Source organism: Zoogloea sp., assembly GCF_041914405.1.
Lineage (GTDB): Bacteria > Pseudomonadota > Gammaproteobacteria > Burkholderiales > Rhodocyclaceae > Zoogloea.
The window spans coordinates 1-55,423 of record NZ_JAYSDK010000036.1 but is presented as its reverse complement, the minus strand read 5'-3'; the positions used below and the strand labels follow the sequence as shown (position 1 = coordinate 55,423).

Here is a 55,423-nt window from a genome sequence, read left to right as displayed (position 1 = left end):
CGCTGATGCCTGTGGGTTGGGCCTGTTCGCCATTTCCGGCGCATCGGTGGCATTGGCGGCCGGCATGCCGGGCATTGTTGCGGTGCTGATGGGGGCGATTACCGCGGTGTTCGGCGGTGTGCTGCGCGACGTGCTGTGCAACGAGATTCCGAAGGTCTTCCACGACCACCGGCCGTATACGCTGTGCGCCTTTATCGGCTGCGGCCTGTTCCTCGGCCTGCATGCGCTGGACGTGGCGCCGCAGCTGTCGACGCTGACCAGCATCTGCACCATCACCGGCCTGCGTCTGCTGGCTGTCGGCCGGGGCTGGCGCATCCCCGCCTGGCCACCCGAAAAGGGGCTCTGAGGGCGTCTGCTCTGGGGGGGCTACTGTAGGGGCGAATGAATTCGCCCCTACAGGGGGAAAGGCAGGGGGACGGAAGCGGGCGCTTGGCCTGGGCTGGCCCAGGGCTCAGCGCCCGAAGGTCGCCTTCACCACTTCGAGCAGTGCGTCCGCCACGTCCTCGTCGTCGGTGAGGCTCTCCACCAGCGCCGAGCGGCAGGCCTCCACCGGGTCGAGGCCGACCTTGACGAGCTTGGCGGCGTAGACCAGCAGGCGCGTCGACACGACTTCTTCCAGGTCCACGTCCTTCAGGCTGCGCAGGCGTTGGGCGATGGAGACGAGCTGGCGGGCCAGCAGCGGGTCGCAGGCGGTTTCGCCGACAAGGATGGTTTCTTCGCGGCTGGCCGCGGGGAAGTCGAAGCGCAGGCTGACGAAGCGCTGGCGGGTGGAAGGCTTGAGACCCTTGAGGAAGTTCTGGTAGCCCGGGTTGTAGGACATCACCAGCATGAAGCGGTCCGGTGCGTGGAGGACTTCGCCGGTACGCTCGATAGGCAGCGTGCGGCGGTCATCGGCCAGCGGGTGGATCACTACCGTGGTGTCGCGGCGGGCTTCCACCACTTCGTCCAGGTAGCAGATGCCGCCTTCACGCACTGCACGGGTCAGCGGTCCGTCGCACCACACCGTCTGCCCGTCGCCGAGCAGGTGGCGGCCGACCAGGTCGGCGGCGGTGAGATCGTCGTGGCAGGCCACGGTGTATAGCGGCAGGCCCAGACGGGCGGCCATGTGGGCGACGAAGCGGGTCTTGCCGACGCCGGTGGGGCCCTTGATGAGCAGCGGCAGGCGGTTCTTCCAGGCTTGCTCGAAGACCGTGATCTCGTTGCCGGCGGCTTCGTAGAAGGGGATTTCGGTAGGCAGCGGTGCGTTCATTTGAGGGCAACCCAGTAGGCGATGGCGATCAGCGCCGAAACGAGCAGCAGCCAGCCGAGCAGCAGGCCGCGCCAGAAGAATTTGACTCCCCGCAGGCCCATGAAGTCGAGCACTACGAGGCGGCCCTTGACGAAGCAGATGACCAGCAGGGCGGCCATCGCCAAGGGGCCGGCGAGCCCGAAGCGGGCGCCGAACTCGCCGATGCCGAGCGTGGCCAGCGTGGCGAGCATCAGCACGACCCAGACGGTGTTGAGGTGACGGGTGTTCATCGCATCACATAAACGAGGGGGAAGAGGACGATCCACACGAGGTCCACCATGTGCCAGTAGGCCGCACCGCTCTCGATGCCGTTCATGTCGGCCGGGCCATAGGCACCCTGGCGGGTCTTCACCCACAGGGCGACGAGGATCACCAGGCCGAGGATCACGTGCATGAAGTGGAAGAAGGTCAGCGACAGGTAGAACATGTAGAAGGTGTTGGTGGACAGGTTGATGCCGGCGCCGAGCTTGTCGGCGTATTCAAACCCCTTCACCACCAGGAAGCCGCCGCCGCAGGCGATGCCGGCCAGCAGCCAGCGCGCGCCGGTTGCCGAGCGGCTGCGGCCGACCGCCTCGACGGCGCGAGCCACGCACCAGCTGGCGGTGATCAGCAGCACGGTGTTAATGGCCCCGGCCTCGCGGTTCAGCGTTTTCTGCATCTCGTTGAACAGCTCGACGTTGTGCGCTCGGCCGAAAGCGTAGGCAGCGAAGAACACGCCGAAGGCGAGCAGCTCGGCGAGGATGAAGAACCAGATCGCCAGATCCCCCGGCGGCGCGGCGGCCGGGGTGGCGCGGGAAGTGTCGGGGGCGATGTCCATGCCGGCAGTTTGGCCACCTGGGGTCACCAAAACCTTGATCTGTCCCAAGTTCCGCGAGGACTTGTTAAGGCATGTGTAATGGGACCAATTTCCTGCGTGGACTGCGCTACTATTACTTTCGATATAAAAAATCGGAAGTGAGCACGATGCGGATTCTGCTGGTAGACGATTCCCGTGCGGTGGCGGCCGTGATGGCGGCCCGCTTGACCCTGCTCGGCCATGAGGTGACGCAGGCCGAGAACGGCCAGTTGGGCGTCGACAGCTTCTGCTGCTGTCCGCCCGATCTTGTGCTGATGGATGTGGAAATGCCGGTGATGAACGGCTTCGTGGCCGCCGAGCGGATCCGGGCCTTCGAGGCAAGACAGGACTGGGCATGGACGCCGATCATCTTCCTGACTGCTTCCGATACACCCGAGAATCTGGTCACTGCCATCGAAGCCGGCGGTGATGATTTCATCGCCAAGACGGTGCCCGAGACCGTGCTGCAGGCCAAGATGAACGCGATGGCGCGCATCGCCGGCCTGCGCAAGCAGCTCTTTGAGGCCAACCACAAGCTCGAGGCGCTGGCCCACCAGGACGGTCTGACCGGTATCTACAACCGCCGCTACATGGACTTGCGCCTTGACCACCAGTGGAGCGAGGCCCAGCTGTGTGGCGCGCCGTTTGGCCTGTTGCTGATCGATGTGGACAATTTCAAGCGCTACAACGACCACTATGGCCACCAGGCTGGTGATGACTGTCTGCGGGCAATTGCTGCCGCGATGGCCGGAGTGGTGGCGCGCGCCGTCGCGAAGGGCGTGAGCCGTGATGCCTTCGTTGCCCGCTACGGTGGCGAGGAGTTCGCGGTGCTGATGCCGCGTTGCACGGAAGTGGATTACCTGACCGTCGCCGAGCAGCTCCTTGCTGCGGTCCGGAAGCTGGAGATTCTCCATGCCCACAATGCGGATTGGGGCATCGTGACCCTGTCCGTGGGCGGCGCGTATGTCGCTCGGGCGGAGGGCCGCCTGGCCTTGCTGTTCCGCAACGCCGACGCAAACCTCTACCAGGCCAAGCGGAATGGGCGTAACCGGGCTGAGGCCTGCTCCGTTGTTGCCGAAGCGGCCATGGTGGCAGGAGGCTAGGGCCTGCCCGAGTCCCGGCCTGGGCGCTCAGCCGACCACGAAGGCCGGCACGTCCACCCTGACGGCCCGTCGGTCGAGGGCCACCCCGACACAGGCTGCAAAACGCCTCGCCCATTCCCCCCCGTGGGCAAAGCGGGCCTCACCACAGTATTTGGCGATGTTGAGGATCACGTCGAGGATCAGCACCTTGCCCATCGGATTGCTGGGCGTGCATTCGAGAGCTTCGAACTCCCCGAGTAGCCAGGCCCGCGCGGCTTCGCCGCTCAGCCCGGCGATTTCGTCGGCGTGCACGGTGAATTCATATTCCCGGTCGGCCCGCAACACGACGATGACCTGGTGCATGCTGCCTCCTGTTGTTCTTCTGTCCTGCATGAGTGCATTTTTCGGCGCTGCATCAACGGAAGCAAGTAACCGATTGTTATCATTCCCGGTCCGTTCCAAGCCGTGCCTCCCATGACCGAATCCCCCTGGCGTGCCCTTGCCAACCGCCGCATGCTGATCTGCGTGCTGACCGGTTTTTCGTCCGGGCTGCCGCTGTACCTGCTGCTCAATCTCATCCCCGCCTGGCTGAAGACCGAGGGGCTGTCGCTGAAGGCCATCGGCGCCTTTGCGCTGATCCAGTTTCCCTACACCTGGAAGTTCATCTGGTCGCCTTTTCTCGACCGCTACGCCCTGCCGCTGCTCGGCCGCCGCCGTGGCTGGATGGGGGCGACGCAAGTGCTGCTGCTGGCCGCAATCGCCTGGCTGGGAAGCGTGTCGCCGACGGCGGATCTCGGCCTGGTAATCGGGCTGACGGCACTGATAGCCTTCCTGTCGGCGACCCAGGACATCGTGCTCGACGCCTACCGGCGCGAGCTGCTGCCGGAGATCGAGCTGGGTATTGGTAACGCGATCCACGTCAATGCCTACAAATTGGCCGGACTGGTGCCGGGTTCGTTGTCGCTGGTGCTCGCCGATCACTTGCCGTGGGCCCAGGTCTTCCTGGTGACGGCGCTGTTCATGGCGCCGGGCCTGGTGATGACGCTGCTGGTGAAGGAGCCTGCGACGGCTACCGGAGCGCCACGCACGTTGCGTGACGCGGTGGTGGAGCCGTTCCGGGAGTTCTTCGGCCGCCACGGGGTACGTTCCGCATTGGTGGTGCTGGCCTTCATCTTCCTCTACAAGCTTGGCGACTCCCTGTGTACCGCGCTGGCGACGCCCTTCTATCTGGACATGGGCTTCTCGAAGACCGAGATCGGTCTGGTGGCGAAGAACGCCGGCCTGTGGCCGAGTGTGATCGGCGGCCTGCTGGGCGGGCTGTGGATGGTCAAGCTGGGCATCAACCGCGCGCTGTGGGTCTTTGGCTTCGTGCAGTGGGTAGCGATCTACGGCTTCGCGTGGCTGGCCTGGCTCGGTCCGGCGGAAGCCGATGCTGGCCGCCTGGGTGTGCTGGCGGTGGTCATCGGGCTGGAGGCGCTGGCGGTCGGGCTCGGCACGACGGCCTTTGTCGCCTACATGGCGCGCACCACCCATCCGGCCTATACGGCGACCCAGCTGGCCTTGTTCACCAGCTTGATGGCGGTGCCGCGGACCTTCATCAACGCCTCAGCGGGCTGGCTGGTGGAGAGCCTGGGCTGGTTTGATTTCTTCATGCTGTGCGGCGTGTTGGCGGTGCCTGGCATGCTGCTGTTGTTCAAGGTCGCACCGTGGCGCGAAGCGCAGGTCGCGACCGCCTGACCCTTTTTTCGATATGACGCCTCTCGAATCTGCTGCCCGCACCCTGTGCGACACCCTCGACCCGATGCGCTTTGCGGCGCCCGTGTCCCACGTCTATAACCCGCTCAGCTACGCGTGGGCGCCCAACGCGATGTACCTGCAACGCTTCGGCCAGGGCCGCAAGAAAGTTGTCTTCGTTGGCATGAACCCGGGCCCCTTCGGCATGGTGCAGACCGGGGTGCCCTTCGGCGAGATTGCCGCGGTGCGCGACTGGATGGGGATCGAGGCGGAGGTCGTGAAGCCGGCCGAAGAGAACCCCAAGCGCCCCATCGAGGGCTTCGGCTGTGCCCGCTCTGAGGTCAGCGGGCGGCGTCTGTGGGGCTTGTTCGCCGAACGCTTCGGCTCTGCAGAAGCCTTCTTTGCCGAGCATTTCGTCGCCAACTACTGTCCGCTGGCCTTCTTCGACGGTGGGCGCAATGTCACGCCGGACAAGCTGCCGGCGGCCGAGCAGGGGCCGCTTCTGGCCGCCTGCGACGCGCATCTGCGCCAGGTAGTGGAGGCCCTGCAGCCTGACTGGGTGATCGGGGTCGGCGCGTGGGCCGAACAGCGCGCCCGCGAGGCGCTGGCTGGCTTGCCGTTGCAGTTCGGCCGTGTGCTGCATCCCAGCCCGGCCAGCCCGGCGGCCAACCGGGGCTGGAGCGAAGCAGCGACGAAACAGCTTGAGGCGCTGGGCGTCTGGTAAGACTTGGCCGCCGCAGTGTGGAGCGGCGTTGTGGTCATCCGGCTGGAGTAGGGCACTGACCGTGCCCGCGCCAGCCTGGACAGCTTACCGCCGGCGGCCGCTGTTGCCGCCGAGGATGGAGCCCAGCACGCCGCGCACGATTTCCCGCCCGATGGTCGAGCCGACGGTGCGCGCGACGCTGCGGGCGGCGGTTTCCGCCAGGCCTGGGTGACGGCCGCCGCGTGGTCCGGTGCTGCCGAACAGGATTTCGCTGAGGCCACCGAGCAGGCCGCCTCCGCTGCTTTCTTCCTGCGCCGGTGCCGGTGTGCCGCCGTTCGCCGCCGGGGCGCCGTTGCTGGCCGCCGTCGCACCGGTGAGTTTCTCGAAGGCCGACTCCCGGTCCACCATCTGTTCGTAGTGCCCGTAGATCACCGAGCTCTCGATGGCGGCTTTGCGTTCGGCCGGGGTCAGCGGGCCCAGGCGCGATTCGGGGGCGACGATGAAGCCGCGCTCGACGATGGCCGGACGGCCCTTCTCGTCGAGGAAGGAGATCAGCGCCTCGCCGACGCCCAGTTCCATGATGGCCGTTGCGGCGTCGAATTCCGGGTTGGCGCGCATCGTTTCGGCGGCAGTCTTGACGGCCTTCTGGTCCTTCGGCGTGAAGGCCCGCAGCGCGTGCTGGACCCGGTTGCCGAGCTGGCCGAGGACGGACTCGGGCACGTCGAGGGGGTTCTGGGTGACGAAATAGACGCCGACACCCTTCGAGCGGATCAGGCGTACCACCTGTTCGATCTTCTCCAGCAGCGCCTTGGGCGCCTCGTTGAAGAGCAGGTGGGCCTCGTCGAAGAAGAACACCAGCTTGGGTTTGTCCACGTCGCCCACTTCCGGCAGTTGCTCGAACAGCTCGGCGAGCAGCCACAACAGGAAGGTGGAGTACAACTTGGGCGAGTTGTAGAGCTTGTCGGCAGCGAGGATGTTGATCACACCGCGGCCGTTGGCGTCGGTCTGGATCAGGTCGGCGATGTCGAGCATCGGCTCGCCGAAGAACTTGTCACCGCCCTGGGTCTCGATCGTCAGCAGGCCGCGCTGGATCGCGCCGATGGAGGCCGCCGAGATGTTGCCGTACTGGGTGGTGAAGTCCTTGGCGTTGTCGCCCACATACTGGATGGTGGCGCGTAGGTCCTTCAGGTCGATGATCAGCAGACCCTGGTCGTCGGCGATCTTGAAGACTAGCTGGAGCACGCCGGTCTGCGTTTCGTTGAGGTTGAGCAGGCGGGCCAGCAGCACCGGGCCCATGTCGGAGATGGTGGCGCGTACCGGGTGGCCGGCTTCGCCGAAGACGTCCCAGAACACGGCGGTGTTGGCACTCGGTGCGAATTCGTCGATGCCGATGGCGGCCAGGCGCTCTCTCAGCTTGGGGGAGTCGACGCCGGCGGCGCCAATGCCAGACAGGTCGCCCTTCACATCGGCCATGAAGACCGGCACGCCGATGCGGGCGAAGGACTCGGCCATCTTCTGCAGCGTGACCGTCTTGCCGGTGCCGGTGGCGCCGGTGATCAGGCCGTGGCGATTGGCGAGCTGGGGCAGCAGGTGGATTTCCTTGTCCTTGGTCTTGGCGATGAGCAGCGGTTCGGTCATGGAGGTGCTCCAGGCTAACGGATGAAGCCGTGAGGGTAGCGGGATTGATCGCTGCCGGCCAGCCGGGCGCGATAGTTGGCTGTTTATATTTTTGTCATTGTGCTTTGCAGCATTGGGGACTAAGTTAAACGGATTCCATCTGTCATCGCGAGGATTTGTCCATGTCTGCTGTTTCCCTGTCGTTTCCGTTGGGTGCCTTGAGCCTGGCTGCTCTGCTGGTTGTCGGGCCCGCAGCTGTGCAGGCTGCAGACCTGCCCGAATTGAACATTGATCTCAAGCAGACCACGGTCTCCGGGATCTCGTCCGGGGCGTTCATGGCGGTGCAGATGGGCGTTGCCCATTCCGCTGCAGTGAAGGGCGTGGCAGCGACTGCCGGTGGTCCGTATTTCTGCGCCCTTCAGGATGCGTTGGGCGGGGCAGGGGTGAGCCGGGCGATCCGGCGCTGCATGCAGGGCGACCCGGACTACGGCGTGATGCCGATTACCGCCGACGCCTTGGCACAGATGCAGGCGGCGGCGCGTGCTTGGTCGGTGCGAGGGCTGATCGATCCGGTGCAAGGCTTGGCAGCGCAGAGCGTGTGGCTGTTTCACGGCTACAACGACGGCATCGTCAAGAAGCCGGCCAATGATGCATTGCGTGATTGGTACGATGGTTTCACACCGGCCAGCCAGGTTTTCTACAAGGATGATCTCAACGCGGGCCATGCGCAGATTTCCGCCGCCTGTGCAGACGCGACCATCGGAAGCTGCAATTCGTGCGCGCAGACCGGTGGCAAGTTCATCAACGCCTGCGCCGACAAGCCGGCTGCGGGTGGGCTCTACGATGCCGCCGGTGCGGCGCTGCAGCTCTTCTATGGCCCGCTGCAGCGTACGGTGACGGCCCAGTTGGGCAGCCGTCTCGATCCCTTCGAGCAGAAGCCTTTCACAAAGGATCGCCAAGGAGAACTGGTGATGCCGATCCGTCTGGCGATGGGCGATACCGGTTATGTCTATGTGCCGCAGGCCTGCAAGGCCGGCGAGTCCTGTCGCCTGCACATCGCCTTCCATGGCTGCATGCAGGACGCGGGGTCGATCGGTACGCAGTTCGCGACCGGGGCCGGCTTCAACGAATGGGCGGACAAGAACCGCATCGTCGTGTTGTATCCCCAGGCCCGTTCGACGGTAGGGGCGCCGATGGCGCCGGTCAATCCGATGGGCTGCTGGGATTGGTGGGGTTACAACGATTTCCTGTACGACAGCAGCGCCGGCCGCTATGCCCAGAAGGGGGGGGCGCAGATCGCCGCTGTGTGGCGGATGGCCGAGAAGCTGGCTGCCCGCGCGTTGCCGGGGAACGCAGTGCCCACCGCTGTCAGTGCGCCGGCGCTGCAGGTGGTGGATCGCAGTGCCAGCCAGGTAGCGTTGGTGTGGACGCCGGTGCAGGACGCTACGGCCTACCGTATGGCCCGGGCGGCAGAGGGGGCGGCAGAGTCCGAGGTCGTGACACTCCCTGCGTCCCGCACGAGTTTTGTGGATGGTAGCCTGAGTCCGGACAGTGCTTATCGCTACCGGGTCAGTGCGCTATTCGGCAGCGGCGAGCCGGCGTCGTCCGGTGTCGTCGAGGTGCGTACCGCGACGCCTGCGCCGGCCTGTGATCCGTACTTCTCGCTGGCCAAGAACACGGCGGTGACCAAATCCAAGTGTCCGACCACGCAGACTTGCCCTTGATCGATCGCGTGCGCATGGGCAGCTGGTCTGCCCGTGCGCTATACTTTAAAGCTTTCGATTTATAGGTTTAGCGCATCATGGCGGGTCATTCCAAGTGGGCCAATATCCAGCATCGCAAGGGCCGGCAGGACGAAAAGCGCGGTCGCGTCTTCTCGCGGCTGGCTAAGGAAATCACCGTCGCGGCCCGCATGGGCGGAGGCGATGCCAGTTTTAACCCGCGCCTGCGTCTGGCCGTGGACAAGGCCAAGGCGGTGAACATGCCCGCCGACAACATCGACCGGGCGGTCAAGAAGGGCACCGGCGAGCTGGAGGGCGTCACCTACGAGGAAGCCCGCTACGAAGGCTACGGCATCGGCGGTGCCGCGGTGATGGTCGATTGCCTGACCGACAACAAGACCCGCACCGTGGCCGACGTACGCCATGCCTTCAACAAGTACGGCGGCAACATGGGCACCGACGGCTGCGTGTCCTTCCAGTTCAAGCACTGTGGTCAGCTGCTGTTCGCACCGGGCACTTCGGAAGACGCGCTGATGGAAGCTGCGCTGGAGGCCGGTGCTGATGATGTGGCCACCAACGATGACGGCTCCATCGAGGTGCTGACTGATCCGTACCAGTTCGGCGAGGTCAAGGAAGCCCTCGAGAAAGCTGGCTTCGCTGCTGAGTTTGGCGAAGTCACGATGAAGCCCCTCAACGAGACCGAGCTGGCTGGCGACGACGCCGTGCGCATGCAGAAGCTGCTCGACGCGCTGGAATCCCTCGACGACGTGCAGGCCGTGTATACCTCGGCGGCGATGGACGAAGAGTAAGAGGCTCCTGCTCCTTGTGAAGGCTGCGACTCCTCGCGGAATCGCTGCCCATAAAAAAACCGGCAGCGCCCAAGGGCGCTGCCGGTTTTTTTCATGCCTTTTTCGGGCTTGATCTTCAGGCGGTCTTGCGGCGCGTCCTGATCAGTGCTGCGGCCGACACGCCAAGCAGGGCCAGCGTGCTGGGTTCCGGCACCTGGGTGGTGGTCGTTTGTACGGTCGCGGCCGGATCGCGAACCCACAGGCTGATGTGCGACAGGCCGGCCGGATTCTTGAGGCCGTCCTTGCCACCGGCGCGCAGTGTGCCGCTCACGTCATAGGTGCCAAACCAGTTCATGACCGGATCGTCCACGTCCGGCGGGGGCATGTGGAACAGATCGGGGGTGAAGTCGTAAACCGAGAAGGAGTCGCCGGCCTTGAACACCAGCGCGAACTGGTCGAAGTAGTTGCGGCCGAGGATGGTGCTGGTGCGTTGGGCCACGGTAGCATCGGGCGTGAAGGCCCAGGTCCCTTTGCCGGCCGTGCTGATCGTGGCGGTAAAGAAGGAGGAAGTGACGATGTCGCTGTGGCCACCGATGGTGTTGGGAACGAAGGCCCAGGGGCCGTCCTTGCTGAGCTCTTGGTATTTACCGAGCATGATCCAGCCCGGGTCGGTGGCCTTACCGTCTTTGTCCAGGTCCTGCAGCGGGTACTGGGGCGTGATGAAGGCGCCGCCCGGGAAGAGCGTGCCGCCACCACTCCCGTTCTGGGTGCCGCCGTTCAGCAGGCCGTCGCCGGCGTAGCCGAGGTTGGTGGTGGGGTAGAAGGCGTCGTTGCCGGCAAATGCTCCAGCACAGTCGGCTGCGCCCTGGCTGCCGGAGTAGATGGTTTGCAGGGTGGCGCTGCTCGTCGTGTCTGAAAACATGCTGACGCTGGTGATCTTGACGTCGGCCGTATTGCAGGACCGCAGGGCGCTGGCTTGGGCGGAAACGCACAGGAGGCCGCCGGCGAGGACGAGCTTGCTTGCTGTGGAGAGAGTCTTGTTCATGACCGTGGAGGCCTTGAGCGGTCTTCGCGTCAGCGAGATTGTTGGTAAATGAGCTAATGCTGCATGGCAGAATGACTCCTTTATAACTTGGAGGACGACTTCTCAAGCGTGACGAAAGTCAGCCTTCCGCCCATTTCGAGCGGCTGCTGACACTTTGACAAAGATATTTCACGTTTGAGTGGGCACGCGGGTGCGCGGGCAGTGTTGATCCGGGTGTCCCGCGATAGAATTCGGCCCCTGTCCATTCGTTCTTTTGGCGATACCATGGCTGCTTACATCACCGAAAAAGTCCTGTCCGTTCATCACTGGAACGACACCCTGTTTTCCTTCACCACGACGCGTGATCGGGCGATCCGCTTCGAGAATGGTCAGTTCGTGATGATCGGCCTGGAAGTGGATGGCCGCCCGCTAACCCGTGCGTACTCGATCGCCAGCGCGAACTACGAGGAAACCCTCGAGTTCTTCAGCATCAAGGTGCCCAACGGCCCGCTGACCTCCCGCCTGCAGCACCTCCAGCCGGGCGATGATCTGCTGGTATCGCGCAAGCCCACGGGGACGCTGGTGTTGCATGATCTGTTGCCGGGCAAGCATCTGTACCTGTTCTCCACGGGTACCGGGCTGGCGCCGTTCATGAGCGTGATCCGCGACCTGGATGTGTATGACCGGTTCGAGAAGGTCATCCTGATCCACGGTGTCCGCACGGTCAGCGAAGTCGCCTATGAGCACTACATCACCCATGAGTTGCCGCATCACGAATTCCTCGGCGAGGCGGTGCGTGACAAGCTGATCTACTACCCGACGGTGACGCGCGAGCCCTTCCGCAACCAGGGGCGTCTCACCGACCTGATCGAGAGCGGCAAGTTGTTTGAAGACATCGGCCTGCCGCCGCTGGACCCGGCCGTCGATCGGGTCATGATCTGCGGTAGTGCCGCGATGCTGAAGGACTCCCGCGAACTGCTCGACAAGCGGGGTTTCAAGATGTCGAAGCGGATCGGCGAGCCTGGCGATTACGTGATCGAGCACGCCTTCGTGGAAAAGTAAGGGCGCTGCCCGCAGGGGCGTTCGTTCGCCGCAAAAGTAAAAAGCCCCTGTCGCTGTTCGATAGGGGCTTTTTCATGATCTGCCGCCGCAATTGCGTGGGGCAGATCTCAGGCTGTTCGGCCTAGCAGGGCTGCTCAGTAGCGGCGAGCCGGCGGCGGTGCCATGTTGCCGGTCTTGGGCGGCAGGTGGCGGAAGGTGATACGTCCCTTGCTCAGATCATAAGGGGACATTTCGAGGGTGACTTCGTCACCGGCGATGATACGGATGTGGTTCTTCTTCAGCTTGCCGCCAGCGTAGGCGATCAGGTTGTGCTCGTTGTCGAGGGTGACGCGATAACGCCCGTCGGGGAGAACTTCGGTAACCTTACCGTGCATTTCGATGAGTTCTTCTTTGGCCATGTACATGCTCCATGTGGTGGCCGTGCAGCATCCCGGTGTGGGGCGCGTCGGCCAGGGCCCGCCACCACCTTGGTGGGCCAGGTTCTGCCAGGGCCTGGAAGGGCGGTGGCGATTGAATGTCGGCGCGTTGATTGGCGGGCCGGCGGATAAGCTGCCTGCGCGTGGCGTCGCAGGCGAGGATGAGTGATGTGTTGCTGTCAGGCGCCCCGGCAACTCGCACGCAAGCCGGATCGGCAATTGACTGGCGGAGCCTGAAAGCCTTGGGCCACCTCTAAGGTGGCCCAAGTCATTGAAATTCTGGGCGGTCGTTGAGCGACTGGAGCGCTCGACCGATGGATTAAGTAAGTCCGTCGACCTGGGCAATGACTGGCAAAGGCAACTCACCGAAACCTCAAAACCTCTAAGTATGATAGTCCGGCAGGGGATCCATGGCAAGGCCTTCTAGCCGCAACGGATCTTTTGTATGAGAGATAAGTCGTTGTTATGTTTTGTTTTTCTGCGCTTATTCGGTGAGGTTGGAGCGGTTCTGCGCATAAAGAAAACCCGAGGGGCTGAAGCCGCTCGGGTTGAAATCCACACCAATGGAGGAGAGGGTGGAGGAGACAGATACAGGATAGAGCAATTTTGTTGTGCGGTGCAACATTTTTTGCGTCAGGGTTGTGGGCTTCAGAGCGTAGATCTACGCCGTACGTGCCCTGTCGCAACGTCGGTGTGTGTGTGGTGTGGATGGGTGTGCCTTCGGGGTTGGGCGGAGGGGCTGCAGCATGAGTGCCTGTAGGTGACGTTTTTTGGGTTACCGACAGCTTTCTGGCGCAGAAAAGCAGAAAGCCAACCCAGGAGGGTTGGCTTTCTGCATGTGTTCTGGTGGGTTGTGAGTGACTCGAACACTCGACCTACGGATTAAGAGTCCGCTGCTCTACCAACTGAGCTAACAACCCATTCTTACTTTGGAGCCGGCTGAATTCATGACCCCACCTTCACTGGTGGGGCGGGCGAGATTCGAACTCGCGACCAACGGATTAAAAGTTAACCAAACGGCTTGCTTTCAATCACTCCCCGTCGAAGAAGGCCTGCATTATCAAGACCTACGGTCGATCCGTCAACCCTGTTGATGAAATAGATCAACCAGACGTGCACCAGACGAACGTGCATGAACCGGAAAGAAACCGGAGGAGTGTTCAGCGGAAGACAGCTTCAGACCGCTTGATGTAATCCAGAAAGTCGATCCAGCCCACGCGGACACCGGGCAGGGCGCACACGGCGGGGATCTTGTACCTGAGGGGGTTCAAGGGCAGAGTTGGCTGCCACTCTTCATCCGTAACCAGTTCTTTTCCTAGGACGGAGGCTGTGGCGATGATAAGGATATCGTTTTCGCCAACACCAGCCCCGTACCTATCACCTTCGATGCCGATGAGACCTTTGATCCGTAGTGACTCCTGAAGGATCGCATTGCTGACATCATGCGTTTGCAGGTCTGCGTCCCGCAGCCACTGCCAGCAGTCTGGAGAATTGGTATGCACCTCCCCCAATGCAACGGAGGACATCATGATTGAGGCGTCGTTGATACGGGCTTCCATCCACTCCCAAAGGCCAGGAAACTGTTGGACTGGGTAGTTATCCCAAGCGTAGATGATCGATGACGCGTCAAACACCTGCATAGTGCCGTTCCAGCAGATGGATGTCCTTAACCTTTAGGTTATCCAGGTAGTTACACGCTTTAGCAAGGCTGATCCGCTTGCCGCTAAGAGCGCTCAGCACGGTACGAACGTACACATCACCGAAAACATGCTTCGGTTCCCGGTGGCGGTAGGCCCGATTGCCGCCGTCTTTGTCCTCTACGTGGAGGGCGTTCCTCCACTGACGATAGGCAGCGTAGAGATCACGGGACAGCCGGTGGCTATCCATCAAACGGCGTAGCAAGACTTCGCTGCTGACACCCCAGTTTTTTCGGTACTCAGCGAGCCAATCATCGTAAAGTGCGACATCATCTGGGCGTTCGCGGTCGGAGATGATGGGTAAGAAGTCATCTGGGACCAGCAGGTAGCCCGCAAAGGCATTGGCTTCCTGCTCCCTGCCTCCGCGCGCGTGCATGTCCTCATCGTCGTCAATGGAGCTACTGCGGTGAAGCAGGAGATGTCCAAGCTCGTGCATCAGGGTAAAAACCTGCTGTGCATCAGCAGCCTGCTTCTTGACGACGATGACCGGGCAATCTGGGTCATAGAGGGAGAAACCGAGGATTGGGCTTTCCTTCGCGATTTGCCATTTCCCGTTGTAGCCATTGCTCCGGAAGACCAGCAGGCCTTGAGCTTCGATCGCCCGGCGATAGTCGTTGAAGTCGTTACTGGCTCCCAGGCCAAGCCATGCCCGCGCGGTTGCCGCCGCTTGCTTCGGGGTTAACCCGTCCAGCCGCGGAGGGACAAAGTGCGGGTGGCTGCCGTCATCGATTTCCTCGCGAAGCGCCAGATACACGGTCCGCTGATGCTCGACGCGCTCGATCAGCGTCTTGATCCGGGCGGAAAGCTCAGGCTTCTGATTCGCCAATGTACGGAATTGAGGAGTGTGGATGGCAGCTTCGTTGACAGGGGTTTGCTCCAGGAAGAACAACACCCCCCGCCCGAAGTATTCGGCGACCTTCTTCAGCTGGTTGAACGTCAGACTGGGTTCGCCAGCCAACAGCTTTTCAAAGTTGGCCATCGCAATGTCCGTCGTAGAGGCGCACTCCTCCACGCTGACACCTCGATCGGCGCAGCACCATAAAAACCTGTCCGGATTGATCCCCGCAATGCGTTCCATGGCCGAATTATGCCATGCTAAAGAAAGCTCTTCTTGGGCAGGGGCCCACCGCCATTGAGAAAACGTGGTCAGCCAGGTATTCCCGTAGGGTGATTGAGCGGGCACGAACTAGGCGTTGCCTACAGTGACGAGATTGCGTGACCGGAACCGCTCCCCCCCCGCTCGCGGTGACACCGGGCTGGCGGGTGCCAGCCGGACATGAAAACGGCCAAGGGTGCAGGGCACCCTTGGCCTATCTACTGCATCAAGCGATACACAGTTCCGGCGGGACCAGGAGCTTGTCCAGCTCAGCCTCAGGAAAACGCGCCTGAAGCAGCGCAAACGCCGCCATCACCTCGCCAGAACGCGGCACGACACCCTCCTCGTAACGCAACGTCTTGCGGCTGGCATTCTTGACGTCATTGGCACTGGTTTGCAGCCCAATGCTGGTTAGCCACTCCGCCAGCTGGGGGCCAGAGATCGTTTTCTGCAAACCGACCTGCTCGCGGTTCCAGGCACGCAGAAACAGGCGACGAAGAAGACCGACAGAACCTTCGTCGGTCATATGAATGCCGACCCCGCTACGACCATCACGCCGTTTGGCGCGGCGCGCCAGGCCCAGCTGGTAGTACTGCTGCCAGTTGTCCCAGTCCGCCAAGGTCTTTAGGCAATTCTTCTTGATCCAGCCATCGAAGATTGCCCGGGCCATCAGACCGTCTTCGGCGGTGGGCCAGGGTTCCATGTCGAATGCGATGTGTTCGACACCACGCACCGGAATCATCCGTGGATTGATCAGGCGGTTCTTCATGTCCGGTTCCAGGTTCAGAGTCTGTTCGCGGGTCAGCCGGGTGAAACGGGTATCGCTCGTCCACTGGGCGCGCGTCGACACGAAGGGCCGGGTCATCGTTTTCTGGCCGGGACGGCGGTTCAGATAGAGGTCGAGCATGTACTCGTTATGTTCCGCCTTGGGGATCGCCGGGGGCGGCGAAACACCGACCTTGGCCAGGATGGTCTTCTGGTCGGGATTGGCCTCTTCGTGATACTCGGCGGTGATCTGGCCGCGGGTTTTCATCACGATGACCTGGCGAGCACGGTGCTTTTCTTCCAGGATTTCGCGCTTGCCAGTGGCGAGTTCAGCCCAGTCCATGTAGCGCTGGGCCATGACCCCGTTGAGGGGCAGCTCCTCGAAGCTGCAGTTGCAGATAAAGCCGTCCGTAGTCACGGACAGCGCCCGCTTGCCAGCAGGCAGGTTGCAGAGAATTTCCATCAGGGTGGCGCGCACAATGCCGGTGGAGTGTGCAGCGATTACCTCGTTGGTGATGGCTGATTTCGGCAGCAGCATCGATTGACCACTGCGCGTATCAAACACCCGCTTCTCCTTCAGGCCCATCGCCGTACGTCCGTAGGTGGAATTGAGAATCAGTTTCATCAGCTGCTCCTTCACGGAGCCTTTGGGATATAGACCACGAAGACGTCGGCCTTCGGTTATACCGGCCCCGAACAGTCGGGTTTCCACCGGCAGGCCCATAGCATCCGTTTTGCTGGGGTAGATCACGCCGTGGTAAAACTTGGTGATCTTGACGCCATTACGTACGGCGACGGCCAGTTCCGCGGCAGTGCAGTGAGCACGGCCGGAGCGCGGGGACAGCAACCCGCGGTTGCCACCATCGACCAAGAGGCCAAACGGTTGGCCGGCATCGCACTCGAATTCGACGTGGGCGAAGCCGATGACATCGCCCATGAAGTCGTCGAGGTTGGTTGAGACGCGGGGATTCTCGAAGTCGATCAAGCGGATCGACAACATGGCCGAGGGATAGGCGGCCTTCAGATCCCAGTCACGCCAGTCGTCGATTTCGCTGGCACCTGCCCACATCACGGAATTGAGACCACCGTGGTAGCACTGGGTGACGAACGCACGGTGATCTTCCCGCTGGGGAATCGGCACTTCCTCCGTGATCGTTCGGACCTGATCCGCCTTTTCGCTCCAGACGGCGGTTTTGACGGTATGAACCCCCAGGCACTCGGCCCGGTCGAGACCGGCGTCCTTGAGGGTTTTGAGGAAGAACTTCTGCGCCAGCGAGCTGGCGGTCGGCGGTAGTTCCGATGACCCTGTCAGTTCCTTGGCCAGCAACATGGTCTCGGCCATGAACTTGACCACGATCTTCGGATCGGTGAGAGCATAGCGTTCGAAAAGGGGCTTGTCCTGAAGAAGCAGGTCCATCCGGTCTTTGGTGTAAGGGGCCGGCAACTCGACTTTGGGAATGCCAATCTGCTCGCCGACTGCTTCCAGAGGCGTGCCCATCACGGTATAAGCCGCCATGTCGCGGAAGAATAAGGAGAGCAGGCGGAGCCGGCCGTTTTCCAACACCAGGGTCGAGGTCCGGCGGGGCGTCGCAGATGGCTGTTTGTCGTCATCCGGGTCCATCGTTTCGGACGACGTGCCGAAGCCTTGAGGCAGTAGGCTATAACTGATTGCCTTGCCGATCGTACAGATGCGTCCGCCTGCGCTGTCCAGTTGCGATTTCATCTCCTGGAATTCGGTGATCGAATCGAGGTCTGCGCGAAGAAAGTAAGCCCCAATGATGACCCGGCGAGGCCAGTGGCGGATCAGCTTCTTCTCGTACGCTTGCAGCAGGAGGCGAACGATACGGTCGATGAGCGAAATCCGCTCGCCATCCGGGGAATAGTAGATGTCGGAGAGTTCGCCACCTTCAGCCAGCATGTGGAGCTGGTTGGAGAGGATGCGTTTGCGCCCGGTTACCGGGTCATCGACATATTCGGTGTCCCAGCCCATCAGCACGTCCGGACCATCACCGATGGCCACCTGGGTGGGATCGGCTGCGGCTTCAGCCAGTTTGGCTGCGTGTACCGCCAGCAGTCGCGCCAGTTCCGATTCGGCGTCGTAGTCAGCGGGATCGGCGGTGTAAGTGTTCAGTACCATATCCCCCGCCTTGGACCTACACCACTTCGGCTTGGTCTCAATGGTGGCCTTTTTGGGGCGGACCGTTTTGGGTTTGTGCTTCATGAGATTTCCTGAAAAAAGCCTTCCCGGTGGAGTCGGGAAGGCTGGGGGAGGATTACTGCGGCTTGGAACTCACTGGTTTGCTGGGCTCCTTCTTTTCCTCCAGGAAACTGAAGTCGATTTGCGGTGCGTTACGGTGGCGTGCCTCGTACAACTCGTCGATCACGCGGTCGTGATGCTCTTGAGTGCAAGGCACGTGACAGATCACATTGCCGTTGGCGTCACGGCACAGCACGCCGGTGTTAGTCGAGGTGTAGTCAGCGATACGGCTGACATCGATCCGGCCAACGCCGGGTATTTTTTGCGAAGACATAAGAATGTCCTTTCTTTAGGATGCAAGAGCCCCTCCTCTATGACGATAGGGTCAATAGGGGCGGATTAAGGAATGTGAAGCGGCCGTGGCCGATGCTGATATCGACCGGCGGTTAGGGGGAGCGCGTGGGGTGTGCATGATTAGCCACCCTTTCGACGGGCCAGCAGCAGCTCGCCGATGTCGTTGGCGGCTTGACGCAGCCGCTTTTGTGGGGTGGCGAGGTAGTGCACCTCTAGGGTGCGTACCGATTTATGACGTAGTAATCTTGAGACGGTCAGGACGTCCATCTGGGGCAGTTCCATGGCCCGGGTGGCTACCGTTTTCCGAAATAGATGGAAACCCGCAGGGTCGAGGCCTGTAGCCGCTAGAACCTTCTTGAGGCGCTTGTAGGGCGCGACCATGTGACCGGTGCCGCTCTTGGCCGGGAACAAATGTGGGTTTCCGGGGCGGCGCAAAGGCGCGAGGGCTTCCAGAATTGCCGCGACGGTGGTGGTGAGCGGCAATGTCTGCGCCTCACCCGCCTTGGTCATGCGCAGATGCACGACGCCGTTGGCGTAGTCGATATCGGTTTCCTCGAGGGCGAGGATCTCGTTGATGCGCGCCGCGGTCGCCAGCAGAAACTGGATCAACAGCACGAAGATCAAGGGTTCGTCGACCAGGGCGGCCAGGAAACGATCCTGCTCGTCCGTGTCCAGGGCTCTCGGGCTGGGTGGCGATTCCTTCAACTGGCGCACGCGCTTGAAGGGGTTTTCAGCGATGAAGCCCTCTTCTACGGCACGCCCCAGAGCACGCCGGGCTGCCATCAGGACGCGGTTGATCGTCGCAGGGGTCAGTTCGCCAAAGCGCATCGAGGGATCGCCGGCGAGCAGGAGTTTGACGAGACGCTCGCCATCCCGATGGTCGATGTCCTGGAGCGACTTGTCGCCGAGCAGGGGCAGGACGTAGCGCGTCAGGCGCGCCATCGTGTCCTTGCTAGAACGTTGATGTTGCTGCACCCACGGGTGAAAGTGCAGGGTGACAAACGTTTCCAGCGTCATGCGGGCGGACTTCGGGCTGCGTCCGGCGGCGATGTCGTCCTGGTAGCGTTTGGCGAGTGCGGCCATCTCGATGTAGGGCATGACGCCCACTTCACCGAGGCGGATGCTCGTGTAGTTGCCGGTCAGCGGGTCGCGGTAGCGTAGGAACCAGACCTTCCGGCCTTTGCACTTTCCGCTGCGATAGGTGATCTCGACGACCCCCGGCAGGTCGGGGACGCGCTTCTCGGTCTGCTTGGGTGCCCGAGCCTTCAGGTCGGGCGCGTCAGCGCCGCATGCGCGCGCCAGCAGAGCGACCCGCTGGATACGCTTTCGACCGATCTTGTCGGTCGGCAACACGATGATTTCCGCCGACGTACGCGCCGCCGGATCTGGCTGAACCAGCTCGACGACCGTCGGCGTAACCTTCGTGAAATGGGACATGCATCTCTCCTTGAATCGGCCTGCGCAACGGCGCAAACGTCAAGGGGCATGTTCCGGACGGCCCGAAGAGGCCGGACATCAAGAGGGGGGACTCGAAGGGGTTTGGTGTCCGAATGAAGGTCAATGACCGACGTGCGGGATTACCAGCCGGCCAAGGGCGTGCCGGACCGGTCGGTGGGCATCTCGAAACTCGCGCCCCCCTCATCGTGCGTACTTTCCGTGGCGCGGGCCGGAAGCCTGCCGAACCGCGGGTCGTAGTTGTAGAGTTGCAGGATCGGCCAGGTCGGCCACAACTCCTTCTTGGCGCGCGACACCGCCCGCCTCAAGATCAGGTTTCGCTTTCGTTCCAGGTGCTTGCGCTCGGCCTCGGATAGGTGGTCTGGCGCCGAGTTGGCGGGCGTCACGCTGAGCCAGTAGATCGCTTTCAGGCTGAGCAAATCCCGAAGATGCTGGTTGGACACGTTGCCGTAAAGCTGCAGGCAAAGCTGGGCGCAGGCGGCGATGAACTGGCCTTGCAGTTGGTAGTCGTTGTCTTCCAGGAGCGAAGCCACCCCATCTTCGCGGGAGCGCAGCAGCGTTTCATAGCGGCTCACCAGTGCCAGGGTCGCTTCCCGGGTCTGCTCGATGCGCTGGCAGTCCGCCGCGTCGAGAGCCTGGGCCACCACCGGGTGGGCATTGAGTTCGCCGATTGCGGTTTCCATGCGCCGCACACTCACCGACAGGGCTTTGAGCAGGCGGTTTCGTTCTTCAAGCACGAGCGCCGTGCCCTGATCCCGAAAGCGATACAGGATCTCGCGCACTCCACCCGTGAACAGCCACAGGCGTTCATCCCGCGACACCTCGGCGAGGAGTGCTTCTAGGTGCGCTTCCGGGGCATCGCCCCGATCGAAGTTGGGGGGAAGGCGGACGCCTTTACGCGGGTCCCCCCCACGATGCACCACCGCGATCATCTCCTGAAGCTTTTCTTCAAGCCGGTCGGCGATACCGTGAAGCGGCTCGCTGTCCGTGGAGTCCCCAACCGGCAGGAGGTTGTCGGCTTCTTCCAGTCGCCTGGCTCGATCCGCGCTGGGTAGTCGTTCCCGTATCCCCTGCTCGATCCGTTTCCGCTGCGCTACGAAGACCTTGACCCATTCGCTCTCGTCCGTGTGTTCCGCCGTGGGCGTTTGCTGCGCACTATCCATGCTCATTTATCCCGCTCCCATTCGCCGAAAGCGACGAAGCTAGCACGAGGCCCTGCGCATGACACCCCCCCCACGCGCTACGCCGACTCGAAGCGGCCGGTCTGATCTAGGTCTGGCGACAGCCGGGGCGCGCCTCGATGGTTTGCCTGCTGGAGCCGGGCACGATCACGCCACTCGTGATCCAGCCTCAGGATCACCGTTGACACGCCGACGGGGCTGTCCAGCGATACACGCCCCGACGTGCAGCGTCGATGGGACTACTCTCGAAAAAAAGATCGTCCAGATCCCCCCATCGGCAAGATTGCCGATGGGGGGATCTCGTAGCCCGTCAGGACGAGGTGGGTGAACTCGCCGACGCCGCGGTCAGCACGCTCGACAGACGCTGGGCCGCATCACGCAGCTGATCGTTACCGAGAAAGGCGTAGCGGGTGGCCGTCAAGGTGCTGCCGGGCGCATGGCCCAGCAGGTTGGAGGCCTGGGTCATGCTCCCGCCATGATTGATCAGCAGGGTGGCTGCGCTTCGACGAAGGTCATGAACCTTCAGGTCGGTGATGCCCGCGCGGGCGATGACACGCTTCCAGGCGCGCATGGGGTTGGAGAGCGGCTTGCCATCCTTCCCCTCGAAGACATAGACCCGCTTACCCCCTTCGGCCCGTGACGCCAGCACCTGAAGCGCCATCTCGTTGAGCGGGATCACGCGGGACTTCTTGCTCTTCGCGCGACCGACGGGCAAGCGCCAGATGCCCTCTTCGATGAAGACCTCGGACCACTTCATCTGCAAGCATTCTTCGCGTCGCGCCGCGGTGGCCAACGCGAACATGAAGAAGTCGGCGGCGACCCGGGAGGGCTCCTGCGCCAGGGCGTTGATGAATCGCCGCAGCTCCTCGCCGGCAAGGGTGCGGTCACGGATGTTTTCTTCGGGGTGCATGCGGATACCTCGGCAAGGGTTGCGATCGCAGTGCTCGTGCAAGATCGCGACGTTGATGACCCGCTTGAGCAAGGCCAGCAGGCGGTTACTGGTGGCAGCGCACAACTCGGCACGCTTGGCATCGTGGAAGCGGACGATGTCGGCGGTCTTGAGGTCACGGAAACGCAGCTTCCCGAAGGTCGGGCTGATGTGCAGGCGCCAGCGAGACTCGACATCGTCGGCGCTGCGCAGGAGCTTAGCGCTGACCCAGTACTCTTCCTGGAAGAAGGTATCGAGGGTGATCTCCCGGGCGGCATCCTGCTTCACTTGCTGCGGATCGACGCCGGCGGCGATCTGGGCGCGTAGTTCCAGGCACACGCGGATGGCTTCTGCGGGCTCCATGCCGGGATGGACCCCGACCTTGACGGCGCGCTTGGTACCCGGCCCGGTCGGGTTCGGCATCACGTAGCGGAACAGCCAGCTTTTCATGCCGCGTTTGGTGACCACCAGACGTAGCCCCGGTGGCGCTTCCTCGGACGTGTACTCAATTTCGCTGCTGCCGTGGGAAGCCGGGCAGGGGGGCAGGGCATCGATGACCTTCCGGGTAAAACGGATTCGTCGTTGCATAGGGTTTCCTGAGACGGTTGGGGCGACACCAGACGTGCTGAGAAGTGCGTATCCGACGCACGCGGACGCCCGATGGGCGGGTGTCGTCCATGGTTTGAAGAAGGGCGTGGTAAGCGGGATGCGCCACCGGGCAGGGCCAGGCGGACGTCCCGGCCTCCGGTTCATTTCCGGTTTTTGCGGGGTTTCGGGAGGCTCAGCCGAGGTCGCCGAGCAGCGCGACGCCGCGGTATTGCGTCCGGACCACGGCGGCGGGATCGAGTGCCGCGAGCACGGCCCCGCCGAGAGCCTCCAGCTGCCGGCGGGCGAGGGCGGGATCAGTCGCCAGCAAGCACCGGGTTGCGCCGCCCAGCTCGACCTGCAGGACGATCAGACCGGTGAGCAGCCAGGGCGTCTGGCGCAGCTGGTCCAGGACGGCGAGGGCTTCCGCAAGCACCCGCGGCTGGCACCCCGCATCGAACTCCAGGATCGCAGCCCGTTCCGCGATCGCTTCGAGCAGCCCGTCATCGCAGCGCTTGAGGGCATCACCGGCGAACGACAGCAGGAGCGGGTCCCATTTTTGGGCAGCCACGGCTCAATACTCCGAAGGCTTCAAGGCGGTCGTCACCGACCGGTCCGCCTCGGAAATGATCCATACCCGGGTATTAGGGTTGCCGGGCTCCAATGTGTAGCACGAGAGTAGGCGAGTGCCGTGGATCAGGGCCTGATCGTTGGCCCGCGCATCCTCGCTGCCGACATCGCCCCAGTCTGCTCGCGCGTGACGGGCCAGGAGGGCGAAGAGGCTGACGTGATGTGCTTCGAGCAGGGCAAGCGCGCCCGGCGTGGCGGCCAGTTGGCCCAGCGGGAAGCGGGCTTGGGCAAGCTCGGGTTCGACGGTCGGCGCCGAGACCTGCAGGGTGTCGTCGGAGGTTTTCATGATGGGGCTCCAGAATGGAAAAACGCCGTCGATGCGCAGGGCGCAGGACGGCGTTGGTGAAGGGGGGAGGCGTGTTTCAGGCGGGTAAGGCGTAGGTCCGACAAAAGCGCAAGAGCTCGGGATGCACGCCGGGCTGGTCGGCGATGAAGAGGTCGTAGCCGAAACCGCCATCACCCAGGATGTAGACGAGCTCGAAGTAGCCTTCAGAATGCGCCTCGGCCGATTCAAAGGTGGGGGCGAAGTCGGGATGGCCGAAAGGCGTGTCGTTGAATAGGTTGCGCAGCACCGAGAAACCGATTTCAGCTTCAAGAGCGTCGAGCGAATCGCCGGGCTCGACGACGATGAAGCAGCCCAGCTCGTCGGCGTCCCACGGGCAGTATTCGCTGATCTCGCTGACGCGCTTCTGGATCAGCGCGCGCAGGCCCACCTCGGGCAAGGCGGTAATCGCCGCTTCATCACGCAGGACGCGCATGGTCCACCTCCTCGGCAGGCTTCGCGTCCCGGGACTTTCGACCTTTGCGTCGGCCCGGGTGATCGTCCGGCTCTTCGTCGCCGGGGAGATCCTGCCGGGTCATCTCGGGAGTCGCGCCAGCGGCGAGGGCCTCCTTCACGGGCGGAGCATAGGGTTCGCCGGGTAAGGCGAGCTGGGCGGTTTTCCAGCCCGCCCAGTCGCCGGCCACAAGGTGCTGGTGGGGCTTGTCCTCGACACCCACCAGCAAACCTTCGGCGCGCAGGATCGCGGCCATGAAAGCAGGGTTGTTTGACGACCGGCCGACAAAGGCCGGGGCGAACGCCTTGGCCGCCAGCGGCTGCGCATGATCGGCGGGCAGGCAGGCCTCGACGGCATCAAAGGCGACGACTTCACGAGAGTAGTAGCCGCCGCCGTCGTTGCCGACGATGGTCAGGAAGAGCTCCTGGCGCTCGGGGTCAGCCAGCACCTTGAAGGTGATACCCCCACCGGTCCGGCCCAGCTTCGGGGCGGTATCGGTCTTGAGGGCGAGATAGGCGGGTACGGTGGATTCGGTCATGGTCAGGGCTCCTTGGCCAGAAAGGCAAAGCCCCGATGACCGTGGGGTCATCGGGGCTTGATGTGGGTGTGAGGATCGAGTGGGTCAGCGCGGTGCGTCGCTCACGCCATCGACCAGTTTCTTGACGGCGACGGTGACGAGGGCGGTGATCAGGGCTTCAGCAGCCGGGGCAAAGATGACGGGTAGCACGGGCATTCTCCTGGTTTCAGGTGGTTAGAAAGTAGAAACCCCGGGCGCCTTGCAGCGACCGGGGTCAGGAGAATGATATCGCGTTCAGCGTAGGCGGAAAAACGATAGTACACAAAAGAAAATTAAATCTTTTTGTTGACGATGAATTTTTCTTGGCTGTACTATCCGTTAATGAACTGCTTTGTGGAGGTAAGTATGTACGCTACGACGAACGCAAATTTTCAATCGAACCTACGACGGAAACAGGAACTGCACGCGAGCAAGCACGCTAACGAGCGCAAACAGCAACGGGCGATCTCTCCGGAAGCTGTTGAGCTGATCGCTTTGTTCGGGGAGCGGTCCCACGATGGTCGCAATGGCATTCGCTGCCTGATGACGGATAAGGCTGTCGCCAAGCTGGAGAGAGCAGTCGGGCATACGCAGCGCACCGACAATCTGCGCGGTTGCTATGTTGTGTTGAGCGCCGAAGATGAATGCACTGTAATCACCGTGGGGCATCGCCATGACTAAAGCCGCAATCCCTCGGGGCAATTACGTATTCGGCACGGTGCCAGGGCAGGCGCCAGAGTTTGCGGCGCTTCACCTGATGCTCAATGATGTGCTTGCCGCCTCTCCCATGAGCAGGAGCGATGCGGTGACGTATGCCTTGGCCTGGTTCGCGGCAGTAAAGATGTTGATATCGGGGGCAATCGCAGGTTATGGGGAATATTCCGACCTGCTCCAGCGCAACTGCTGGGAAGCGGCAGAGCGCTCGGGTTTGCCACCCGAAGCTAGTGCCCTGGTATGGGCTTCGGAAGGCAGCGGGCGAGCCCAAGAGTGGGTGAACGTGAAGCTCCTGGGTCTGATAGCCGACTTCATTGACCAATTTGATCCTCATCAACGTGAATTCGCGGATGCCGTGGCCGAGATCTGCGCTCCTGAAACGGCCGGCTACGATAGCGGAATGTGCGATGCGATCATCGGCTTGCTTCAGGCGCCCTCTGGGAGCACGGTATGGATTCCATTCGATGGGACTGGGCAGCTGACCGTCAGGGCATTGAGGCGTGGGTTAAGGGTGGTTCTTGACGGTCCCAGCCAGAGTCGTTGGTCTGTACTCGTAATTAAGCTCTTGGCTGTCCTCGCGGGCAGGAGCGATATGCTTTCGACCGATGCAGGCATGCAACCGAATGAAGGTCAGGAGACCGATAGAGCGTTCGATTACCTGATCGCATGCCCGCCAATCGGTATGAAGTTACAGCCAGGTGCTGGTTGGCGCCGTTGGGAAGGGGGCGAACTCGGCTTGGCCGGATCAGATGCGATTTACAAGCGAGTGGCGGGTCAGAGTTTCGTCCAGCTTGATCGTTCGGACCCATGGGCCATGGCTGCGCTCTGGCCGCACGTAAAGTTCAAGGCAGTTTTCTTGACAGGGGTAGGCCTGTTGTTCGCGAAAGGGCAAGAGCAGCGCTTACGCGAATTCTTGGTTCTGGGGCTGGGGCAGCCCTCGGTGGTGGCGACGTTGCCCCCAAAGTTGCTACACCATGCCGGAATCCCGGTTGCACTGACGGTCTTTGATCGTGCATGCACGACGAGGTCTGTCCGCTTGGTCGATTCGAGCTCGATGACTATCGAGTCGAAGTCGACGATGCGTTTCAGCCGCCAGCTAGATGCAGCGGAGGTAGTTCGCGCGATTCAGTGTAAAGAAGACATCGATGACTTGGCGAAAACCGTGTCGTTCGACGACGTTGCCGCGCAGGAGTGCAATCTAATGCCGGTGCGTTACCTCAGGGCGCTTGCGGCAGGTGATCTTGATCGAATCGCATTGGGCAATCTTGTCGACTTAGTCATACGTGCTCCGGTTACATCGAAGGATGCTACAGCGGTCGAGGTCCAAGAGATCGGGATAGCGGACCTGGATCGATGGAGAGAACTACACGGACCTTTCGTAAAGAGCACAACGGTACAAGCCAAAAAACTTGCGGAGTGCAGTTTGCAGCCGGAGGACATCATCATCTCGATCAAAGGCACGATCGGGAAGGTTGGCCTGGTTGGCTTAGGCGCCAACAAGAGCGGCCCGGTCGTCTGTGGCCAGAGTGTCATCGCTATCCGCCCAAGGAAAAACGAAATTGGTGCTGCTGCCCTGTACCTGTACTTGAGATCAGAGGATTTCAGGGGGCAACTGGACGCTTTTCGTGTCGGCACCGCTGTTGCACACGTAACACCGGCGACGCTACTCCAGGAAGTGAAAGTGCCAAGACAGTCATTACTTGATCAAGCGACAGCCAGTGAACGCTACGCCGAGCTCTGCAGCTTGGAACGTGACGTTGAAATCACTTATCAGCGTATCGAAGAAATCCGGCGCAGCCTGTGACAACTGTAACTGCCAAATACATAATGCATAAAAAGGAAAAAGAAACGTGGATCAATCTCAACTGAAGTGGGTCGCCGACTTCATCTGGAACATCGCCGACGATCGGCTACGCGACGTCTACGTGCGGGGCAAGTATCGTGACGTGATTCTTCCATTTACCGTCCTGCGGCGTCTCGACGCCGTGCTGGAGTCGACCAAGCAGGCCGTGTTGGAGCGTAAGCAGCTTCTCGATGCCCACAAGGTGGCCGAGCAGGACGGTGCTCTACGTGATGCTGCCAAGCAGGCGTTCTACAATGTCTCGGAATTCACCCTGGCCAAGCTGAAGGCCAGCGCGGCAGGGCAGCGGCTGCGCGATGACTTCATTGCGTACCTGGACGGCTTCTCGCCCAACGTGCAGGAAATCCTCACCAAGTTCAATTTCCGCAACCAGATTCAGAAGCTGGTGGATTCGCACGTCCTTGGCTACCTGATCGACGACTTCCTCGACCCTGAGGTCAATCTCGCGCCGCTGCCCGTGAAGGATGCCGACGGCCGCATCAAGCTGCCCGCGCTGGACAACCACGGCATGGGCACGGTGTTCGAGGAGCTGATCCGCCGCTTCAACGAAGACAACAACGAAGAGGCAGGCGAGCACTTCACCCCGCGCGACGTGGTGCAGCTTATGGCCAAACTGCTGTTCCTGCCGGTGGCCGACCGGATCGAGTCCAGCACCTATTCGCTCTACGACGGCTCCTGCGGCACCGGCGGCATGCTCACCGTAGCCGAGGAAGCGCTACACGAACTGGCTGAGCAACACGGCAAGGAAGTGTCGATCCACCTGTTCGGCCAGGAGATCAGCGACGAAACCTACGCCATCTGCAAGGCCGACCTGCTCTTGAAGGGCGAAGGCGCAGAAGCCGAGAACATCGTCGGTGGCGCGGACAAATCCACCTTGTCCGCCGACCAGTTCCGCAGCCGCGAATTCGATTTCATGATCTCCAACCCGCCCTACGGCAAGAGTTGGAAGACCGATCTGGAGCGCATGGGCGGCAAGAAGGAATTCAACGACCCGCGCTTCATCGTCAGCCACGCGGACAACCCCGAGTTCAAGCTCATCACCCGCTCCAGCGATGGGCAGCTCATGTTCCAGGTGAACAAGCTGCAAAAGATGAAGCAGAACACGCAGTTGGGCAGCCGCATCGCGCTGGTGCATAACGGCTCGGCGCTGTTCACCGGCGACGCAGGCCAGGGTGAGAGCAACATCCGCCGCTGGGTGCTGGAGAACGACTGGCTCGAAGCCATCATCGCCCTGCCGCTCAACATCTTCTACAACACCGGCATCGCCACCTACATCTGGGTACTGGCTAACAAGAAGGCCGAAGCGCGCCGTGGCAAAGTGCAGTTGATCGACGCATCTCAGTGGTTCCAGCCGCTGCGCCGCAACCTTGGCAAGAAGAACTGCGAGCTCTCGGGCGGAGACATCCAGCGGATCATCGACCTCTACCTCGGCGAAGCACAAGAAACTGCCCAGTCCAAATGGTTCGACATCCAGGACTTCGGCTACTGGAAGATCACCGTCGAGCGCCCGCTGCGCCTGAAAAGCCAGCTCTCCGACGAACGCATGGAGCCCCTGCGGTTTGCCACTGGCGACGAGGCGCTGCGCGCCGAGATCTACGCCACCCACGGCGAGGCGCTGTACAGCGAGTTCGCCAAGCGCAAACCAGCCATCGAGGCGTGGCTGAAGGGTGAGGACGAGAGTGAAGACGACGACAGCGAAGACAGCAACAGCGGCGATGACGGCGAAGCCCCCGCCGCCCGCAAAGCCGTGCCCGCCAAGCGCCGCAAGAAGCTGCTCGATGCATCGACGTGGCAGCGCGACAAGGGGCTGATGGAGGTGGCACAACGGGCGCAAAAGGCTCTTGGCAGCGCCGTGTTCGACGACCACAACGAATTCCGCTCCCGCTTCGATGCTGCGCTCAAGGCGCAGGGTGACAAGCTCGGTGCGCCGGAGAAGAAGGCCATCTACAAGGCGGTGAGCTGGCGCGACGAAACCGCGCCGCGGGTCGTCGCCAAGCGCAGCAAGCTCAAGGCAGGGGAACACTTCGAGCCCGGCTTCGACGGCGCGTACCTGGAAACCGTGGGCAAGGATCGCTTCATGGTCGAGTACGAGCCCGACAGCGAGCTGCGCGACACCGAGCAGGTGCCACTGAAGGAGCCGGGCGGCATCGATGCCTTCTTCGCCCGCGAGGTGCTGCCACACGCGCCGGATGCCTGGATTGCCACCGACAAGACCCAGATCGGTTACGAGATTTCTTTCGCTCGCTATTTCTACAAGCCCGCGCCGTTGCGCACGCTGGCCGAAATCCGCGCCGACATCCTCTCGCTGGAACAGCAGAGCGAAGGTTTGCTGCATCGGATCGTGGGGGGCGCGTGATGGCGGTGGAGACCACTTATCCGAATTACCAGCCACTTCGGTCGCGCTGGGTGCCGCGTGTGCCGGAGCACTGGTCGCTCCTGCGCGCCAAGAATTTCTTGCGGGAGATCGACGACCGGTCGAAGACCGGCGAGGAAACGCTTCTGTCAATGCGGATGCAACGGGGCTTGGTGCCGCACAACGATGTCTCGGTTAAGCGCATCGCCCCAGAGAATCTCATCGGCTACAAGAAGGCACAACCGGACGAGCTGGTGTTGAATCGGATGCAGGCGGGCAACGCCATGTTCTTCCGCAACCGCCAGTCGGGTTTGGTCAGCCCGGACTACGCCGTATTCCGCTTGCTCCGAGACGACAACCCCGAGTATCTCGGCCACCTGTTCCGTTCGTGGCCAATGCGCGGGTTGTTCCGCTCGGAATCGAAGGGGCTTGGGACAGGCACGTCGGGCTTCTTGCGCCTCTACTCCGATCGTTTCGCGTCGCTGGAAGTTCCGTTACCCCCGCGCCCCGAGCAAGACCAGATCGTCGCCTACCTGCGCGCGCAGGACGCGCACATCGCCCGCTTCATCCAGGCCAAACGGGATCTGATCAAGCTGCTCACCGAACAAAAGCTGCGAATCATCGACCACGCGGTCACGCGCGGCCTTGATGCATCGGTGGCGCTGAGGCCGTGCGGCATCGAATGGTTGGGCGATGTGCCAGAGCACTGGGAAGTGCAGAGGCTGAAGAACGTGGCCAACGTGGTCTTGGGCAAGATGCTGACCACGGAAGCCAAGGCTGGCGATGGCGATTTCAAGCCCTACCTGCGCTCCACGAATGTGCAGTGGATTGAGCCCGATGTGCGCGACGTTAAGGAAATGTGGGTAGCCAAAGCTGAGATGGCGCAGCTCCGCGTTCGCAAGGGTGACTTGCTGGTCAGCGAAGGCGGAGAAGTTGGTCGGGCCTGCATGTGGAACGATGAACTGCCGGAGTGCTACATCCAGAACTCTGTTCATCGGGTTGCGGCCAAGCCGATGATGCTGCCGGAATTCCTGTTCCACCAGTTTTTCGCCTATGGCAAGCGTGGCCGCTTCAATGCCATCGTGAACCGCGTCAGCATCGCGCACCTGACGCGCGAAAAGCTCGTGACGATTCCGTTCACGGTGCCGCCGGTCGAAGAGCAAAAAGCCATCTGCCGCTGGATCACCGACGAATGCAAGCCGCTGGATGACGCTATCGCCCGCACGGAAGAAGAAATCAAGCTGATCCGCGAATACCGCGACCGCCTGATTGCCGATGTGGTCACGGGTCAAGTGGACGTGCGGGGCTGGCAGCCCGGCCCGGAGGACGTGGTGGACGACGCGGCGCTGGCCGCACTGGGCGATGAAAACGAAGATGTGGCCGAAGAGGAGGATGGCGATGGCGAAGACTGACACCAGCGAACGTTGGTTTGAGGCGCGCGTGGTGCGTGGCCTGACCGGTGTGCCGCAGCCCGAGTACAGCCATGCGCTGGCTCCCACGGACTTCGCCGCCACCCACAACGGCTACGTGCAGGGCAAGCCCACCGACTACAACCGCGACGTGGCGCTGGATGTGACACAGCTGCTCGCGTTCTTGCAGGCCACCCAGCCCAAGGCGGTCGACACGCTGGAACTGGCGGCGGACGGCATCAAGCGTACCCAGTTTCTGCACCGGCTGCAGGGCGAGATCACCAAGCGCGGCGTCGTGGACGTGCTGCGCAAGGGCGTGAGCCACGGGCCGGTACATGTCGATCTCTACAAGCTGCTGCCCACTCCTGGCAATGCCGCCGCAGCGGATGCCTTCGGCAAGAACATCTTCAGCGTCACCCGGCAGGTGCGCTACAGCAACGATTCCGGCAATGAGCTGGACTTGGCGATCTTCATCAACGGTCTGCCGGTGCTGACCTTCGAGTTGAAGAATTCGCTGACCAAGCAGACCCTGGCCGACGCCATCGTCCAGTACCAGACCACGCGCAGTCCGCAGGAACTGCTGTTCCAGTTGGGGCGTTGCGTGGCGCACATCGCAGTCGATGACGCGGAGGCCGCGTTCTGCACTGAGTTGAAGGGCAAAGCCTCTTGGTTCCTGCCGTTCAACCAGGGCTGGAACAGCGGCGCAGGCAACCCGCCCAACCCGGATGGTCTGAAAACCGATTACCTGTGGAAGCAGGTCCTGACCCGCGAGTCGCTGGCCAACATCATCGAAAGTTACGCGCAGGTGGTGGAAGAGGAGGAAGCTGACGCCAGTGGCAAAAAGAAGAAAAAGCGCAAGCAAATCTTCCCGCGCTTCCATCAGTTGCGCACGGTGCGTGCGCTGCTGCGCCGTGCCCATACCGATGGGGTGGGCAAGCGCTATCTGATCCAGCATTCGGCGGGCAGCGGCAAGAGCAACACGATTGCCTGGCTGGCGCACCAATTGGTGGAGCTGCGCCGCGCGGACGACCCGATGACGTCGCAGTTCGACTCCATCATCGTCATCACTGACCGGCGCGCGCTGGACACACAGATTGCCCGCACCATCAAGGGTTACGACCACGTGGCGGCGATCTTCGGCCACTCCGACAACGCGCAGGAGCTGCGTGAGTACCTGCGCCGTGGCAAGAAGATCATCGTCACCACGGTGCAGAAATTCCCGTTCATCCTCGATGAGCTGGGCGACCTCAGCGACAAGAAGTTCGCGCTATTGATCGACGAAGCGCATTCAAGCCAAGGCGGCAAGACCACGGCGCGAATGCACGAAGCCCTTGGCGGCAAGGTTGCCGAAGAGGAGTTCGAAGAGGAGTTCGAAGAGGACAGCACGCAGGATGCGGTCAATGCCGAAATCGAAAAGCGCATCGCCTCGCGCAAGCTTCTGGCCAACGCCAGCTACTTCGCATTCACGGCCACACCCAAGAATAAGACGCTGGAGTTGTTCGGCGAGAAGACCTTGATCGGCGACAAAGTGCAGTTCCGCTCGCCCGAAGAACTGACCTACACCACCAAGCAGGCCATCCAGGAGAAGTTCATCCTCGACGTAGTGGAGAACTACACCACCTACGACAGCTTCTACCAAGTGGCCAAGACGGTGGCAGACGATCCAGAATTCGACAAGGTGAAGGCGCTGAAGAAAATCCGCCACTACGTCGAATCGCACGACAAGGCCATCCGCCGCAAGGCCGAGATCATGGTCGATCACTTCATCGCGCAGGTGGCGGGCAAGCAGAAGATCGGTGGCAAGGCACGGGCAATGATCGTGTGCAACGGCATTGCACGGGCCATCGACTACTGGCGCGAGGTGTCGGACTACCTCACGCAGATCAAGAGCCCGTACAAGGCCATCGTGGCGTACTCGGGTGACTTTGAGATTGGCGGCCAGAAGAAAACCGAGGCCGATCTCAACGGGTTTCCGAGCAAGGACATTCCTGCCAATCTCAAACAAGACCCGTATCGCTTCCTGATCGTCGCCAACAAGTTCGTCACCGGCTTCGATGAGCCCTTGTTGCACACGATGTACGTGGACAAGCCGCTGGCGGGTGTGCTGGCGGTACAGACTCTGTCGCGCTTGAACCGGGCGCATCCGCAGAAACACGACACTTTCGTGCTCGACTTTGCCGACAACGCCGAGGCGGTGAGGGCGGCGTTCCAGGACTATTACCGCGCCACCATCCAGACCGGGGAAACCGACGCAAACAAGCTGCACGATCTGAAGGCCGAACTCGACGGGCAGCAGGTCTATAGCTGGCAGCAGGTAGAAGATTTAGTGGCGCTGTACTTGAGCGGCGCTGACCGGGACAAACTCGATCCGATTCTCGATGCGTGCGTGGTCGAATACTCGGACAAGCTCGGCGAGGACGATCAGGTCAAGTTCAAGGGTGCAGCCAAGGCTTTCGTTCGCAGCTACAGCTTTCTTGCCGCGATCCTGAGCTACGGTCACCCGATGTGGGAGAAGCTGTCGATCTTCCTGAATTTCCTCATACCCAAGCTGCCTGCGCCCAAAGAGGAAGATCTGTCCAAGGGGGTGCTGGAGACCATCGACATGGACAGCTACCGGGTAGAGGCCAAAGCGGCGCTGAAGATGGCGATGGACGACATCGACGCCACGGTCGAGCCAGTGCCGCCGGGCGGCGGAGGTGGTAAGGGCGAGGCCGACATCGACAAGCTCTCCGCGATCATCAAAACCTTCAACGATCTTTTCGGCAACATCGAGTGGAAGGACGAGGACAAGATCCGCAAGGTTATCGCCGAGGAGATCCCGGCGCGGGTGGCGCAGGACAAGGCTTACCAGAATGCGCAGGCGAACTCCGACAAGCAGAACGCCAAGTTGGAGCACGACAAGGCGCTCAACCGGGTGGTGTTGGAGCTGCTGTCCGACCACACCGAACTGTTCAAGCAGTTCAGCGACAACCCCAACTTCAAGCGCTGGCTGACGGATACGGTTTTCGATGCGACCTATCAGCCGGGGGCGATGCCATCCAAGACACCGACTCAGCGGGGCGCATCGGCGTAAGTATCCCAACTGGTGACGAAACCGCGCAGTTGGGCATGGCACCAGAAATGGACCAGACGCACCCTAGAAAACAAAAAAGCCAACCGACTGGTTGGCTTAAATGCTTGAATTCTTTGGGGTTTTTGGTGGGTCGGGCGAGATTCGAACTCGCGACCAACGGATTAAAAGTCCGCTGCTCTACCGACTGAGCTACCGACCCCGGAAGAGATGCGCATTATAGCCACTAGTTTAGCTTTGTCAACCGGTCTGTGGCTGGATCTCGTGGGGGTATAAGCGTCCCGCACGGTGTCCATGTTTGTGTTGTGCCCGACCGCTGGTTCAGCGGTAGGACGTTGGGTCGGGCAGGCCCGCTGCCTCGAAACCGGCCCGGCGCAGTCGGCAGGCGTCACACAGTCCGCAGGCACGGCCGTCGTTATCGGCCTGGTAGCACGACACGGTAAGACCGTAATCGACCCCCAGCGCGGTGCCGCGCCGCACGATGTCGGCCTTGGAAAGGTCGATCAGCGGTGCGTGGATGTGCAGCCGTTGTCCTTCGACCCCCGCTTTGGTGGCGAGGTTGGCCATGCGTTCGAAGGCTTCGATGAAGGCCGGTCGGCAGTCCGGATAGCCGGAGTAGTCGACGGCGTTCACTCCCACGTAGATGTCCCGCGCGCCGAGCACTTCTGCCCAGGCCATGGCGATGGACAGCATGATGGTGTTGCGGGCCGGTACGTAGGTGATCGGGATGCCGCCATCGACGCCTTCGGTCGGCACGGCGAGCGCCGGGTCGGTGAGGGCGGAGCCGCCGAACTGACCGAGGTCCACGTGGGCCACCCGGTGGCCGACGGCACCCAAGGCTTTGGCGACCCGTTGGGCTGCGGCCAGTTCGGCAGCGTGGCGCTGGCCGTATTCGACGGACAGGGCATAGGTATCGAAGCCGGCTGCGTTGGCAATCGCCAGGCAGGTGGCGGAATCGAGGCCGCCGGACAGCAGTACGACGGCGCGCGGACGTGGGGTGTTCATGGTGTCTCCGGGCAAGTCGGAAAATGGTAACGCCGACCGGCGGTCGGCGGGGTGAAACCGTGACGGTGATGCAATCAGCGTCCGGGTTCGTTGCCCCAGATGATCTTGTGCAGTTGCACCTGCATGCGTACCGGCAGGCGGTCGCGCAGGATCCAGGCGGCCAGGTCGGCCGGCTTGAGCTGGCCCTGCACCGGGGCGAGGAGGATCGGGCAGCGCTCGGTCAGGCCGTATGCGGCGATCTGCGCCTTGGCCCACTCGTAGTCCGCTTCGCTGGCGAGCACCAGTTTGAGCTCGTCGCGGAGGTTCAGCAGTGGGATGTTGCTGAGCAGATTGCGTTCGGATTCGCCGGAGCCCGGCGCCTTGAGGTCGACGATGCGCGACACGCGGGGATCTACGCCGCCGATGTCGAGGGCGCCGCTGGTTTCCAGGGAGACCGAGTAGCCGGCGTCGCACAGCGCAGTGAGCAGGGCCAGGCAGGATTTCTGGGCCAGCGGTTCGCCGCCGGTCACGCAGACCGTCTGGCAGCCGTAGCTGGCGATTTCGGCAAGAACGTCGTCCAGCGCGCGCGTGGTGCCGCCGGTGAAAGAGTATTCGGTGTCGCACCAGCTGCAGCGCAATGGACAGCCGGTAAGGCGGACGAAGACCGTCGGCAGCCCGCTCCGGGACGTTTCGCCCTGCAGTGAATGGAAGATCTCGGTGATGCGCAGCGTGACAGGGCGGCCGGATGAAGACATGGTGCTGGAAAAAGAAAGCCGCCCCGCGCATGGGCGGGGCGGTTGGGTTTGCTTCTGGTTGAGTTACTTCTTGAGGCGCTGGCGGGCGATCTGTGCCGCGGAGCTGTTGGGGTACTTGGCGAGCAGCCGTTCCAGGCTCTTGGTCGCGCCCTTGGCATCGTTCAGGCCCTGCTGAGCATTGGCCAGGCCGAGCAGGGCGTCGGGCGCGCGCGTGTCGTCCGGCCACTGGTTGGCGACCTTGGCGTAGTGCTCGGCAGCGCCGGCATTGTCCTTGGCCTGATAAAGGGCGCTGGCAGCCCAAAAATGGGCGTTCGGCTGGAAACCGCTGTTCGGGTAGTTCTTGAGGAAGGCGTTGAAGCCGGCGGCGGCGTCCTTGTACTTACCCGCCCGCAGTTGGTTCAGCGCGGCTTCATAGTCGCGGGTTTCGTTGGCCGGGTCGACGGCGGCCGTGGCTTGCTGGGGCTGAGCCTGCTGGGCGCCATCGCCGCTGCCTGGTGCCGATTCGAGTTTGCGCAGGCGGTTGTCGAGATCGACGTAGAAGTCCTTCTGGCGCTTGTTGGCGTTGGCCAGGTCGTTGGTCAGAACTTCATTCTCGCCGCGGAGGCGGGCGATTTCGGTCTTCAACTGTTCGATCTGGTTGGCGAAGTCGAGCTGGGCCCGGTTGTTCGCGTCTTCGAGCTTGGTGATGCGGGTGTTGAAGTCGTCGCGCATCTTGTTGATGCGCGCCCGCGCCTCGTCGTCGTCGAACAGGCCGGCATGGGCGTGGGCGCTGAACAGTCCGACCAGCAGCAGCGGCAGGAGGCGGCGGACCATCAGAATTCACCCGAGTAGAGCATGTCGCCACGGCGATTGGCGGCCCAGCAGGATTCGCTGGCTTCGCCGCAGCTGGGCTTTTCCTCGCCGAGGCTGACCGACTCGAGCTGGGCCTCGGAGACACCGAGCAGGGTCAGGGCTTTCTTCACCGCGTCGGAGCGCTTCTGGCCGAGGGCCAGGTTGTATTCGCGGCTGCCCCGTTCGTCGGTATTGCCTTGGATCAGCATCTTCATCTTCGGGTTGGCCAGCAGGAACTTGGCATGGGCCTCGATCAGCGCCTGATACTCGCTCTTGATCACGTAGCTGTCGTAGTCGAACAGCACGCTGCGCTTGGACAGGATGCTCTTCGGATCCTTCAGCGCGGCGATGCTGGTGCCGCTGGCGCTGCCCGCATCCACCGGCACGACACGGTTGTTGTCGATGCCGGAGGTGGATGCGCCGCTGGAGCGCTCTTCGACGGCCGCTCCGCCCTGATCGGCGTCGGTCTTGGGGGCTGACGAGCAGGCGGCCAGCAGGCCGACGGTGATCAGGGACAGCGTGAGACGGGCGAACTTCATGATGGACTCCGTGGGCAGTCGGGCGGGTTGGGGGTGGTCCGTTGGTCTTGTCAGTTGCGCGGCTGCGGACCCCAGGCGGGTTCGCGCACGTCGCCGGATTGTACCGACAGTCGTTGCTTCACACGACCGTCCGCAGATACCGCCGCCAGCACGCCGCGCCCGCCGGTTTCGGTGGCATAGAGGATCATGCGGCCGTTGGGGGCGAAGCTCGGCGATTCGTCCTTGGACGTGTCGGTGAGGATCTGGGTCTGGCGGGATGCCAGGTCGAGCATGGTGATCTGGAAGCGGCCACCGTTGCGGGACACATAGACCAGGCTCTTGCCATCCGGCGAGGGGCGCGGACTCACGTTGTAGCTCCCCTCGAAGGTGACGCGCTCGGCATTGCCCCCGCCGGCGGATACACGGTAGATCTGCGGGCTGCCGCCACGGTCGGAGGTGAAGTAGATCATGCCGTCGATGGACCAGGACGGCTCGGTGTCGATGCCGGACGAGGAGGCCAGACGCTGCACGCCGGAACCATCGGCATTCACGCTATAAAGCTGGGATTGACCGTCCTTGGTCAGCACCACGGCGAGGCGGCGGCCGTCCGGCGCCCAGGCAGGGGCGGAGTTGGAGCCCTTGAAGTTGGCGGCGACGTTGCGCTGGCCGGTGGCCAGGGAGTGAACGTAAACCACTGGTTTCTTGGACTCGAAGGACACATAGGCCAGGCGGGTGCCGTCCGGCGACCAGGCTGGGGAAATGATCGGCTCCTTGGAGGCGAGAGCAGTCTGCGCATTGCTGCCGTCGGCATCGGCGATCTGCAGCTCGTAGCGGGAGCCGACCTTCAGCACATAGGCGATGCGGGTGGAGAACACGCCGGGTTCGCCGGTCAGCTTCTCATAGATGAAGTCGGCGATGCGGTGGCCGGTTGCACGGTACTGGTTGGGGGCCATCGTCATCGCCTGGCCGCCGAGGCTGGCCTGCTTCTGGCTGTCGTGCAACTGGACCTGGACCTGGTAGCGGCCGCCGCTGCTCTGGGCAACGGTGCCGACCGCCACAGCGTCGGCGCCGCGGGAGCGGACCCGACCATAGTCCACCGGGGCATTGGCACCCATCGGCGACGGGCCGAGTTCGATCATCTTGAACAGGCCGCTGCGTTCCAGGTCGGCGCGGACGACGTCGGTGACCGCGCGGGGCAGGGCGTTTTCGCCTTCGAAGGCGGCAACCGCCACCGGCATGCGGTTGGCGCCGGCGCCGGTGATCTCGATGGCCAGCTGCGCCTGGGCGGCGGCCGAGGCCAGGACCAGCGCGCAGCCCGGGACGGCGCGGCGCAGGACGGTCAGGATGCGTTGATTCATGGGCATGGCTCGTGGGTTAGTCGCGAAGCGGATAGAACTTCAGCTCCAGCGTACGGTTGAACAGTTCGGGCTTGTCCGGCTTGGGCAGCGGGCTCGACTTCTGGATGGCCCGTTCGATAGCCCCATCGAGCTGCGCATTGCCGGTAGAGCGCTTCAGGCGCACCTCGATCACCGAGCCGTCGGGCAGCTGGTCCACGTAGAACAGCGCGAACGGATCGCCGCTGACGCCCGGCGGCAACACGATGTTGCCCTTCACCTTGGCGCGGATCTTCTCGATGTAGGCTTCGATGGCCTTGCTGCGCGCCGCGCTGGCTTTGGCTCCGGCAACCCGCGCAAGTTCCTCCTGGATCTGCTTGCTCTGGCTGGCGCTCTCGCTGTCGCGGGCCATCAACTCGCGCATGCGGCGGTCTTCCAGTTCCCTGCTGTGCTCGGCCTCCGACTTGGAGTTTTTGTCGGTCTTGACGTTCTTGTCCACCGGCTTGGCCGGTTTGTCCGTCTTGGACGGCTCGGACTTGGCTTCGGTCTTTGGCTTGGGTTCCGGTTTCTTCGGTTCGGGCTCGGGCTTCTTCTTCGGCTCCGGCTTGGGTTCGGGTTTAGGCTCTGGTTTTGGCTCGGGCTTTTTCTTCGGCTCGGGTTTGGGTTCCGGCTTGGGCTCAGGCTTCGGTTCGGGCTTGGGGGCAGGCTTCTTGTGTTCCGGCGTCTTGATGGCGATGTCCGGCTGCTTGCGCGCAGGCGGTTCATGCTCCGGTTCTGGCGCAGGCTTGATTGCTGCTTTCGGCGGAGGTGGTGTCACCGGGCGGGGCGGACGTGCCGGCGCCTCCTCTTCCACCGGGGGGGGAGGGGGAGGCGGAGGCAGGGCGGGCGATGCAGCGGCCGGCAATGGCGCCCCGACCAGGTCCACTTCTACGGTTTCCTGCAGGCGGTTCTGCCAGCGCACTCCGTAAAACAGGAACAGGCCGAGGGCGATATGCACAGCCGCGGCAAGCAGCAGGGAAGCCCACTTGCCACGTTCGTTGGCGGGTGGGGCAGGATTCATTGCTTGCCGACCTGGGTTTGCAGGCCGACCTTGTTGACGCCTGCGTTACGCAGGTCGTTGAGGGTGTTCATCACCTGCTCGTACTTGACGCTCTTGTCCGCGGCGATAACCACCGGCTGGCCGGGGTTGGCGGACACCACGGATTGCACTTCGGCGATCAGGTCCTGGCGGTTGAAGCTCTTCTCCGGCGCGTTGCTGGAGGCGCGCAGGCTCAGCTCGCCGTCCGGCTTGACCTGGACGATCATCGCGTCGGTAGGCGGAGCGGGCACCTTGTCCACACTGGGTAGATTTACCGAGCCGGACTGGATCATCGGCGCGGTGACCATGAAGATGACGAGCAGTACCAGCATCACGTCGATGTAAGGCACGACGTTGATCTGGTTCATCAGGCGGCGTTGACGCATGGCAGAGGGGCTCCGGTCAGCGCAGCTGGCGCTGGAGGATGTTCAGGAACTCCTCGGTGAAGCTTTCGAAGCGGATCGCGATGCGGTCGATGTCGTGGGCGAAACGGTTGTAGGCCACGACTGCCGGGATCGCCGCGAAAAGGCCGATGGCTGTGGCGACGAGGGCTTCGGCAATGCCCGGCGCCACGTGGGCGAGGGTTGCGGAGCCTACGTTGGAGAGGCCGCGGAAGGCGTTCATGATGCCCCACACGGTGCCGAACAGGCCGACGTAGGGCGACACCGAACCGACAGAGGCGAGGAAGGCCAGGTGGGCTTCCAGGTCGTCCACCTCGCGCTGGTAGGTGGCGCGCATGGCGCGGCGTGCGCCGTCCATGATTGCCCCGTGGTCGAGATTTTTGCCGCGCAGCTTGGCGAACTCCCGGTAGCCGGCTTCGAAGATCCGTTCCATGCCGGCGGCCTCGTGGCGGCTGGTGGCGGCGCTCTGGTAAAGGGCGTTGAGGTCGCCGCCGCTCCAGAAGTCACGTTCAAAGAGATCGGTCTTTTTCTTGGCGTCACGGATCTGGAACCACTTGCGGAAGATCCAGTACCAGGACATGAAGGAAACGGTGCCGAGGACGGCCATCACCAGCTTGACGAGCAGGCTGGCATTGGCGATCAGGGACAGAATGGAAAGGTCTTCAGTGACGTTCATCGGTTTCAACCAGGGTGGCGAACAGGGCGCGTACGGCGGGAGGGATCGGGGTGGGGCGTTTGGTGCTGGCGCGGATGCAGGCGATCGTGATGTTTGCCGCGAAAATCGTCGTGCCTCCGCAGCAAATCTGTTGGGCGAAGCTCAAACTGGCGTGGCCGAGTCTGGCGATCGTCGTCCGTACGTCGAGCAGGTCGTCGAGGGCCGCCGAGCGCAGGTAGTCCGCCTGTACGGTGCGCACCACAAATAGGATATCCTGCTCGGCAAGCAGCCGGTTCTGCTCGAAACCCACCTCACGCAGCACTTCGGTGCGGGCGCGTTCGCAGAACTTGAGATAGTTGGCGTAATAGACGACGCCGCCAGCGTCGGTGTCTTCGTAGTACACCCGGACCGGCAGCGAAAAGAGCTTCTTGCCCTCAACCGGAGCGGGGGGGGTCGATGCATGCATCGCAGCATTTTACCGCAGTGAAGGGCGGTTGCTGTAGCCGCCGCGGCGATTCAGTGTTGCAGAATGTAGGTGCCCACTTGCCGCTGACCGCCTAGGTGCCGTTGTAATTGCAGTGATCCTGTGCATAGAATCGCGCTCTTGATGAAAACTGGTGCGTTTCGTGCATTGGTTATATGTGCAGAGTAGTCTGCGCGTGATGGCGGATCGTGGCTGTTGGCCACGTATCCTGCGAGAGTCGCGGAAAGGGCCGACGTTCGGGATGGCCATCGGCACCCGGGCCCGACAGTCGATTCATGGGAGGAATGAGACATGGTTGCAACCACGACAAGCAATGAGAAGCTGCTTACCGAGGCCGAAATTCTGGCCATGCCGGAAGACGATTACATGAACCCGGCCCAGCTGGAGTTCTTCCGGGACCGTCTCACCAAGATGCGTGAAGAGCTTCTCGAGAACGCCGCCAGCACGGGCGCCAACCTGCGTGAAAACGAACTGGTGGCCGACCCGGCTGACCGTGCGACGGTCGAGGAGGAGCACGCCCTCGAACTGCGCGTGCGTGATCGCGAACGCAAGCTGCTGAAGAAGATCGACGAAGCACTGGGCCGCATTGCCGAAGGCGATTACGGCTGGTGCGAGGAAACCGGCGACCCGATCGGGATCGGCCGGCTGCTCGCCCGTCCGACGGCGACCCTGTCGATCGACGCCCAAGAGCGCCGCGAGCGGACCCAGAAGCTGTACGGGGAGTAAGTCGTCCCCGCAGGCCCCGCTGCCAGGCGGGGCCGCTCCCTATTTCATGAGCGTTTCGGCAAACCGCATCCCTGTCACCCTGCTTACCGGTTTCCTGGGGGCAGGCAAGACCACGCTCCTCAATCAGTTGCTGCGCCGCCCCGAAATGGCAGGCAGCGTGGTGCTGATGAACGAATTTGGTGCGGAGCCGATCGATCACCTGCTCGTCGAGCGCCTCGACGAAAACCTCGTCCTGCTTGAGTCGGGGTGCATCTGCTGCTCCGTACGCGGCGATCTGGCCCGCGCTCTACGTGACCTCTTCATGCGCCGGTTGCGCCGTCAGTTGCCGGCGCTCGAGCGGGTCGTCATCGAGACCACTGGGCTCGCCGATCCTGCGCCGGTGATCTTCACGCTGCAGCGGGACTTCTTCATCGCCGAGCGCTATGGCCTTGATGGCGTCGTGACCGTGGTTGATGCCCAGTTCGGGCTCGATCAGTTGGCGCGTCGGCCGGAAGCTGGCAAGCAGGTTGCGTTGGCAGACCGTCTGGTGATCGCCAAGTGCGATCTGGTGGACTCTGCGGCGCTTGATCGGCTGTCCGCGAGGCTTGGTCAGCTCAATCCGGGCGCACGGCAGATCCGTGCGATCGCCGGCCAGGTGGATCCGGCGGCGCTCATCGCTTGTGGTCGCGCGGAGGAGGGTGCCTCTGCCGAAATGAGCCGCTGGCTGGTGGATGCCACCGCGGCCGTACACGCCCGCCGTCCTTCCTATGCCCCGCCTGTTTCCCAGGCTGCGGTGCGTCACGACGAGGCGGTCCACGCCTTTATCGTAGGTTTTGACGCCCCAGTGCCGTGGGGCGAGTTCTCGGCGTCCCTTGACCTCCTGCAGACCCGCTTCGGTCCGCAACTGCTGCGCATCAAGGGCATCGTCAACGTCAGTGGCGAGGCAGTCCCGCGGGTCGTGCAGTGCGTGCATCACCTGCGTTATCCCGAGACCACCCTGCCGGCCTGGCCCGGGGATGACCGTCGCACGCGCCTGGTCTTCATCGTGCGGGATCTCGAGCAGGCTGTCGTCGAGCAGGCTTTCGAACATTTCCGCCAGTCCGGAAGGGCGGCAGCCTGATGCCTTACCAAGGCCGTCCTTCCACCGTGTTCCGCAGCGTGCTGGCGCTGCTGCTGGTGTGCGCCCAGGTCTTTGCGGCGGCCCACGCGCTAAGCCACGTCGGCGAACTGGCGAGCCTGGCGCGAAACGAATCAACAGCGGCGTCGGTGCCCTTCGAGGGCGGCATGCCCGCCGCCGAGCGTCACGAGCGCTGTCTGTTGTGCCTGGCTGCGGCCGACCTTGCGTCTGCCCTGCCGTCTACGTCGCCCTTCCTGCCGCCTGAGGCCTTGCCGCCTGCCCTGCTGGCGGACAGCCCGGTTGCGGGCTGGGTGGCACGCCTGCCGTGCCCGCATAGCCGCGGCCCTCCCATCTCTCCTGCCTGATCCGTTTTCCGACATCGGGACCGGTGCGCTTGCAGTGGCTGCGCCGGCCCGCCCCTATCCGGACCGATCCCAGGAGATCCGACCATGACTTTCGTACGACCGGGCGTGCTGTGTGCCGCCCTGGCCGCGGCTTTTCCTGCCGCGGCATCTGCTGCCACCGACGCCGACCTGAAGCAACTCCGCGAGCAGCTGCGCGAACTGCGCCAATCCTATGAACAGCGTATCCAGGCGCTGGAGCAGCGCCTGGCCGAAACCGAGAAGCAGGCCAGCCAGGCCGCCGCCAGCGCGGTAGAGGCGGGTACAACGGCCAATGCCGCCGTCCGCTCCGTCGTCCAGGCGGAGAGCCGGGCCGCCGAGGCCCAGGCCGCGGCCGACAGCGTGGCCCGTCGTCCCACCGGGGAAAGTGCCTTCAACCCGGCCGTCTCGTTGATCCTCGACAGCAAATTCACGCGCCTGCAGCGGGATCCTGCCTCCTATCGCATCGATGGCTTCATGCCATCCGGCGGCGAGATCGGACCACCCCGTAAGGGCTTCTCCCTCGGTGAGTCGGAACTGGCCTTCTCGGCCAACGTGGACCACCTGTTCCGCGGCAATGCACGCTTCTCGCTGGCCGAAGACAATGGCCAGGGCACGGTCGAGGTGGAAGAGGTCAATGTGGAGACGTTGGCCATGCCGGCCGGCCTCAAGCTGAAAGCCGGGCGCTTCCTGTCCGGGGTCGGCTACCTCAACCAGCAGCATCCCCATGAGTGGGATTTCACCGACGCGCCGCTGGCCTACAAGGCCTTCTTCGGGCCGCGCCTGCAGAACGACGGCCTCCAGCTGCGCTGGGTGGCGCCGACCGAGCTGTTCATGGAGTTCGGTACCGAAGTGGCAAGTGGCGAGCGTTTCCCCGGTGCCGAGCGTAAGGCCAATGGTGCCGGCCTGTGGACGGCCTTCGCTCACGTTGGCGGGGATATCGGCGATTCGTCGGCGTGGCGGGTTGGCCTGTCCCACGTACATAGCAATCCGCGGGAGCGCAGCTTCGAGGACAACGGTGTCAACAACGCTTTCTCCGGGCGCAGCCAGACCTGGATCGCCGATTTCGTCTACAAGTGGGCTCCCAACGGCAATAGCAGCGTGACCAACTTCAAGCTGCAGGGCGAGTATTTCCAGCGCCGCGAGACGGGTGAGCTGACCTACGACACGGATGGCGCCGCGGCCTCGTCGGCGGCCCGCTTCCGTCCGTCCGGCGGCTACCTGCAGGCGGTCTATCAGTTCATGCCGCGGTGGCGCGTCGGCGTGCGTGGCGACTGGCTGCGCAGCGGCACGACGGACCTGGGCACGCTTAGTGCGGCCGATCTTCCGATCCTGGCCGGCTACGATCCGCGCCGCCAGTCGGCGATGGTGGATTGGTCGCCGTCGGAGTTCTCGCGCCTGCGCTTGCAGGTGGCGCGCGACCAGTCGCGCAACGGGGAGGCCGACAACCAGGTTTGGCTGCAGTACATCATGAGCCTCGGCGCCCACGGCGCCCACAAGTTCTGAGGAGTGCAAGAATGTTCTCGAAAGCAATTCTGCGTCTGGCCGTCGTCCTGATGACCATCGCCGCGATGCCGGCATCCGCCGCCTTCAACGTGTTCGCCACTGTGCCCGAATGGGCTGCGCTGGCCCGAGAGATCGGAGGCGACAAACTCAATGTGTTTGCCGCCACCAATGCGCTGCAGGACCCGCACCGCATCGAGGCCAAGCCGTCGCTGATCGCGCGCGCGCGCAGCGCCCAACTGGTGATTGCTACCGGCGCGGACCTGGAGGTCGGCTGGCTGCCGGTGGTCCTGCGCGAAGCCGGCAATGCGGCGATCCAGCCGGGGCAGCCGGGTTATCTGGAAGCGGCGGCTGCGGTCCGTCTGCTGGAGATGCCGGCGCGTCTCGACCGGGCCGACGGCGACGTGCATCCGGGTGGCAATCCCCACATCCAGACCGATCCGCGCAACCTTCTGAAGGTGGCCGACATGCTGGCCGCCCGCCTGATCCAGCTGGATCCGGCCAACGCGGCAGCCTACAAGGCTGGCCTGGTCCGCTTCAGCGAGCGGTGGAAGGCGGCGATGGTCCGTTGGGAGCAGGCTGCTGCGCCGCTGCGCGGGGTGCCCGTGTGGGTTCAGCACCGTTCCTTTCCCTATATGGCTGACTGGCTGGGCTTGAAGGAACTCGGCGCACTGGAGCCAAAGCCCGGCGTCGAGCCGTCGAGTGCGCATCTGGCCAGCATCCTCGAGCGCCAGAAGGCGACCCCGGCGCGTCTGATCCTGCGGGCCGCCTATGCCCGTCCCAGCGCGTCGGAATGGCTCGGCGAGAGGGCGCACCTGCCGGTCGTCGTGCTGCCGTTTACGGTGGGGGGCGATGCGGAAGCGACTGACCTGTTCGCTCTCTTCGATGACACCGTCCGGCGCCTGCTGGCCGGGCTGAAGTAAGGGGGGCGGAATGGCCGGGGATGTCCTGCTGCGGGTGAGCGGACTGGTGGCGGGTTATGCCGCACCGGTTGCCGGGCCGCTGAGTTTCGCGCTGAACCGGGGGGAGATCCTCGGCCTTGCCGGCCCCAATGGGGCCGGCAAGTCCACGCTGCTGAAAGCCCTGTGGGGTGGCGTGAGGGTCTTTGAGGGGAAGGTCGAAAAGGCGCCAGGCCTGCAGATCTCTCACCAGGCCCAGGGCTTTGATGACCTGCGCGGGGTGCCACTCACCGGGCAGGAGTTGCTGGCGCTGACTGGTGCGACACCGGACGGTTTGCCATCCTGGCTCGCCGAAAGGCTGGACCGGCGTCTCGATCGCCTGTCCGGCGGCCAGTTGCAGTTCCTGCGCCTGTGGGCCTGCCTGACGGCACCGGCCGATCTGATCCTGCTCGACGAGCCGACCAACAACCTCGACCGGGCTGGTGTGGCCTACCTGATCGACTGGCTGGGACATGCCCATGCGGATCAGGGAATCGTCATCGTGTCCCATGACCACGGGCTGATCGATGAGGTATGTACACGCGTGGTGGAGGTCGGTGCATGAGTTTCGATCTGTTGTTCGACCCCCTGTTCCGGGTGCCCTTTTTCACCGGCCTGTTGCTGGCCGGGCTCCTGCCGCTGATCGGCATGTACCTGCGCCTGCGCAACGAGTGGCTGGCAGCGCTGGCCTTCGCCCAGATGGCCTCGGCCGGCGCGCTGCTGGCGATGGTCCTCGACTGGCCGATGGTGGCCGGTGGCGTGCTGGCGGCCTTGCTGGCGGCCTTGCTGAAAGGGCTGGCGGCGCGTGCCGGCGCCAATGCCTATGCGTTGATGATGTTGTTGGCCTGGGCCGGTGGCGTGCTGCTGGTGGCCAACCACCCGCTGGCCGAACAGGCCGGCCACGCCCTGTTCGACGGCCAGTTGTATTTCACCGGTGAGGGTCATCTGGCGGCGGCCGCCATCATCTGCGTGGTGGTTCTCCCGCTGCTGGCCTGGCTGTCCCGGCCGCTGCTCCTCGGGCGCTTTTTTCCAGCCTTTTATCTGGCACGGGGACGCAGTGAGCGGCCTCGCCTGATGCTCTTCGATCTGCTCGCCGGCTTGGCGGTGGCCCTGGCAACGGTCAGCCTCGGCGTGATGGCGGCCTTCGCGCTGGTGTTCGTGCCGCCGCTGATCGCCTACCGATTCGGCAGCAGTTGGCGCGCCGGGCTAGGCTGGTCGGCGGTGATCGGTATGGCGGGCTATGCCTGCGCCTTTGCGGTTTCCCTGGGCTTCGACCAACCCTTCGGACCGGTATGCGTATTGCTGATGGTTATGCTATTTGTCGTTTCGTCCGTGAAATACGACCGGATGTAAAACAGCGATTGGGTGCTTTGGAGAGTGGTATCCTCTTTAATTGTCAAAAGTAATTACCGCGGAGGAAAGTGGAGTGGTGCTACCGTTTTTCGGCAAGAAGCCTGTACCTGCCGGAAGTCCTGCACCCCGTTCCCGGGCTTCGACGGGATCCGCAGCGCCATCGGCGCCTCCGCCGTCGACCAAGCCTCCGCGCCCTTCCGCATCCCGCTCACCGGGGCCCCGTACCGAATCCTCGTCCCTCGAGTTCACTGTCGCCGGTGGCGACCTCAATCGGGTGCTGGCTCAGTGTGCCGACAAGGTGCATATCGAGGAGGGCGTCGAGGAGATGTCCCCGTCGGCCGAGGAAGCGGCCATTCTTTACGCCAATGGCGGCTATGAAGACGCGCGCTCGGTGCTGGAGCATGCGCTCGATACGACGATCCCGAGCGATGCCCGCTTTGCGCTGTGGGGTATGCTGCTCGACCTGCTCCGCCTGACCGGCCAGAAGGAGCGTTTCGAGACCCTGAGCCTCACATTCGCCACCGAATTCGAGCGTTCTCCGCCCGCTTGGCAGGATCTCTCCCTGCAGGCCTCGCGGGGCAACGAAGCCAAGGTCCAGACGGTCAACCTGTCCGGTGTGCTGGGGGCCCAGGCGGCTGCCCAGTTTGCCCAGCTGATCCAGATCGGCATGCGCAACGGCGCGCTGCGTATCGACCTTACTCGCCTGCGCGGCGTCGACAATGCCGGTGCGGAGTTGTTGCTGCGCGCCGTCCGCGGGCTGCGTCGGGCCAAGATCAAGCTGTCCCTGCTCGGTGCGCCGCATCTGGCAAGCGTGCTGGGTGGCATGGTGAAGAGCGGCAAGCGCGAGAACCAGACCATCTGGCTACTGTTCCTCGAGATCCTGCAGTACACCGACCAGCAGGAGCGTTTCGAGGAGCAGGCCCTTGAGTACGCGATGACCTTCGAGGAGTCGCCGCCATCCTGGGAGCCGCCGCCAGCGGTGACCGACAGCCAGATCGAGGCCGACTCCCTGGCCGTCGAGATGAGCGATACCTATGTGCTGGAGGGTGAGGTGACCGGTCCCAATTCCGACATCCTGCGCAAGATCTCCAGCTTTGCTCACAACCGCAACAAGGTGGATGTGGACTGTAGCCGCCTGCGCCGTATGGACTTCGTGTCCGCCGGCACGCTGTTCAACGTGATCTCGCAATTACACGCCCAGGGGCGGCTGGTGGTCCTGAAGAGCGTCAACTCGATGGTGGCTGCCCTGATGCAGGTGATGGGCGTGCACCAGGTGGCGCGCATCGAGCTGCGCGGCTAAGGCCGCGGCGGGTTTGTCCGGTTGATAATTTGCGGCCCGGCAGGGCTTGCAATCCCTTTTTCCGCCCCCAGATCGTTGCGATGGAACAATATCACGGCACAACCATTCTCTCGGTCCGGCGTGGCCGGCACGTGGCCCTTGGTGGCGACGGCCAGGTCACGCTCGGCAACATCGTCATCAAGGCCAGCGCCCGCAAGGTCCGCAAGCTCTATCAGGACCGCATCCTGGCTGGCTTTGCGGGTGGCACCGCGGATGCCTTCACGCTGTTCGAGCGCTTTGAGGCCAAGCTCGAGAAGCACCAGGGTAACCTGGTGCGCAGTGCCGTCGAGCTTGCCAAGGACTGGCGTACCGACCGTGCGCTGCGCCGCCTGGAAGCCATGCTGGCGGTGGCCGACCTGGACAACTCCCTGATCATCACCGGCAACGGCGACGTATTGGAGCCGGAGCAGGGCATCGTTGCCATCGGCAGCGGCGGTGCCTACGCCCAGTCGGCGGCGCGCGCCCTGATCGAGAACACCGAGCTGGCGCCCGAAGAGGTCATCAAGAAGTCCCTGACCATCGCCGGCGACCTGTGCATCTACACCAACCAGTGCCATACCATCGAGGTGCTGACCCCATGACCCAGATGACGCCTCCGGAGATCGTCTCCGAACTCGACAAGCACATCGTCGGCCAGGGCAAGGCCAAGAAGGCTGTTGCAGTGGCCCTGCGCAACCGCTGGCGGCGCGCCCAGGTAGCCGAGCCGCTGAAGAGCGAGATTACTCCCAAGAACATTCTGATGATCGGGCCGACCGGTGTCGGCAAGACCGAAATCGCCCGCCGCCTGGCTCGCCTCGCCAACGCGCCCTTCATCAAGGTCGAAGCGACCAAGTTCACCGAGGTCGGCTATGTGGGCCGCGACGTCGACACCATCATCCGCGACCTGGTGGAAATCGCCATCAAGGGCCATCGCGAACAGGCCATGAAGAAGGTCCGCGACCGGGCGCTGGATGCTGCCGAGGATCGTGTGCTCGACATCCTGCTGCCGCCGGCCCGGCCGACCATCGGTTTTGGCGAGGAGGCCGCCCCGGTCGCCGAAGATAACGCCACCCGCCAGAAATTCCGCAAGAAGCTGCGCGAGGGCGAACTCGACGAGAAGGAGATCGAACTCGAAGTGTCCGTGCCGGGTATGACCGCCGAGATCCTCGCGCCCCCGGGCATGGAAGAGCTCACTGGCCAGCTGCAGAGCATGTTCCAGAACATGGGCGGCGGGAAGAAGAAATCCCGCAAGCTGAAGATCAGCGACGCCATCAAGCTGCTCGCCGATGAAGAAGCGGCCAAGCTGGTCAATGAGGAAGATCTCAAGACCGAGGCGCTGCGGATGGTCGAGCAGAACGGCATCGTCTTCCTCGACGAGATCGACAAGATTGCCACCCGCTCCGACAGCCACGGCGCCGACGTCTCGCGCCAGGGCGTGCAGCGCGACCTGCTGCCGCTGGTGGAAGGCACGACGATCAGCACCAAGTACGGGATGATCAAGACCGACCATATCCTGTTCATCGCCAGCGGGGCCTTCCACCTGTCCCGCCCGAGCGACCTGATCCCCGAACTGCAGGGTCGTTTCCCGATTCGTGTCGAGCTGGAGTCCCTGTCCGTCGAGGATTTCGAGCGCATCCTGACCCAGACCGATGCTTGTCTGACCCGCCAGTACCAGGCCCTGCTGGCCACCGACGAGGTCAGCCTCGAGTTCGCGCCGGAAGGCATCCGCCGCCTGGCCGAGATCGCCTTCCAGGTGAACGAGAAAACCGAGAACATCGGTGCCCGCCGCCTGTATACGGTGATGGAGAAGCTGCTCGAGGAGCTGGCGTTTGAAGCCGGCAAGGCCGGAGCGCAGAAGGTGCTGGTCGACGCGGCCTACGTGGACGCCCGCCTCGAGGTGCTGGCTCAGCGCGAAGACCTCGCCCGCTACGTGCTGTAATACGCCGCCCTCGCGCGATGGAATGAAATGAGGGGCTGCCCGGGCAGCCCCTCATTTCATTTGCAGGATGAATCGCGTATATGTGTGACGGCACGCAACCACTGGGAGGGGGCGGCGTGTCGCTTTCCTCAACTATTTGCTTGCATCCCCCATGCTCCTCCGCATTGTCTCCATCCTGTTCCCGCTGTTTGCCATCACCACGGTCGGCTATCTGGTCGGCAAGCGTTCCCGCCCGGACCTGTCACACGCCAACAAGCTGAACCTGGACGTCTTCGTGCCGGCACTGATATTTGCCGCGCTCGCCAACAAGTCCTTTCATATCGTCGAATACCTGCCGCTGCTTTGGGTGACGCTGGCCCTGGTGATCGGCTCGGGGGTCGTTGGCTGGTGGGTTGCCAAGCTGCTGGGTTTGGATCCGAAAACCTTCATGCCGCCGATCATGTTCAACAACTGCGGCAACCTGGGGCTGCCGCTGGCGGTGCTGGCCTTCGGCGAGCAGGCGTTGGCACCGGCGGTGGTGATGTTCATGGTCTCAAACCTGCTGCATTTTTCCTTTGGCGCCTGGCTGCTGGATCACCACACGAAGCTGGGCAATGTCTGGAAAGTACCGTCGGTGCTGGCCACCGTGGCCGGCCTCGCGGTGGGCATCGCCGGTATCGAGGTGTGGCCGCCGGCGATGCTGGCGATCAAGATGCTCGGCGATATCTCGATCCCGCTGATGCTGTTTGCGCTGGGGGTGCGTCTCACCGAATCGCGCATCGCCGAGATCCGTCTTGGCCTGCTCGGCGCCGTGGCGCGGCCATTGATCGGCATGGCGCTGGCCGCCGGGCTGATGTTGCTGGTGCCCTTGGCGCCGCAGGAGCGGGCGCTGCTGCTGGTGTTCGGCGCGCTGCCGCCGGCGGTGCTTAATTACATGTTCGCCGAGCGCTACAACCAGGAGCCGGAGAAAGTCGCCTCCATCGTGCTGATCGGCAACCTGACGGCGCTCGGCTTCCTGCCGCTGGCGCTGGCCATCGGCCTATAGGCTCTGGTTTTAAGCTCAGTATTCGCCGGTGAAGCGCCCCATCTGGCGGCGGTCGCGCTTGGTCGGGCGGCCGTGCAGGTCGGCACCCGGGGTGGCGGCCAACTGGCGCTGTTCTTTCTGGCTCTCCCGCGCGGCGATGCTGTCGGCGGTTTCCTCGTAAAGGCCCTGGGCGACTGGGGCGCTGCCGCGCTTGTCGGCGATACCCTTCACGACCACCTTGAAGTGGGTTTCGGCGAGCTGGATGTCCACGGTGTCGCCGATCTTCACTTCCTTGGCCGGCTTCACGCGGATGCCGTTGAGCTGGATCTTGCCGCCGTCCACGGCCTCGGTGGCTAGTGTGCGGTGCTTGTAAAAACGCGCCGCCCACAGCCACTTGTCGAGGCGGACGCGATCATCGGGATTGTCTGAAGGTTTCATTCCTTGACTGGCCGTTTGGCCAGTTTCCGTTGCAGGGTGCGTCGGTGCATTTTAAGCGCACGCGCAGTGGCTGACACATTGCCGTCGTGTTCGGCGAGCACCCGCTGGATGTGCTCCCACTCCAGCCTATCCACCGACATCGGGCTGGCGGCCACCTCGTCATCGATGACCACCTCGGTCGCGTTGAGGGCCTTCAGGATCGCGTCCACGTCGGCCGGCTTGGCCAGGTACTGGGTGGCGCCGAGCTTGATCGCATCCACCGTGGTGGTGATGCTGGCGTAGCCGGTGAGGACCAGTATGCGGCAGTCCGGATTCACCGCCAGAAGCGGCTCGATCAGGCGCAACCCCGAGCTGCCGCCGATGTTGAGATCGAGCACCACGTATTCCGGCTCGTGCTGGCGGGCCAGCGCCAGTGCCGTCTCGGGTTCCTGGGCTCCGAAGACGGCGAAGCCGCGCTGGCCGAGGGCACGGGTCAGCACGCGGTTGAAGGCGGGGTCGTCGTCGATGACGAGAATGTGGGGTGCGTCTGGCTGAGTCATGGGCGAAGGGCGGGCAGGGGAAGGGTGAGTGTGGCGACGGTGCCGCCACCATCTCGGGGCGTGAAGACGATCTGGCCGCCGCAGCGTTCGACAGCGCCAAAGGCCAGCAGCAGGCCGATGCCGAGCCCTTCGCTGCGGCTGTCGAGTGCCTGGCGTCCTGCCTGTGGCTGCAGGGCGTCGGGCATCCCTGGGCCGCGGTCCAGTACGCGGACTACCAGGGCGTCGTCGGTGACCGCGGCATCGAACTCGACGCCACTCGGGCAGGCGTCGGCGGCGTTGTTGACGAGGTTGTGGAGGGCCTGTTCCAGCGTGGTGTCGGCGATCAGGGCCGGTGCCGGCTTACCGCAGTCGCAGTGGACCGTCAGTGGGACATGGGGGCGCAGGCTGCGCCAGCGTTCAGCGATGCCTAGCAGCCAGGCGTCGGCGGGCAAGGTCTCGCCACCTTCGGCGCGCAGGCTGCCGGCGCGCAGGGTCAGGCCACCCAGGATGGTCTTGCAATGGGCGATCTGTTCGCGCAGCAGTTCGGCGTCGGCGCGGGTGTCGTCGTCTAGTTCCGGATTGCGGGCCAACTCACCGGCCACGATGGCCATCGTGGCGAGGGGCGTTCCCAGCTCGTGTGCGGCGCCGGCGGCGAGATTGCCGAGGGCCACGATGCGTTCGTTGCGCAGGCGGGCCTCACGGGCTTCAGACAGGGCCTGGTCGCGCAGACGGATAGCGGCGGTCATGCGCACTACGTACCAAACGATGACCCCGGCCGACAGCGCGAAGGTCAGCCACATGCCGGCCAGGTGCCAATGCACGGCCAAGCCCGAGTCGTAGATGTCCAGCTGTTCGTTGAACTCCCAGAGGAGCGAGTAGGCGGCGACCGCCAGCACCGCCAGCAGCCAGGCCCACGGAGCGGACAGGGTGGCGGCGCCGATGGCCACCAGCGGCAGCAGCAGGGAGATCAGCGGATTGGTCGCGCCGCCAGTGAAGTACAGGAAGGCGCTCCAGCCAAGGAGATCCACCGCCAGCTGCAGGAACAGCTCGATGCCGCGCACTTCGCTGAGTCGGCACGCCCGAAACTGGCTGGCCCCGTTGAACAGCGCCAACACCAGCCAGATGTCGAGCAGCGGGCGCGCCGGCAGCGGGATGTCGAGCAGCCAGGGCACCGCGACGATGGTCGTCAGCATCCCGCCCAGGGACAGCCAGCGCAGGCCGATCAATCGGCGCAGCGCGTCGGTGGGGCGGAGGGGGCTGTCGGCGAGTATCGGTAGCGGCATCGGGCCATTATCCCCGAAGCGGGGGGAGGGAAAGCGCCGGCAGGCAAGGTGACAGGGCGCCGGGGGGAGCGGCGTGCCTGCCGGTGGAGCGCACTTTAGCGGGCCTTCCTGCCAGCGGGAATGCGGTTGATTGTCGCAGGTGGCGCATTCCTTGCTGACTGCATGTCGGCGCCTGTCTTGGCAGGCGTTTTTGGAGGGCTTGCGACGACAAAGCCGCCCGTCGTGTCGGGTTTTGTCGGAAACCGCGCAGCCCTGGCATTCGACCCGTATTTGCACAGGAAGAACCGTATGGCTATCAAGGATATCAAGGCCTTTTCCGATCTGGCCCGTACCAACCCTGAACTGAAGGACAAGCTCGCCGCCTGTCAGAAGATCCGTGAAATGCTGACCCTGGCGAAGGAGTACGACTTCAACCTCGACGAGCAGGAACTCTACCCGCCCAATGAGCCGCAGTTCACGCCGGAGCAGTTGTCCGAGCGCATGGTGAAGGCCCTGCTGCGCGCTTGATTCGCGAAGGCCATCGTGGCGTGGCCGATGGCGCGGCAGGATGGCCAGAACTATTTTTGTGTCGTGATGCAAATAGTGTTTGCGTTGGCGCGGGTTTCAGTGCACAGTGCGGCCTTGCGATCTTCAAGAAGTAGTGTTGTTGTTGTCTGGTTCAGTATCCGCAGTCCTGCGGTTGTCTTCCCTTCATCACCCCGCCGTCTTGAGCTTCGCCCTGCCCTCGGGGCAACTCCGTTATTTTTTTGTTTGAGGATATTCAAAATGGCAACTGGTACCGTGAAGTGGTTCAACGACGCTAAGGGCTTCGGTTTCATCACCCCGGAAGGTGGCGGCGACGATCTGTTCGCTCACTTCTCCGCCATTCAGTCCAAGGGTTTCAAGACCCTGGCTGAAGGTCAGCGCGTTGTCTTCGACATCGTGTCCGGCCCGAAGGGTCAGCAGGCCGCCAACATCCGCGCCGCCGAGTAATTCCGGCCTGACGGAGCAGTCCTGCCACGGCAGGATTGCGATACAAAAAGCCCAGCATTTGCTGGGCTTTTTGCATTCTGGCCGCTTGTACCGTGCCCCGGCGTGCAGCCAAAAAAAGCGGGCGCCCCAAGGGGCGCCCGAAACATTTCCTCGAGGGGGATGGAGGAAAGATAAGGGATTGGCTCCGTTCTCAGTGGGCGCTGGCTGCTGCGGCGCCGATGCCGGTCTGGGAACGCACGTACTGGTCATCAAAGCCAGCCTTGTCGGTCTTGGAGCGGGCGCTGCTGTCGGTCACCGAGAACAACCAGGTGAAGAAGAAGGCCAGCGGCATCGAGAACAGGGCCGGTTGCTCGTACGGGAAGATCGGTGCGGCATTGCCGAGCACCACCACCCACACGGCCTTGGACAGCACCACGAAACCCACCGCCGAGATCAGCCCCACCAGGCCACCAAGTAGGGCTCCACGGGTCGTCAGGCCCTTCCAGTACATGGACAGGATCAGGATCGGGAAATTGGTGGAGGCGGCGATACCGAAGGTCAGGCCGACCAGGAAAGCGATGTTCTGCTTCTCGAACAGGATGCCGAGCAGCACAGCGACGACGCCGAGGGCTACGGTGGCAAGCTTGGAAACACGCATCTCCTGGGTTTCGGTGGCGCTGCCCTTGCAGATCACCCGGGCGTAGATGTCGTGGGCGATGGCCGAGGCGCCAGCCAGCGCCAGGCCGGACACAACCGCCAGGATGGTGGCGAAAGCGACCGCCGACATGAAGCCGAGGAACAGATTGCCGCCGACCGCCTTGGCCAGGTGCATCACCGGCATGTTGCCGCCGCCGATCAGCTTGCCGGCGGTATCACCACCCTCGAAGAACTCAGGGTTGGTGCCGACGATGACGATCGCCATAAGGCCCAGCGCGCACACCACCATGAAGAAGTAGCCGATGCAGCCGCTCGCCACGAAGACGCTCTTGCGGGCTTCCTTGGCGTTGGGCACGGTGAAGAAGCGCATCATGATGTGCGGC

At 63.2% G+C, this 55,423-nt stretch carries 55 protein-coding genes, 2 tRNA genes and 1 pseudogene (1 of these 58 cut by a window edge); 24 read left to right on the top strand and 34 right to left on the bottom strand.

Annotated features, from left to right (window positions below):
* A protein-coding gene (locus tag ACE3RX_RS19085; RefSeq protein WP_374486551.1) for a trimeric intracellular cation channel family protein crosses the window boundary here: on the top strand, positions 1–346 show its 3' portion. 290 nt of this gene lie to the left of the window's left edge; only the last 346 of its 636 coding nucleotides appear in the window; its start codon lies beyond the left edge, outside the window; its stop codon occupies positions 344–346.
* Positions 347–451: 105 nt separating this feature from the next.
* On the opposite strand, the gene ACE3RX_RS19080 is transcribed toward ACE3RX_RS19085, so the two are convergent.
* The 3 genes from ACE3RX_RS19080 to ACE3RX_RS19070 are packed head-to-tail and all read right to left on the bottom strand — an operon-like array spanning position 452 to position 2,105.
* Positions 452–1,249: a CbbQ/NirQ/NorQ/GpvN family protein gene (locus ACE3RX_RS19080; protein WP_374486550.1), complete on the bottom strand. Its 798-nt coding sequence runs from the start codon at positions 1,247–1,249 to the stop codon at positions 452–454.
* Positions 1,246–1,518 carry a cytochrome C oxidase subunit IV family protein gene (locus ACE3RX_RS19075; protein ID WP_374486549.1) on the bottom strand — a complete coding sequence of 91 codons (273 nt, stop codon included), beginning with the start codon at positions 1,516–1,518 and terminating at the stop codon, positions 1,246–1,248. The genes ACE3RX_RS19080 and ACE3RX_RS19075 overlap by 4 nt, the downstream gene beginning before the upstream one ends.
* On the bottom strand, positions 1,515–2,105 hold the full coding sequence (locus ACE3RX_RS19070; protein ID WP_374486548.1) for a cytochrome c oxidase subunit 3 family protein: 591 nt from the start codon (positions 2,103–2,105) through the stop codon (positions 1,515–1,517). The genes ACE3RX_RS19075 and ACE3RX_RS19070 overlap by 4 nt, the downstream gene beginning before the upstream one ends.
* A 146-nt stretch (positions 2,106–2,251) precedes the next feature.
* Between ACE3RX_RS19070 and ACE3RX_RS19065 the strand changes: the two genes are divergently transcribed.
* Complete coding sequence (locus ACE3RX_RS19065; protein WP_374486547.1) at positions 2,252–3,226, top strand: diguanylate cyclase; 975 nt, start codon at positions 2,252–2,254, stop codon at positions 3,224–3,226.
* A gap of 27 nt (positions 3,227–3,253) precedes the next feature.
* Here the strand turns inward: ACE3RX_RS19065 and ACE3RX_RS19060 are convergent, their stop codons facing one another.
* The gene (locus tag ACE3RX_RS19060) at positions 3,254–3,568 is read right to left on the bottom strand and encodes a hypothetical protein (RefSeq protein WP_374486546.1); all 315 of its coding nucleotides are present in this window, start codon (positions 3,566–3,568) and stop codon (positions 3,254–3,256) included.
* Positions 3,569–3,679: 111 nt separating this feature from the next.
* Here ACE3RX_RS19060 and ACE3RX_RS19055 point away from each other — a divergent pair, with 111 nt between their 5' ends.
* Positions 3,680–4,942 (top strand): AmpG family muropeptide MFS transporter, encoded by a 1,263-nt coding sequence (locus ACE3RX_RS19055; protein ID WP_374486545.1) that lies wholly within the window; start codon positions 3,680–3,682, stop codon positions 4,940–4,942.
* 13 nt (positions 4,943–4,955) lie between these two features.
* The gene (locus tag ACE3RX_RS19050; RefSeq protein ID WP_374486544.1) at positions 4,956–5,663 is read left to right on the top strand and encodes a uracil-DNA glycosylase family protein; all 708 of its coding nucleotides are present in this window, start codon (positions 4,956–4,958) and stop codon (positions 5,661–5,663) included.
* A gap of 84 nt (positions 5,664–5,747) precedes the next feature.
* Here the strand turns inward: ACE3RX_RS19050 and ACE3RX_RS19045 are convergent, their stop codons facing one another.
* A complete protein-coding gene (locus tag ACE3RX_RS19045) occupies positions 5,748–7,280 on the bottom strand; it encodes a helicase HerA-like C-terminal domain-containing protein (RefSeq protein ID WP_374486543.1) in 1,533 nt (510 codons plus the stop codon).
* Positions 7,281–7,441: 161 nt separating this feature from the next.
* Between ACE3RX_RS19045 and ACE3RX_RS19040 the strand changes: the two genes are divergently transcribed.
* The gene (locus tag ACE3RX_RS19040; protein ID WP_374486542.1) at positions 7,442–8,983 is read left to right on the top strand and encodes a hypothetical protein; all 1,542 of its coding nucleotides are present in this window, start codon (positions 7,442–7,444) and stop codon (positions 8,981–8,983) included.
* A gap of 77 nt (positions 8,984–9,060) precedes the next feature.
* A complete protein-coding gene (locus ACE3RX_RS19035) occupies positions 9,061–9,789 on the top strand; it encodes a YebC/PmpR family DNA-binding transcriptional regulator (RefSeq protein ID WP_374486541.1) in 729 nt (242 codons plus the stop codon).
* A 115-nt stretch (positions 9,790–9,904) separates the two neighbouring features.
* Here ACE3RX_RS19035 and ACE3RX_RS19030 read toward each other — a convergent pair whose 3' ends face one another.
* Complete coding sequence (locus ACE3RX_RS19030; RefSeq protein ID WP_374486540.1) at positions 9,905–10,813, bottom strand: PEP-CTERM sorting domain-containing protein; 909 nt, start codon at positions 10,811–10,813, stop codon at positions 9,905–9,907.
* A gap of 264 nt (positions 10,814–11,077) precedes the next feature.
* Here ACE3RX_RS19030 and ACE3RX_RS19025 point away from each other — a divergent pair, with 264 nt between their 5' ends.
* Complete coding sequence (locus tag ACE3RX_RS19025) at positions 11,078–11,854, top strand: ferredoxin--NADP reductase (protein WP_374486539.1); 777 nt, start codon at positions 11,078–11,080, stop codon at positions 11,852–11,854.
* Positions 11,855–11,988: 134 nt separating this feature from the next.
* Here the strand turns inward: ACE3RX_RS19025 and infA are convergent, their stop codons facing one another.
* From infA to ACE3RX_RS18955, 14 genes are all read right to left on the bottom strand, one after another.
* Positions 11,989–12,252 (bottom strand): translation initiation factor IF-1, encoded by a 264-nt coding sequence (gene infA, locus ACE3RX_RS19020; protein WP_079435438.1) that lies wholly within the window; start codon positions 12,250–12,252, stop codon positions 11,989–11,991.
* 862 nt (positions 12,253–13,114) lie between these two features.
* Positions 13,115–13,190 (bottom strand) — tRNA-Lys (locus tag ACE3RX_RS19015).
* Between the two features lie 240 nt (positions 13,191–13,430).
* Entirely contained in the window at positions 13,431–13,910 is a 480-nt protein-coding gene (locus tag ACE3RX_RS19010; protein WP_374486538.1) for a DUF4411 family protein, read from the bottom strand.
* Positions 13,897–15,045 (bottom strand): ImmA/IrrE family metallo-endopeptidase, encoded by a 1,149-nt coding sequence (locus ACE3RX_RS19005; protein ID WP_374486537.1) that lies wholly within the window; start codon positions 15,043–15,045, stop codon positions 13,897–13,899. The genes ACE3RX_RS19010 and ACE3RX_RS19005 overlap by 14 nt, the downstream gene beginning before the upstream one ends.
* A 244-nt stretch (positions 15,046–15,289) precedes the next feature.
* On the bottom strand, positions 15,290–18,049 hold the full coding sequence (locus ACE3RX_RS19000) for a DNA polymerase (RefSeq protein WP_374486536.1): 2,760 nt from the start codon (positions 18,047–18,049) through the stop codon (positions 15,290–15,292).
* A 52-nt stretch (positions 18,050–18,101) separates the two neighbouring features.
* On the bottom strand, positions 18,102–18,359 hold the full coding sequence (locus tag ACE3RX_RS18995) for a hypothetical protein (RefSeq protein ID WP_374486535.1): 258 nt from the start codon (positions 18,357–18,359) through the stop codon (positions 18,102–18,104).
* 140 nt (positions 18,360–18,499) lie between these two features.
* Positions 18,500–19,816: a tyrosine-type recombinase/integrase gene (locus ACE3RX_RS18990; protein WP_374486534.1), complete on the bottom strand. Its 1,317-nt coding sequence runs from the start codon at positions 19,814–19,816 to the stop codon at positions 18,500–18,502.
* A 140-nt stretch (positions 19,817–19,956) separates the two neighbouring features.
* Positions 19,957–21,003, bottom strand: coding sequence for a hypothetical protein (locus ACE3RX_RS18985; protein ID WP_374486533.1), 1,047 nt, complete (start codon positions 21,001–21,003; stop codon positions 19,957–19,959).
* Positions 21,004–21,325: 322 nt separating this feature from the next.
* Positions 21,326–22,531, bottom strand: coding sequence for a tyrosine-type recombinase/integrase (locus ACE3RX_RS18980; RefSeq protein ID WP_374486532.1), 1,206 nt, complete (start codon positions 22,529–22,531; stop codon positions 21,326–21,328).
* A gap of 193 nt (positions 22,532–22,724) precedes the next feature.
* Complete coding sequence (locus tag ACE3RX_RS18975; RefSeq protein WP_374486531.1) at positions 22,725–23,099, bottom strand: hypothetical protein; 375 nt, start codon at positions 23,097–23,099, stop codon at positions 22,725–22,727.
* Positions 23,100–23,102: 3 nt separating this feature from the next.
* Complete coding sequence (locus tag ACE3RX_RS18970) at positions 23,103–23,444, bottom strand: hypothetical protein (protein ID WP_374486530.1); 342 nt, start codon at positions 23,442–23,444, stop codon at positions 23,103–23,105.
* Positions 23,445–23,520: 76 nt separating this feature from the next.
* Positions 23,521–23,916, bottom strand: coding sequence for a hypothetical protein (locus ACE3RX_RS18965; RefSeq protein WP_374486529.1), 396 nt, complete (start codon positions 23,914–23,916; stop codon positions 23,521–23,523).
* A complete protein-coding gene (locus tag ACE3RX_RS18960) occupies positions 23,900–24,472 on the bottom strand; it encodes a hypothetical protein (RefSeq protein ID WP_374486528.1) in 573 nt (190 codons plus the stop codon). The genes ACE3RX_RS18965 and ACE3RX_RS18960 overlap by 17 nt, the downstream gene beginning before the upstream one ends.
* Before the next feature lie 420 nt (positions 24,473–24,892).
* The gene (locus ACE3RX_RS18955; protein WP_374486527.1) at positions 24,893–25,165 is read right to left on the bottom strand and encodes a hypothetical protein; all 273 of its coding nucleotides are present in this window, start codon (positions 25,163–25,165) and stop codon (positions 24,893–24,895) included.
* Here ACE3RX_RS18955 and ACE3RX_RS18950 point away from each other — a divergent pair.
* From ACE3RX_RS18950 to ACE3RX_RS18935, 4 genes are read left to right on the top strand one after another with little or no spacing between them, the layout of a single operon-like run.
* Positions 25,164–27,008 (top strand): N-6 DNA methylase, encoded by a 1,845-nt coding sequence (locus ACE3RX_RS18950; protein WP_374486526.1) that lies wholly within the window; start codon positions 25,164–25,166, stop codon positions 27,006–27,008. The two genes, ACE3RX_RS18955 and ACE3RX_RS18950, sit on opposite strands and share 2 nt — an antisense overlap.
* A 46-nt stretch (positions 27,009–27,054) precedes the next feature.
* Complete coding sequence (locus ACE3RX_RS18945) at positions 27,055–29,421, top strand: N-6 DNA methylase (RefSeq protein ID WP_374486525.1); 2,367 nt, start codon at positions 27,055–27,057, stop codon at positions 29,419–29,421.
* A complete protein-coding gene (locus tag ACE3RX_RS18940; protein ID WP_374486524.1) occupies positions 29,421–30,830 on the top strand; it encodes a restriction endonuclease subunit S in 1,410 nt (469 codons plus the stop codon). Before ACE3RX_RS18945 ends, ACE3RX_RS18940 begins: the two co-directional genes overlap by 1 nt.
* Positions 30,817–33,900, top strand: coding sequence for a type I restriction endonuclease subunit R (locus tag ACE3RX_RS18935; protein ID WP_374486523.1), 3,084 nt, complete (start codon positions 30,817–30,819; stop codon positions 33,898–33,900). The genes ACE3RX_RS18940 and ACE3RX_RS18935 overlap by 14 nt, the downstream gene beginning before the upstream one ends.
* Before the next feature lie 123 nt (positions 33,901–34,023).
* On the opposite strand, the gene ACE3RX_RS18930 is transcribed toward ACE3RX_RS18935, so the two are convergent.
* The 10 genes from ACE3RX_RS18930 to ybgC form a co-directional block, all read right to left on the bottom strand.
* Positions 34,024–34,099: transfer RNA gene (locus ACE3RX_RS18930), tRNA-Lys, on the bottom strand.
* Between the two features lie 119 nt (positions 34,100–34,218).
* Positions 34,219–34,902, bottom strand: a complete 684-nt coding sequence (gene queC / locus ACE3RX_RS18925) for a 7-cyano-7-deazaguanine synthase QueC (protein WP_374486522.1) — start codon at positions 34,900–34,902, stop codon at positions 34,219–34,221.
* A gap of 74 nt (positions 34,903–34,976) precedes the next feature.
* Positions 34,977–35,636: a 7-carboxy-7-deazaguanine synthase QueE gene (gene queE, locus ACE3RX_RS18920; RefSeq protein WP_374486521.1), complete on the bottom strand. Its 660-nt coding sequence runs from the start codon at positions 35,634–35,636 to the stop codon at positions 34,977–34,979.
* 63 nt (positions 35,637–35,699) lie between these two features.
* Positions 35,700–36,449, bottom strand: coding sequence for a tol-pal system protein YbgF (gene ybgF / locus ACE3RX_RS18915; RefSeq protein ID WP_374486520.1), 750 nt, complete (start codon positions 36,447–36,449; stop codon positions 35,700–35,702).
* Complete coding sequence (gene pal, locus ACE3RX_RS18910; protein WP_374486519.1) at positions 36,449–37,006, bottom strand: peptidoglycan-associated lipoprotein Pal; 558 nt, start codon at positions 37,004–37,006, stop codon at positions 36,449–36,451. Before pal ends, ybgF begins: the two co-directional genes overlap by 1 nt.
* Before the next feature lie 50 nt (positions 37,007–37,056).
* On the bottom strand, positions 37,057–38,343 hold the full coding sequence (gene tolB, locus ACE3RX_RS18905; RefSeq protein ID WP_374486518.1) for a Tol-Pal system beta propeller repeat protein TolB: 1,287 nt from the start codon (positions 38,341–38,343) through the stop codon (positions 37,057–37,059).
* A 16-nt stretch (positions 38,344–38,359) separates the two neighbouring features.
* A complete protein-coding gene (locus ACE3RX_RS18900) occupies positions 38,360–39,379 on the bottom strand; it encodes a TonB C-terminal domain-containing protein (RefSeq protein ID WP_374486517.1) in 1,020 nt (339 codons plus the stop codon).
* Positions 39,376–39,783 (bottom strand): protein TolR, encoded by a 408-nt coding sequence (gene tolR / locus ACE3RX_RS18895; RefSeq protein ID WP_374486516.1) that lies wholly within the window; start codon positions 39,781–39,783, stop codon positions 39,376–39,378. Before tolR ends, ACE3RX_RS18900 begins: the two co-directional genes overlap by 4 nt.
* 16 nt (positions 39,784–39,799) lie before the next feature.
* Entirely contained in the window at positions 39,800–40,474 is a 675-nt protein-coding gene (tolQ, locus tag ACE3RX_RS18890) for a protein TolQ (protein ID WP_374486515.1), read from the bottom strand.
* Positions 40,461–40,919, bottom strand: coding sequence for a tol-pal system-associated acyl-CoA thioesterase (gene ybgC / locus ACE3RX_RS18885; RefSeq protein ID WP_374486514.1), 459 nt, complete (start codon positions 40,917–40,919; stop codon positions 40,461–40,463). Before ybgC ends, tolQ begins: the two co-directional genes overlap by 14 nt.
* 309 nt (positions 40,920–41,228) lie before the next feature.
* On the opposite strand from ybgC, the gene dksA reads away from it, so the two are divergent.
* The 11 genes from dksA (at position 41,229) to ACE3RX_RS18830 (ending at position 51,214) form a co-directional block, all read left to right on the top strand.
* Positions 41,229–41,663, top strand: coding sequence for an RNA polymerase-binding protein DksA (gene dksA / locus ACE3RX_RS18880; RefSeq protein WP_374486513.1), 435 nt, complete (start codon positions 41,229–41,231; stop codon positions 41,661–41,663).
* Positions 41,664–41,709: 46 nt separating this feature from the next.
* A complete protein-coding gene (locus tag ACE3RX_RS18875; RefSeq protein ID WP_374486512.1) occupies positions 41,710–42,762 on the top strand; it encodes a GTP-binding protein in 1,053 nt (350 codons plus the stop codon).
* Entirely contained in the window at positions 42,762–43,124 is a 363-nt protein-coding gene (locus tag ACE3RX_RS18870) for a hypothetical protein (RefSeq protein ID WP_374486511.1), read from the top strand. The genes ACE3RX_RS18875 and ACE3RX_RS18870 overlap by 1 nt, the downstream gene beginning before the upstream one ends.
* 84 nt (positions 43,125–43,208) lie before the next feature.
* Entirely contained in the window at positions 43,209–44,645 is a 1,437-nt protein-coding gene (locus ACE3RX_RS18865) for a hypothetical protein (protein ID WP_374486510.1), read from the top strand.
* Positions 44,646–44,656: 11 nt separating this feature from the next.
* Positions 44,657–45,565, top strand: a complete 909-nt coding sequence (locus ACE3RX_RS18860; protein ID WP_374486509.1) for a metal ABC transporter substrate-binding protein — start codon at positions 44,657–44,659, stop codon at positions 45,563–45,565.
* Between the two features lie 10 nt (positions 45,566–45,575).
* Positions 45,576–46,145 carry an ATP-binding cassette domain-containing protein gene (locus ACE3RX_RS18855; protein WP_374486508.1) on the top strand — a complete coding sequence of 190 codons (570 nt, stop codon included), beginning with the start codon at positions 45,576–45,578 and terminating at the stop codon, positions 46,143–46,145.
* Positions 46,142–46,933 carry a metal ABC transporter permease gene (locus tag ACE3RX_RS18850; protein WP_374486507.1) on the top strand — a complete coding sequence of 264 codons (792 nt, stop codon included), beginning with the start codon at positions 46,142–46,144 and terminating at the stop codon, positions 46,931–46,933. Before ACE3RX_RS18855 ends, ACE3RX_RS18850 begins: the two co-directional genes overlap by 4 nt.
* A 274-nt stretch (positions 46,934–47,207) precedes the next feature.
* Positions 47,208–48,233, top strand: a complete 1,026-nt coding sequence (locus ACE3RX_RS18845) for an STAS domain-containing protein (RefSeq protein ID WP_374486506.1) — start codon at positions 47,208–47,210, stop codon at positions 48,231–48,233.
* Positions 48,234–48,313: 80 nt separating this feature from the next.
* Positions 48,314–48,853: an ATP-dependent protease subunit HslV gene (gene hslV, locus ACE3RX_RS18840; RefSeq protein WP_374486505.1), complete on the top strand. Its 540-nt coding sequence runs from the start codon at positions 48,314–48,316 to the stop codon at positions 48,851–48,853.
* Positions 48,850–50,190: an ATP-dependent protease ATPase subunit HslU gene (gene hslU / locus ACE3RX_RS18835; protein WP_374486504.1), complete on the top strand. Its 1,341-nt coding sequence runs from the start codon at positions 48,850–48,852 to the stop codon at positions 50,188–50,190. The genes hslV and hslU overlap by 4 nt, the downstream gene beginning before the upstream one ends.
* Before the next feature lie 151 nt (positions 50,191–50,341).
* The gene (locus ACE3RX_RS18830; RefSeq protein ID WP_374486503.1) at positions 50,342–51,214 is read left to right on the top strand and encodes an AEC family transporter; all 873 of its coding nucleotides are present in this window, start codon (positions 50,342–50,344) and stop codon (positions 51,212–51,214) included.
* A 15-nt stretch (positions 51,215–51,229) separates the two neighbouring features.
* On the opposite strand, the gene ACE3RX_RS18825 is transcribed toward ACE3RX_RS18830, so the two are convergent.
* From ACE3RX_RS18825 to ACE3RX_RS18815, 3 genes are read right to left on the bottom strand one after another with little or no spacing between them, the layout of a single operon-like run.
* A complete protein-coding gene (locus ACE3RX_RS18825; protein WP_374486502.1) occupies positions 51,230–51,631 on the bottom strand; it encodes an RNA-binding S4 domain-containing protein in 402 nt (133 codons plus the stop codon).
* Entirely contained in the window at positions 51,628–52,170 is a 543-nt protein-coding gene (locus ACE3RX_RS18820) for a response regulator transcription factor (protein ID WP_374486501.1), read from the bottom strand. Before ACE3RX_RS18820 ends, ACE3RX_RS18825 begins: the two co-directional genes overlap by 4 nt.
* A complete protein-coding gene (locus ACE3RX_RS18815; RefSeq protein ID WP_374486500.1) occupies positions 52,167–53,432 on the bottom strand; it encodes an ATP-binding protein in 1,266 nt (421 codons plus the stop codon). The genes ACE3RX_RS18820 and ACE3RX_RS18815 overlap by 4 nt, the downstream gene beginning before the upstream one ends.
* Before the next feature lie 288 nt (positions 53,433–53,720).
* Here ACE3RX_RS18815 and ACE3RX_RS18810 point away from each other — a divergent pair, with 288 nt between their 5' ends.
* A complete protein-coding gene (locus tag ACE3RX_RS18810) occupies positions 53,721–53,939 on the top strand; it encodes a Nif11-like leader peptide family natural product precursor (RefSeq protein WP_374486499.1) in 219 nt (72 codons plus the stop codon).
* A 258-nt stretch (positions 53,940–54,197) separates the two neighbouring features.
* Positions 54,198–54,404, top strand: coding sequence for a cold-shock protein (locus tag ACE3RX_RS18805; protein ID WP_374486498.1), 207 nt, complete (start codon positions 54,198–54,200; stop codon positions 54,402–54,404).
* A gap of 190 nt (positions 54,405–54,594) precedes the next feature.
* Here ACE3RX_RS18805 and ACE3RX_RS18800 read toward each other — a convergent pair.
* Positions 54,595–55,423 (bottom strand): annotated as a pseudogene (locus ACE3RX_RS18800) (cation acetate symporter); the annotation flags it as partial.

Coding starts and splice junctions, on each gene's coding strand:
- ACE3RX_RS19080 (WP_374486550.1), bottom strand. CDS start 1,249: ATGAACGCACCGCTGCCTACCGAAATCCCCTTCTACGAAGCCGCCGGC.
- ACE3RX_RS19075 (WP_374486549.1), bottom strand. CDS start 1,518: ATGAACACCCGTCACCTCAACACCGTCTGGGTCGTGCTGATGCTCGCC.
- ACE3RX_RS19070 (WP_374486548.1), bottom strand. CDS start 2,105: ATGGACATCGCCCCCGACACTTCCCGCGCCACCCCGGCCGCCGCGCCG.
- ACE3RX_RS19065 (WP_374486547.1), top strand. CDS start 2,252: ATGCGGATTCTGCTGGTAGACGATTCCCGTGCGGTGGCGGCCGTGATG.
- ACE3RX_RS19060 (WP_374486546.1), bottom strand. CDS start 3,568: ATGCACCAGGTCATCGTCGTGTTGCGGGCCGACCGGGAATATGAATTC.
- ACE3RX_RS19055 (WP_374486545.1), top strand. CDS start 3,680: ATGACCGAATCCCCCTGGCGTGCCCTTGCCAACCGCCGCATGCTGATC.
- ACE3RX_RS19050 (WP_374486544.1), top strand. CDS start 4,956: ATGACGCCTCTCGAATCTGCTGCCCGCACCCTGTGCGACACCCTCGAC.
- ACE3RX_RS19045 (WP_374486543.1), bottom strand. CDS start 7,280: ATGACCGAACCGCTGCTCATCGCCAAGACCAAGGACAAGGAAATCCAC.
- ACE3RX_RS19040 (WP_374486542.1), top strand. CDS start 7,442: ATGTCTGCTGTTTCCCTGTCGTTTCCGTTGGGTGCCTTGAGCCTGGCT.
- ACE3RX_RS19035 (WP_374486541.1), top strand. CDS start 9,061: ATGGCGGGTCATTCCAAGTGGGCCAATATCCAGCATCGCAAGGGCCGG.
- ACE3RX_RS19030 (WP_374486540.1), bottom strand. CDS start 10,813: ATGAACAAGACTCTCTCCACAGCAAGCAAGCTCGTCCTCGCCGGCGGC.
- ACE3RX_RS19025 (WP_374486539.1), top strand. CDS start 11,078: ATGGCTGCTTACATCACCGAAAAAGTCCTGTCCGTTCATCACTGGAAC.
- infA (WP_079435438.1), bottom strand. CDS start 12,252: ATGGCCAAAGAAGAACTCATCGAAATGCACGGTAAGGTTACCGAAGTT.
- ACE3RX_RS19010 (WP_374486538.1), bottom strand. CDS start 13,910: ATGCAGGTGTTTGACGCGTCATCGATCATCTACGCTTGGGATAACTAC.
- ACE3RX_RS19005 (WP_374486537.1), bottom strand. CDS start 15,045: ATGGAACGCATTGCGGGGATCAATCCGGACAGGTTTTTATGGTGCTGC.
- ACE3RX_RS19000 (WP_374486536.1), bottom strand. CDS start 18,049: ATGAAGCACAAACCCAAAACGGTCCGCCCCAAAAAGGCCACCATTGAG.
- ACE3RX_RS18995 (WP_374486535.1), bottom strand. CDS start 18,359: ATGTCTTCGCAAAAAATACCCGGCGTTGGCCGGATCGATGTCAGCCGT.
- ACE3RX_RS18990 (WP_374486534.1), bottom strand. CDS start 19,816: ATGTCCCATTTCACGAAGGTTACGCCGACGGTCGTCGAGCTGGTTCAG.
- ACE3RX_RS18985 (WP_374486533.1), bottom strand. CDS start 21,003: ATGAGCATGGATAGTGCGCAGCAAACGCCCACGGCGGAACACACGGAC.
- ACE3RX_RS18980 (WP_374486532.1), bottom strand. CDS start 22,531: ATGCAACGACGAATCCGTTTTACCCGGAAGGTCATCGATGCCCTGCCC.
- ACE3RX_RS18970 (WP_374486530.1), bottom strand. CDS start 23,444: ATGAAAACCTCCGACGACACCCTGCAGGTCTCGGCGCCGACCGTCGAA.
- ACE3RX_RS18965 (WP_374486529.1), bottom strand. CDS start 23,916: ATGCGCGTCCTGCGTGATGAAGCGGCGATTACCGCCTTGCCCGAGGTG.
- ACE3RX_RS18960 (WP_374486528.1), bottom strand. CDS start 24,472: ATGACCGAATCCACCGTACCCGCCTATCTCGCCCTCAAGACCGATACC.
- ACE3RX_RS18950 (WP_374486526.1), top strand. CDS start 25,164: ATGACTAAAGCCGCAATCCCTCGGGGCAATTACGTATTCGGCACGGTG.
- ACE3RX_RS18955 (WP_374486527.1), bottom strand. CDS start 25,165: ATGGCGATGCCCCACGGTGATTACAGTGCATTCATCTTCGGCGCTCAA.
- ACE3RX_RS18940 (WP_374486524.1), top strand. CDS start 29,421: ATGGCGGTGGAGACCACTTATCCGAATTACCAGCCACTTCGGTCGCGC.
- ACE3RX_RS18935 (WP_374486523.1), top strand. CDS start 30,817: ATGGCGAAGACTGACACCAGCGAACGTTGGTTTGAGGCGCGCGTGGTG.
- queC (WP_374486522.1), bottom strand. CDS start 34,902: ATGAACACCCCACGTCCGCGCGCCGTCGTACTGCTGTCCGGCGGCCTC.
- queE (WP_374486521.1), bottom strand. CDS start 35,636: ATGTCTTCATCCGGCCGCCCTGTCACGCTGCGCATCACCGAGATCTTC.
- ybgF (WP_374486520.1), bottom strand. CDS start 36,449: ATGGTCCGCCGCCTCCTGCCGCTGCTGCTGGTCGGACTGTTCAGCGCC.
- pal (WP_374486519.1), bottom strand. CDS start 37,006: ATGAAGTTCGCCCGTCTCACGCTGTCCCTGATCACCGTCGGCCTGCTG.
- tolB (WP_374486518.1), bottom strand. CDS start 38,343: ATGAATCAACGCATCCTGACCGTCCTGCGCCGCGCCGTCCCGGGCTGC.
- ACE3RX_RS18900 (WP_374486517.1), bottom strand. CDS start 39,379: ATGAATCCTGCCCCACCCGCCAACGAACGTGGCAAGTGGGCTTCCCTG.
- tolR (WP_374486516.1), bottom strand. CDS start 39,783: ATGCGTCAACGCCGCCTGATGAACCAGATCAACGTCGTGCCTTACATC.
- tolQ (WP_374486515.1), bottom strand. CDS start 40,474: ATGAACGTCACTGAAGACCTTTCCATTCTGTCCCTGATCGCCAATGCC.
- ybgC (WP_374486514.1), bottom strand. CDS start 40,919: ATGCATGCATCGACCCCCCCCGCTCCGGTTGAGGGCAAGAAGCTCTTT.
- dksA (WP_374486513.1), top strand. CDS start 41,229: ATGGTTGCAACCACGACAAGCAATGAGAAGCTGCTTACCGAGGCCGAA.
- ACE3RX_RS18875 (WP_374486512.1), top strand. CDS start 41,710: ATGAGCGTTTCGGCAAACCGCATCCCTGTCACCCTGCTTACCGGTTTC.
- ACE3RX_RS18870 (WP_374486511.1), top strand. CDS start 42,762: ATGCCTTACCAAGGCCGTCCTTCCACCGTGTTCCGCAGCGTGCTGGCG.
- ACE3RX_RS18865 (WP_374486510.1), top strand. CDS start 43,209: ATGACTTTCGTACGACCGGGCGTGCTGTGTGCCGCCCTGGCCGCGGCT.
- ACE3RX_RS18860 (WP_374486509.1), top strand. CDS start 44,657: ATGTTCTCGAAAGCAATTCTGCGTCTGGCCGTCGTCCTGATGACCATC.
- ACE3RX_RS18855 (WP_374486508.1), top strand. CDS start 45,576: ATGGCCGGGGATGTCCTGCTGCGGGTGAGCGGACTGGTGGCGGGTTAT.
- ACE3RX_RS18850 (WP_374486507.1), top strand. CDS start 46,142: ATGAGTTTCGATCTGTTGTTCGACCCCCTGTTCCGGGTGCCCTTTTTC.
- hslV (WP_374486505.1), top strand. CDS start 48,314: ATGGAACAATATCACGGCACAACCATTCTCTCGGTCCGGCGTGGCCGG.
- hslU (WP_374486504.1), top strand. CDS start 48,850: ATGACCCAGATGACGCCTCCGGAGATCGTCTCCGAACTCGACAAGCAC.
- ACE3RX_RS18830 (WP_374486503.1), top strand. CDS start 50,342: ATGCTCCTCCGCATTGTCTCCATCCTGTTCCCGCTGTTTGCCATCACC.
- ACE3RX_RS18825 (WP_374486502.1), bottom strand. CDS start 51,631: ATGAAACCTTCAGACAATCCCGATGATCGCGTCCGCCTCGACAAGTGG.
- ACE3RX_RS18820 (WP_374486501.1), bottom strand. CDS start 52,170: ATGACTCAGCCAGACGCACCCCACATTCTCGTCATCGACGACGACCCC.
- ACE3RX_RS18815 (WP_374486500.1), bottom strand. CDS start 53,432: ATGCCGCTACCGATACTCGCCGACAGCCCCCTCCGCCCCACCGACGCG.
- ACE3RX_RS18810 (WP_374486499.1), top strand. CDS start 53,721: ATGGCTATCAAGGATATCAAGGCCTTTTCCGATCTGGCCCGTACCAAC.
- ACE3RX_RS18805 (WP_374486498.1), top strand. CDS start 54,198: ATGGCAACTGGTACCGTGAAGTGGTTCAACGACGCTAAGGGCTTCGGT.